The organism is Amycolatopsis sp. NPDC051371, assembly GCF_040682155.1.
GTDB lineage: Bacteria > Actinomycetota > Actinomycetes > Mycobacteriales > Pseudonocardiaceae > Amycolatopsis.
In genome coordinates this window covers 1-57,276 of sequence record NZ_JBFBAG010000040.1, presented here as the reverse complement: position 1 = coordinate 57,276, position 57,276 = coordinate 1, and the positions used below count along the sequence as shown (strand labels likewise).

Annotated in this window: 48 protein-coding genes, 1 tRNA gene and 1 pseudogene (1 of these 50 only partly in view); 36 read left to right on the top strand and 14 right to left on the bottom strand. The window is 70.6% G+C overall.

The genetic code is table 11. The annotated features are described in order from the left end of the window. A protein-coding gene (locus AB0M59_RS38235) for a hypothetical protein (protein ID WP_364625210.1) crosses the window boundary here: on the bottom strand, nucleotides 1–3,585 show its 5' portion. The gene continues 348 nt to the left of window position 1, outside the view; 3,585 of the gene's 3,933 nt are visible here — the first part of the coding sequence; it begins with the start codon at nucleotides 3,583–3,585; its stop codon lies off the left edge, out of view. Between the two features lie 296 nt (nucleotides 3,586–3,881). Next, nucleotides 3,882–4,175 carry a DUF1330 domain-containing protein gene (locus AB0M59_RS38230; protein WP_364625208.1) on the bottom strand — a complete coding sequence of 98 codons (294 nt, stop codon included), beginning with the start codon at nucleotides 4,173–4,175 and terminating at the stop codon, nucleotides 3,882–3,884. Nucleotides 4,176–4,264: 89 nt separating this feature from the next. Between AB0M59_RS38230 and AB0M59_RS38225 the strand changes: the two genes are divergently transcribed. Further along, nucleotides 4,265–4,723, top strand: coding sequence for a MarR family transcriptional regulator (locus tag AB0M59_RS38225; RefSeq protein WP_364625205.1), 459 nt, complete (start codon nucleotides 4,265–4,267; stop codon nucleotides 4,721–4,723). Beyond that, entirely contained in the window at nucleotides 4,720–6,141 is a 1,422-nt protein-coding gene (locus AB0M59_RS38220) for an MFS transporter (protein ID WP_364625202.1), read from the top strand. Before AB0M59_RS38225 ends, AB0M59_RS38220 begins: the two co-directional genes overlap by 4 nt. A 359-nt stretch (nucleotides 6,142–6,500) precedes the next feature. Here AB0M59_RS38220 and AB0M59_RS38215 read toward each other — a convergent pair. Then, nucleotides 6,501–6,573 (bottom strand) — tRNA-Ala (locus AB0M59_RS38215). Between the two features lie 279 nt (nucleotides 6,574–6,852). On the opposite strand from AB0M59_RS38215, the gene AB0M59_RS38210 reads away from it, so the two are divergent. The 10 genes from AB0M59_RS38210 (at nucleotide 6,853) to AB0M59_RS38165 (ending at nucleotide 19,749) form a co-directional block, all read left to right on the top strand. Further along, nucleotides 6,853–9,039 (top strand): RICIN domain-containing protein, encoded by a 2,187-nt coding sequence (locus AB0M59_RS38210; protein ID WP_364625199.1) that lies wholly within the window; start codon nucleotides 6,853–6,855, stop codon nucleotides 9,037–9,039. Nucleotides 9,040–9,192: 153 nt separating this feature from the next. Further along, nucleotides 9,193–9,762 carry an HdeD family acid-resistance protein gene (locus tag AB0M59_RS38205; RefSeq protein ID WP_364625196.1) on the top strand — a complete coding sequence of 190 codons (570 nt, stop codon included), beginning with the start codon at nucleotides 9,193–9,195 and terminating at the stop codon, nucleotides 9,760–9,762. Nucleotides 9,763–9,775: 13 nt separating this feature from the next. Further along, nucleotides 9,776–10,702 (top strand): ribonuclease Z, encoded by a 927-nt coding sequence (locus AB0M59_RS38200; RefSeq protein WP_364625193.1) that lies wholly within the window; start codon nucleotides 9,776–9,778, stop codon nucleotides 10,700–10,702. Nucleotides 10,703–10,712: 10 nt separating this feature from the next. Beyond that, the gene (locus AB0M59_RS38195) at nucleotides 10,713–12,365 is read left to right on the top strand and encodes an FAD-dependent oxidoreductase (protein ID WP_364625191.1); all 1,653 of its coding nucleotides are present in this window, start codon (nucleotides 10,713–10,715) and stop codon (nucleotides 12,363–12,365) included. Further along, entirely contained in the window at nucleotides 12,362–13,783 is a 1,422-nt protein-coding gene (locus AB0M59_RS38190) for an ATP-binding protein (RefSeq protein ID WP_364625188.1), read from the top strand. The genes AB0M59_RS38195 and AB0M59_RS38190 overlap by 4 nt, the downstream gene beginning before the upstream one ends. Then, nucleotides 13,783–15,276, top strand: a complete 1,494-nt coding sequence (locus AB0M59_RS38185; RefSeq protein WP_364625186.1) for a carboxylesterase family protein — start codon at nucleotides 13,783–13,785, stop codon at nucleotides 15,274–15,276. Before AB0M59_RS38190 ends, AB0M59_RS38185 begins: the two co-directional genes overlap by 1 nt. 91 nt (nucleotides 15,277–15,367) lie before the next feature. After that, nucleotides 15,368–16,447: a hypothetical protein gene (locus tag AB0M59_RS38180; RefSeq protein ID WP_364625183.1), complete on the top strand. Its 1,080-nt coding sequence runs from the start codon at nucleotides 15,368–15,370 to the stop codon at nucleotides 16,445–16,447. A 1-nt stretch (nucleotide 16,448) separates the two neighbouring features. Next, nucleotides 16,449–17,576: a toxic anion resistance protein gene (locus AB0M59_RS38175; RefSeq protein WP_364625180.1), complete on the top strand. Its 1,128-nt coding sequence runs from the start codon at nucleotides 16,449–16,451 to the stop codon at nucleotides 17,574–17,576. After that, entirely contained in the window at nucleotides 17,573–19,183 is a 1,611-nt protein-coding gene (locus AB0M59_RS38170) for an extracellular solute-binding protein (protein ID WP_364625177.1), read from the top strand. Before AB0M59_RS38175 ends, AB0M59_RS38170 begins: the two co-directional genes overlap by 4 nt. Next, entirely contained in the window at nucleotides 19,183–19,749 is a 567-nt protein-coding gene (locus AB0M59_RS38165) for a hypothetical protein (RefSeq protein WP_364625305.1), read from the top strand. Before AB0M59_RS38170 ends, AB0M59_RS38165 begins: the two co-directional genes overlap by 1 nt. Before the next feature lie 59 nt (nucleotides 19,750–19,808). On the opposite strand, the gene AB0M59_RS38160 is transcribed toward AB0M59_RS38165, so the two are convergent. The 3 genes from AB0M59_RS38160 to AB0M59_RS38150 all read right to left on the bottom strand — a co-directional run bounded on the left by AB0M59_RS38160 (nucleotide 19,809) and on the right by AB0M59_RS38150 (nucleotide 22,406). Next, the gene (locus AB0M59_RS38160; protein ID WP_364625174.1) at nucleotides 19,809–20,621 is read right to left on the bottom strand and encodes a hypothetical protein; all 813 of its coding nucleotides are present in this window, start codon (nucleotides 20,619–20,621) and stop codon (nucleotides 19,809–19,811) included. A 304-nt stretch (nucleotides 20,622–20,925) separates the two neighbouring features. Then, a complete protein-coding gene (locus AB0M59_RS38155) occupies nucleotides 20,926–21,180 on the bottom strand; it encodes a hypothetical protein (RefSeq protein ID WP_364625171.1) in 255 nt (84 codons plus the stop codon). 323 nt (nucleotides 21,181–21,503) lie between these two features. After that, the gene (locus AB0M59_RS38150; protein ID WP_364625302.1) at nucleotides 21,504–22,406 is read right to left on the bottom strand and encodes an ornithine cyclodeaminase family protein; all 903 of its coding nucleotides are present in this window, start codon (nucleotides 22,404–22,406) and stop codon (nucleotides 21,504–21,506) included. A 44-nt stretch (nucleotides 22,407–22,450) separates the two neighbouring features. Between AB0M59_RS38150 and AB0M59_RS38145 the strand changes: the two genes are divergently transcribed. The 5 genes and pseudogenes from AB0M59_RS38145 (at nucleotide 22,451) to AB0M59_RS38125 (ending at nucleotide 27,578) form a co-directional block, all read left to right on the top strand. Continuing rightward, a complete protein-coding gene (locus tag AB0M59_RS38145; RefSeq protein ID WP_364625168.1) occupies nucleotides 22,451–23,062 on the top strand; it encodes a pentapeptide repeat-containing protein in 612 nt (203 codons plus the stop codon). Between the two features lie 29 nt (nucleotides 23,063–23,091). Then, nucleotides 23,092–23,691, top strand: a complete 600-nt coding sequence (locus AB0M59_RS38140) for a sulfite oxidase-like oxidoreductase (RefSeq protein ID WP_364625165.1) — start codon at nucleotides 23,092–23,094, stop codon at nucleotides 23,689–23,691. After that, nucleotides 23,661–24,404 (top strand): ferredoxin reductase, encoded by a 744-nt coding sequence (locus AB0M59_RS38135; protein WP_364625162.1) that lies wholly within the window; start codon nucleotides 23,661–23,663, stop codon nucleotides 24,402–24,404. Before AB0M59_RS38140 ends, AB0M59_RS38135 begins: the two co-directional genes overlap by 31 nt. A 188-nt stretch (nucleotides 24,405–24,592) precedes the next feature. Beyond that, nucleotides 24,593–24,691, top strand: a pseudogene (locus AB0M59_RS38130) (oxidoreductase); the annotation flags it as partial. Between the two features lie 253 nt (nucleotides 24,692–24,944). After that, nucleotides 24,945–27,578 carry a fibronectin type III domain-containing protein gene (locus AB0M59_RS38125; protein WP_364625159.1) on the top strand — a complete coding sequence of 878 codons (2,634 nt, stop codon included), beginning with the start codon at nucleotides 24,945–24,947 and terminating at the stop codon, nucleotides 27,576–27,578. A 12-nt stretch (nucleotides 27,579–27,590) separates the two neighbouring features. Here AB0M59_RS38125 and AB0M59_RS38120 read toward each other — a convergent pair whose 3' ends face one another. Both AB0M59_RS38120 and AB0M59_RS38115 read right to left on the bottom strand, forming a co-directional pair. Continuing rightward, the gene (locus tag AB0M59_RS38120; protein ID WP_364625156.1) at nucleotides 27,591–30,029 is read right to left on the bottom strand and encodes a helix-turn-helix transcriptional regulator; all 2,439 of its coding nucleotides are present in this window, start codon (nucleotides 30,027–30,029) and stop codon (nucleotides 27,591–27,593) included. Further along, nucleotides 30,026–31,156 carry a molecular chaperone DnaK gene (locus tag AB0M59_RS38115; RefSeq protein WP_364625153.1) on the bottom strand — a complete coding sequence of 377 codons (1,131 nt, stop codon included), beginning with the start codon at nucleotides 31,154–31,156 and terminating at the stop codon, nucleotides 30,026–30,028. The genes AB0M59_RS38120 and AB0M59_RS38115 overlap by 4 nt, the downstream gene beginning before the upstream one ends. Before the next feature lie 304 nt (nucleotides 31,157–31,460). On the opposite strand from AB0M59_RS38115, the gene AB0M59_RS38110 reads away from it, so the two are divergent. The 5 genes from AB0M59_RS38110 to AB0M59_RS38090 all read left to right on the top strand — a co-directional run bounded on the left by AB0M59_RS38110 (nucleotide 31,461) and on the right by AB0M59_RS38090 (nucleotide 37,700). Next, nucleotides 31,461–32,459, top strand: coding sequence for an IniB N-terminal domain-containing protein (locus tag AB0M59_RS38110; protein ID WP_364625151.1), 999 nt, complete (start codon nucleotides 31,461–31,463; stop codon nucleotides 32,457–32,459). 101 nt (nucleotides 32,460–32,560) lie between these two features. Continuing rightward, nucleotides 32,561–34,345 carry a dynamin family protein gene (locus AB0M59_RS38105; RefSeq protein ID WP_364625149.1) on the top strand — a complete coding sequence of 595 codons (1,785 nt, stop codon included), beginning with the start codon at nucleotides 32,561–32,563 and terminating at the stop codon, nucleotides 34,343–34,345. Beyond that, nucleotides 34,342–35,544 (top strand): GTPase, encoded by a 1,203-nt coding sequence (locus tag AB0M59_RS38100; RefSeq protein ID WP_364625146.1) that lies wholly within the window; start codon nucleotides 34,342–34,344, stop codon nucleotides 35,542–35,544. The genes AB0M59_RS38105 and AB0M59_RS38100 overlap by 4 nt, the downstream gene beginning before the upstream one ends. An 81-nt stretch (nucleotides 35,545–35,625) precedes the next feature. After that, a complete protein-coding gene (locus tag AB0M59_RS38095; RefSeq protein ID WP_364625142.1) occupies nucleotides 35,626–37,158 on the top strand; it encodes a long-chain fatty acid--CoA ligase in 1,533 nt (510 codons plus the stop codon). Then, nucleotides 37,158–37,700 (top strand): TetR/AcrR family transcriptional regulator, encoded by a 543-nt coding sequence (locus AB0M59_RS38090; protein WP_364625141.1) that lies wholly within the window; start codon nucleotides 37,158–37,160, stop codon nucleotides 37,698–37,700. Before AB0M59_RS38095 ends, AB0M59_RS38090 begins: the two co-directional genes overlap by 1 nt. Before the next feature lie 43 nt (nucleotides 37,701–37,743). On the opposite strand, the gene AB0M59_RS38085 is transcribed toward AB0M59_RS38090, so the two are convergent. Beyond that, nucleotides 37,744–38,136 (bottom strand): TIGR03618 family F420-dependent PPOX class oxidoreductase, encoded by a 393-nt coding sequence (locus tag AB0M59_RS38085; RefSeq protein WP_364625139.1) that lies wholly within the window; start codon nucleotides 38,134–38,136, stop codon nucleotides 37,744–37,746. Nucleotides 38,137–38,292: 156 nt separating this feature from the next. On the opposite strand from AB0M59_RS38085, the gene AB0M59_RS38080 reads away from it, so the two are divergent. Continuing rightward, nucleotides 38,293–39,498, top strand: a complete 1,206-nt coding sequence (locus AB0M59_RS38080; protein ID WP_364625137.1) for a glycosyl hydrolase family 8 — start codon at nucleotides 38,293–38,295, stop codon at nucleotides 39,496–39,498. Nucleotides 39,499–39,564: 66 nt separating this feature from the next. Beyond that, nucleotides 39,565–40,170, top strand: a complete 606-nt coding sequence (locus AB0M59_RS38075) for an NADAR family protein (RefSeq protein ID WP_364625135.1) — start codon at nucleotides 39,565–39,567, stop codon at nucleotides 40,168–40,170. Here the strand turns inward: AB0M59_RS38075 and AB0M59_RS38070 are convergent. Beyond that, nucleotides 40,131–41,117: a Gfo/Idh/MocA family oxidoreductase gene (locus AB0M59_RS38070; RefSeq protein ID WP_364625133.1), complete on the bottom strand. Its 987-nt coding sequence runs from the start codon at nucleotides 41,115–41,117 to the stop codon at nucleotides 40,131–40,133. The two genes, AB0M59_RS38075 and AB0M59_RS38070, sit on opposite strands and share 40 nt — an antisense overlap. A gap of 96 nt (nucleotides 41,118–41,213) precedes the next feature. Here AB0M59_RS38070 and AB0M59_RS38065 point away from each other — a divergent pair, with 96 nt between their 5' ends. The 12 genes from AB0M59_RS38065 (at nucleotide 41,214) to AB0M59_RS38010 (ending at nucleotide 52,641) form a co-directional block, all read left to right on the top strand. Next, nucleotides 41,214–42,164 (top strand): ABC transporter substrate-binding protein, encoded by a 951-nt coding sequence (locus tag AB0M59_RS38065; RefSeq protein WP_364625131.1) that lies wholly within the window; start codon nucleotides 41,214–41,216, stop codon nucleotides 42,162–42,164. Next, complete coding sequence (locus AB0M59_RS38060) at nucleotides 42,151–43,029, top strand: amino acid ABC transporter permease (RefSeq protein ID WP_364625129.1); 879 nt, start codon at nucleotides 42,151–42,153, stop codon at nucleotides 43,027–43,029. Before AB0M59_RS38065 ends, AB0M59_RS38060 begins: the two co-directional genes overlap by 14 nt. Beyond that, entirely contained in the window at nucleotides 43,022–43,789 is a 768-nt protein-coding gene (locus AB0M59_RS38055) for an amino acid ABC transporter ATP-binding protein (protein WP_364625127.1), read from the top strand. Before AB0M59_RS38060 ends, AB0M59_RS38055 begins: the two co-directional genes overlap by 8 nt. Further along, nucleotides 43,786–45,504, top strand: a complete 1,719-nt coding sequence (locus AB0M59_RS38050; protein ID WP_364625125.1) for an aminotransferase class V-fold PLP-dependent enzyme — start codon at nucleotides 43,786–43,788, stop codon at nucleotides 45,502–45,504. Before AB0M59_RS38055 ends, AB0M59_RS38050 begins: the two co-directional genes overlap by 4 nt. A 44-nt stretch (nucleotides 45,505–45,548) precedes the next feature. Further along, on the top strand, nucleotides 45,549–45,926 hold the full coding sequence (locus AB0M59_RS38045) for a hypothetical protein (RefSeq protein ID WP_364625123.1): 378 nt from the start codon (nucleotides 45,549–45,551) through the stop codon (nucleotides 45,924–45,926). Nucleotides 45,927–45,996: 70 nt separating this feature from the next. Next, on the top strand, nucleotides 45,997–46,602 hold the full coding sequence (locus tag AB0M59_RS38040) for a dihydrofolate reductase family protein (RefSeq protein ID WP_364625121.1): 606 nt from the start codon (nucleotides 45,997–45,999) through the stop codon (nucleotides 46,600–46,602). 159 nt (nucleotides 46,603–46,761) lie between these two features. Next, nucleotides 46,762–48,333 (top strand): alpha/beta hydrolase, encoded by a 1,572-nt coding sequence (locus AB0M59_RS38035; RefSeq protein WP_364625119.1) that lies wholly within the window; start codon nucleotides 46,762–46,764, stop codon nucleotides 48,331–48,333. Nucleotides 48,334–48,706: 373 nt separating this feature from the next. After that, nucleotides 48,707–49,615, top strand: coding sequence for an ABC transporter ATP-binding protein (locus AB0M59_RS38030; RefSeq protein ID WP_364625117.1), 909 nt, complete (start codon nucleotides 48,707–48,709; stop codon nucleotides 49,613–49,615). After that, on the top strand, nucleotides 49,612–50,343 hold the full coding sequence (locus AB0M59_RS38025) for an ABC transporter permease (RefSeq protein ID WP_364625115.1): 732 nt from the start codon (nucleotides 49,612–49,614) through the stop codon (nucleotides 50,341–50,343). The genes AB0M59_RS38030 and AB0M59_RS38025 overlap by 4 nt, the downstream gene beginning before the upstream one ends. A gap of 57 nt (nucleotides 50,344–50,400) precedes the next feature. After that, nucleotides 50,401–51,021 carry a hypothetical protein gene (locus AB0M59_RS38020; protein WP_364625113.1) on the top strand — a complete coding sequence of 207 codons (621 nt, stop codon included), beginning with the start codon at nucleotides 50,401–50,403 and terminating at the stop codon, nucleotides 51,019–51,021. Next, nucleotides 51,018–51,329: a transcriptional regulator gene (locus AB0M59_RS38015; protein WP_364625111.1), complete on the top strand. Its 312-nt coding sequence runs from the start codon at nucleotides 51,018–51,020 to the stop codon at nucleotides 51,327–51,329. The genes AB0M59_RS38020 and AB0M59_RS38015 overlap by 4 nt, the downstream gene beginning before the upstream one ends. Before the next feature lies 1 nt (nucleotide 51,330). After that, nucleotides 51,331–52,641, top strand: a complete 1,311-nt coding sequence (locus AB0M59_RS38010) for a DNA polymerase IV (protein ID WP_364625109.1) — start codon at nucleotides 51,331–51,333, stop codon at nucleotides 52,639–52,641. A 93-nt stretch (nucleotides 52,642–52,734) separates the two neighbouring features. On the opposite strand, the gene AB0M59_RS38005 is transcribed toward AB0M59_RS38010, so the two are convergent. The 4 genes from AB0M59_RS38005 to AB0M59_RS37990 form a co-directional block, all read right to left on the bottom strand. Next, nucleotides 52,735–53,817 carry a glycoside hydrolase family 88 protein gene (locus AB0M59_RS38005; protein ID WP_364625107.1) on the bottom strand — a complete coding sequence of 361 codons (1,083 nt, stop codon included), beginning with the start codon at nucleotides 53,815–53,817 and terminating at the stop codon, nucleotides 52,735–52,737. Nucleotides 53,818–53,889: 72 nt separating this feature from the next. Further along, nucleotides 53,890–54,576: an FCD domain-containing protein gene (locus AB0M59_RS38000; RefSeq protein ID WP_364625105.1), complete on the bottom strand. Its 687-nt coding sequence runs from the start codon at nucleotides 54,574–54,576 to the stop codon at nucleotides 53,890–53,892. 16 nt (nucleotides 54,577–54,592) lie between these two features. Continuing rightward, entirely contained in the window at nucleotides 54,593–55,618 is a 1,026-nt protein-coding gene (locus AB0M59_RS37995) for an ABC transporter permease (RefSeq protein WP_364625103.1), read from the bottom strand. Next, entirely contained in the window at nucleotides 55,615–57,153 is a 1,539-nt protein-coding gene (locus tag AB0M59_RS37990; protein WP_364625101.1) for a sugar ABC transporter ATP-binding protein, read from the bottom strand. The genes AB0M59_RS37995 and AB0M59_RS37990 overlap by 4 nt, the downstream gene beginning before the upstream one ends. Nucleotides 57,154–57,276 lie beyond the last annotated feature (123 nt).

Genomic DNA, 57,276 nt, shown 5'->3' with positions numbered 1-57,276 from the left:
GGCGTACCGCGCGGAGAGCTTCGCCCACAGCGGCCGGACCCTCTCCCACTCGTCGAGGAAGGTCAGCCCCTCGGTCACCGCGTAGAACTCCTGCTTTTCGAGCGTGGTGAACCCGCGGCTGGCGGCGTAGTCGGCCAGGTCGACGCCTTCCGACCACAGTGCGCCCTTTCCCGGCGGAATGCGCAAATTCACCAGCAGCACGTCGGCGACGGCGTCGAAGTTCCCATCGTCGCGGGTGCGGAAACCCTCGATGACGCGGAACCACAGCTCCCGTGCCTCCGTCACCGAGAGCCCGAACTTCTCGCTGCCGTTCATCCACTTTCCGTACTCGGGGTGCTCGAGTGGCACCTCCAGGTTGGCGTCGGTGAGCTCGACGAACTTGTAGATCATCCGCCCTCGCGTGGTGGGCTCGGCCTCGAGCTTGCCCGCGGCCACCCACGCATCGGCGTACTTCCGCGCCTGCGTCACGCCGAGCCCCAGCAGCTTCGCCAGCCCCGGCACGTGAACCTTCTTCGGCCCCACGATGTCCGTGAGGGCGAACGCCCGGTTGCCCTTTTCCTTGTACTCCTCCTTCGCGATGCGCAGATACCGGTCCTGCGCCAGGTGATCGAACGTCGCACGCGGGTTGAGCACCCCGGTGAACTCGTACAGCACCTTGTCGCCGGGGCCGGGGCGCGTGACCACGGTCAGCACGGTCAGACGGTGGCGAGCACGGATCCCTGGGAGCCCGCGCCGCACGGCGTCTTCGTCACCGAGCCGGTCGGCCAGCCTCGCGGCCTCGTGCAGCGCGGACATCAACACGCGCTTCTGACGATCGGCCGGCTCGTCCTTCTTCTTCGGGTCCTTGGCAGGTTGCCTGTCGCGGTCCTTGGCACGCTGTTTGTCGCGGTCTTTGGTGCGCTGTTCGTCGCGACGGCCAGGTCCGCGCCGGTCGGCCGGTCGCCTGGCCGGACGACGCCCGGCGGCCCGGCGTGGCACGCGACCGGTGACCGGCACGCGCCGCTCGCCGGGCTCGTCGGGTTTCCCGGATTCCCCGCGCTTCTCGGGTTTCGGCCTGACCTTGCCCCACAGCTTCTTGACCAGCCCGACGATCTTGTCGACCACCTTGGCGATGGCGCGCTCCACCGTGCGGCCCAGTTTGTGGAAGATCTGCTTGACCTTGCCGGGAATCCCACCGAGGCCTAGAAGTGCGGCCAACGCGCCGATGAGTACGGGAACGGCCTTCGCCAGGGCGTTCTCCACCGCCGACGCCGCGCTTCCGGTGTTGCCTCTCGCGATCGCGATCACGGCGTCGAGGACCGCGTTGACGAAGTCGATGATCAGGCGGGCCTGGGTCACGATGAACACCACGATGTCGATGATCATCTTGCAGGCGCGGATGAACGCCGAGGCGGGGTTGAACAGCGACGCGATCAGTTTGACGCCCGCGATGATCACCGTCGGCAGCAGGAAGTCGACCAGGTTCTTGACCAGGTCGTGCTTCAGGTCGCCGACCATGCCCTTCAGGTCGGGCCACAGGCCGGCCACGCCGTGTCGCTTCGCGGCGACGACCAGCGGGACCGTGGTTTCGGCCGCCGCCACGGCTTTCTCGGGGACCTTGCGGACGAGGCGGGCGCGGATGGCGGGCCACGACAACCCGAGCATCGACGCCAGCATCACGAGAATGCCGAGGACGTCGAAGGTGGCGGGCAGCTGGACGCCCGTGGTGGCGCCGGTGCCGAGCAGCCACGCCAGCACACCCTGCGCGAGGTGACGGCCCGCGTTCTTGGCGAACGCCTTCAGCCCGCCGCCGACCCCCGTCACGAGGTTGCCGAGGAAACCGATCGGGTCGCTCAGGATCGCGCCGATCGCCGACGCCGCCTTGCGGAGCACTCCGAGCAGCAGCCGGCCCAGCTCCTTGATCGTCTCGATGACGTCACCGACGGCCTCGACCGCCTTGGTCACCAGGCCCTTGTTCTTCTCCTTCTCCGCCGTGATCTCCCCGTCGACCGACTTCACCGCGTCGACGTACCGGGTGGCCAGGGTGTCGACCAGGTCGCCGGCCTTGTCGTCGACCGTGTCCGTCAGCTCGTCGAACCTGCCGTCGAACTCCGTCGCCGCCTCGCGGCCGATCGTCCGCAGATCCGCGGGCAGCTTGTCCAGCGCGTCCCGCATCTCCTTGCGGCCTGAGGCGATGCGGTCCTTGGCGCGGCGCAACTCCCGGGCGATCGTGTCGGCGATGCCGGAGATCACCTGCTCCATCGCCGTCAGGTAGTGGTCCTTCGCCCGCACGTAGATCTGGTTTGCCTCCTGCGGGAGGTCACCGAACTGGTCGGCCACCCAGCGGGCCGGGCCCAGCGGCGGGGCGTACCGCTCGTGCTTGTACCGCCACATGCCGAGCTTGTGTTCCTTGGTGAACCGGTCGCGCGCGTTCTTCTCGCCGAACGTGAACTGGTGGTCGACCATCTTGTCCAGATTGGACAGTATTTTCTCGACGTCACCCTTGGTCCGGTCGAACACCGACTGCAGCAATGCGGTGACCTGGCCGCGTTTGTCCTCGTCATGGCCCTTGGCGCCGGTCTTGCCCGTGCCCACCTGCCTGCCGGTCGCCACGCGGACGTCGTGCATGCCGGTCATCGCGGCCGTCCCCTTGACCGCCGCGGTGTCCTTGACCCGCTTGAGCTCGCGGGACTCGCCGGCACGCAGCCGCTTGGGTGCGACGGCCGAGTGGTCGTCCATCGCCTTCTTGTCCTGGACCGCCTTGCCGAAGGACGGCTCGCGCGAGTTCTCGAACGACAGCTGCTGCTCGGTGACCTGCGCCGCCGCCATCTGGTCGTCGACCTGCGCCGGGCCTGCCGACATGTCCGTGGCGGACGGGGGAAGCACGTCCGGCGCGGCCAGGCTCGGGTTGGGCGCGCCGGGTTTTCCGGGCACCCGGTCCGGGGTCAGCGGCACGACCGCCTTGCCGTCCGGCGCCGGTTGCGGCACCTGCGCCGTCGTGTTCGCGATGTCCCGCGCCGAGGTCTCCTTTCCCGCGCTGACCTTGCCCTGGACCTCGGTCTTCACTTCCTCGGCCTTGCCGGAGTCGCCGAACTTGTCCGCCTCGTCGAGGTTCTTCGGTGCACGCTCGGCAACCGCGTCCTTCACCGCCTTGACGAACGCGGCCTTGTCGAACTCCTTGGGCTGGGCGGAGTCCATGTCCTCGGCGCGCGCCGCCTTGCCGCGTGCCTCCCGGTCGTCAGCCGGTGGCACCGCCGCCGCCTGTGCCGCACCGGCCTCGGCCGTGGCAGGCGGGTGGCTTCTGCTGACCGCCTTCTTCTTGGTGGCGACGTCCTTGGTCAGCGCCTGGAACTTCGGGTCCGTTGTTGGTGACCGCGGCCCGGCCGCCTCCTTCTTGGGAGCCTCGTCCTTCTCGGGCCGCTTCGCCGCCGTCGGCTCCCCGACAACAGGGGGCGCCGCGGCCTTGGCTTGGGCCGGCGGTTTCCGCTCAGGAGTGGTCGCGACGGCCTTGCTCACCACGGCCTGGTTGCCGACGAGGTTCTGCCCGGCCAGAAGCACCTCCACTGACCAGCCAGGCAGCCCGCCCATGGCCGCCGCGTTGCTCACCGGCGTCCGCGTACGGACCACCTCAGCCGGGGCCGGGTGCGTGTCCGGCGTCTGCGTGACGTTCCGCGTGGTCGGCCGTGGCGCAAGCATCTTCGCGGGAACAGGCATGTGGTCGCGTACCCCCTGAGGACGCGTGTTCGACACATCCTGGCAGAACCCCGTCGCGATCGCGCCGCCCGAGCGTCACCGGGCCGTCACCGTTGCCCCGACGAGGCACACGGCAGATGGATGCAGGATGCGCCCCTGGTCATCGAAGCCTTCTGTGACGGGCGCTCAACGATGGCCGAGCCCGTCGGTCAGTCGATGCCTTCGATGATGCGGAAGTCGCGCTCGACGCCGTCCGGGAGGGCCACCAGCGCCTTCTGGTACGCCTCGCTCTCGTATGCCGCGACGGCCTGTTCGAAGCTGTCGAACTCGATCAGAACGACGCGTTGCGTGATTCCGGCTTCGTGGGCGACGACTCGGCCGTCGCGGGCCAGGACCCGCCCGCCTCCGGCTTGGACGGCCGGACGGGCCAGCTTGTTGTAGGCAGTCAGCCTCTCCATGTCGGAAATGGCGGGGTAGACACTGACCCAGTAGCCCTTTGCCACGGAAACCTCCTGTGTTCGGCCGGACACGTCAGCGGTGTTCGGGGCGAGAGATACATAAAGCATTCATATAAATATTGTATGCTTCACCCATGAGCCGTCAAGGTGCCACTCGTGGCGCTTCCGCTGCGATCGGGTCGGCCCTCTACGGGCTGGCCACCAGGGCTGTGAGACGCCTTCCGCGCGATATGAGCATCACGTCCGCCGCCACCCTGGCCACCCTGCACAGGTCCGGCCCGCGGCGCATCACCGATCTGGCCGTGATCGAGGGTGTCACCCAGCCCGCGATGACCGTGCTGGTCCGGGTGATGGAGGAGTCCGGACTGGTCGAGCGGAGAGGCGACGCGTCCGACAAGCGGGTCACGGTGGTGTGGCTGACCGAGGCCGGCGCGTCGTACGTTCGGACACGGCACCAGGCGGGCGTCGATGCGTTCGCGCGGCTGATCGACGAACTCGCCGACGACGAGGTCGAGGCCCTGGTGGCGGCGCTTCCGGCGCTGGCGCACCTGGCAGAGCTCGAAAGCCAGGACCGAGAAGGGCCGAAGCGGTGACGGAGCGCTCCGAGGCGCGGCTGCTGGTCCCCGCCCTGATGTTCATCGCCCTGGTCGTGGCGGCGATCGCCAGCCTCGGGACGCCGCTGATCACCAGTGTGGCGACCACGTTCCACGTCTCGCTCGACAGCGCGCAGTGGACGCTGACCATCGCACTGCTGAGCGGCGCCGTCGCCACGCCCGTCCTCGGCCGGCTCGGAGCCGGCCCGCACCGACGGGCCACGATCCTCGCCACGCTGGCGATCGTCGTCGCCGGCAGTGCGCTCACCGTGCTGCCGCTGCCGTTCGCGTGGCTGCTCATCGGCAGGGCGGCCCAGGGCGTCGGGCTCGGTCTGACGGCGCTGATGATGGGCGTGGCCCGGGATCATCTTCCCGAGGAGCGCAGCACGGCGACGATCGCTCTGATCTCGGTGGTCTCGATCATCGGCGCCGGCGTCGGCTACCCGCTCACCGCCCTGCTCGCCGAGATCGGCGGCGTGCAGGCCGCCTACGGCTTCGGTCTGTTCGTCACCGCGGTCGCCTTCCTGACCGCTTGGCGTTCCATACCCGCGGCTCCCGAAGGCCGCTCCGCTCACGTGAACGTGGCGGGCGCGCTCGCCCTGGCGGGCGGACTGTTCCTCGTCCTGTTCCTCGCCGGCCAGAGGAGCCTGTGGAGCCGTCACCTCGCTGTGGCGGTGGTCCTCGCCGTCGCCGCCGTGCTCCTGCTCTGCGTCTGGACCGCCTCCGAGCTGCGCAGCAAGACGCCCCTGGTCGATGTCCGGGCGGTACGGCACCCGGCGGTCGCCGGAGCGAACATCGCCATGTTCGTCGGCGGGAGCGGCATGTACCTCCTGCTCACGCTCATCACGCGGTACGCGCAGACGCCGCACAGCGCCGGCTACGGCTTCGGACTGACGACCTTCGTCGCCGGGCTGGTCCTCGTCCCGTTCTCGGTGCTGGGGTTCGTCGCCGGCAAACTCACGCCCCGGATTCGGACGCGGATCGACGGCCCCCTGCTCCTGGCCGGCAGCGCCGCCATCGTCGGCGGCGGGTTCATCCTGTTCGCCACCGCCCGGTCCAACCTGGCCGAACTGCTCGCGGCCATGGGCGTGCTCGGCTTCGGCGTCGGCAGCTTCTCAGCCGCAATGCCCGGCGTCATCCTGGCAGTCACCCCCAAGAGCGAGACGTCGAGCGCGATGAGCTTCAACTACGTCGTCCGCAGCGTCGGGTACGCCCTGGGCAGCGCGATAGGCGGCCTGGTCCTGGCCACCGGCACCGGTCATCTCTTCCCGAACGACCACGCCTACACCACCGCAGCGCTGGTCGGCATCGCCGCGATGGCGGTCACGACACTGGCCGGCCTCGCTCTCGCCCGCCAACGCCCGCCCGAGATCAACCCCACGGTCAGCGTGCGGAGCCAAGGCCGGTCGAGCCGATGACCGGCTCGCCGGAAGGGCAGCGGCCCCGCCGCCCTGGTCGGCGCTGAGGGGCCGATCGACGGCGCCAATGGCCTGCTGAGACGAGAGAAGCAGGTGGACCACGACTCGGCCGGCAGCATGCGCGGCCGTGCCTCAACCATGCCGGAACGAAACACGGGCACAGAGCATGGGACTGCTTACCCTCAGCGCGATGTCTCCGCTGCGGGTCTGTTGAACCGTCGACGGCCGCATCGTCGACTCTCAGGTCGGCCAGGGCGTGCAAGCACGCCGTAGTAGACGGTCACGGAAGATCGAATCCGGAACGCAGAAAACCCCTCCGACCAGCCCGAAAGACTGAAACGAAGAGGTTCCTTACGATGTGGAGCTAAGGGGACTCGAACCCCTGACCCCCTCACTGCCAGTGAGGTGCGCTACCAGCTGCGCCATAGCCCCGAGGCGAAGGTGAACTCCGCATCTCGTATGGCCATACGCTACACGACCCCCGAACAGGCCCCGTGAAGGGGGTGCCTCGACAACCCCCAACCCGCCGACCTGCGTTTTTACACCTTATTTTTAGTCGTGTATTGACCTCGTGGTGTGGCCGCCGTTACATTTTGGCCCGGTTGTGACGCCGAGGTCCCCGCCCGTTACGCCGCGTCTACCCCTAGACCGGGCACGCCTCTGCCGTTTCCTGCTCTACGGACGCCGCGAAACGCGGCAGAGGAGGTTTCGATGAAGACGAGACGGCGGGTGATGGTGCTGCTCTCTGCGGCATCCGCCCTGGTCGCCGGCATGGTGACCACGAGTCAAGCGCAAGCCGCGGTCACCCCGGACGGCTGGTACACCGTGGCCGCCGTCAACAGCGGGAAGTGCGTCGACGCGCGGGCCGCCGGGACGGCCAACGGCACCGTTGTGCAGCAGTACTCCTGCAACCAGACCGCGTCGCAGGAGTGGCAGTTCCAGTCCACGGGCGAGGGCTACTTCCGGGTGAACACCCGCGGCAACCCCGCCGCGGCCTGGGACGTCACCGGTGTCTCCACCGCCGACGGCGGGCTCGTGCAGCTCTGGTCCTACTCGAACGGCGCCAACCAGCAGTGGCAGGCCGTCGACGAAGGCAACGGGCGCTACCACTTCGTCAGCCGCAACAGCGGGAAGTGCCTCGACGTCCCCGGCGCCTCCGCCGCCGACTCGGTGCAGCTCCAGCAGTACGCCTGCAACGGCACCACCGCCCAGTCGTTCATCCTGAACCCCGTGAACACGACGCAGCCCGGTCAGCCGGACTTCGGCCCGAACGTGGTGATCTTCGACCCGTCGATGTCGAGCTCCAGCATCCAGAGCCGGCTCAACAGCATCTTCAGCCAGCAGGAACGCAACCAGTTCGGCAGCCAGCGCTACGCCGTGATGTTCAAGCCCGGCACGTACTCCAACGACGTCAACGTCGGTTTCTACACGCAGGTGCTGGGCCTCGGCCTGAGCCCCGACGCCGTGTCGATCAACGGCGCCGTGCACGTCGAGGCCGACTGGTTCCCGCCGCAGAACGCGACGCAGAACTTCTGGCGTGGCGCCGAGAACCTGTCCGTCAACCCGACCGGGGGCACGGACCGCTGGGCGGTCAGCCAGGCCGCGCCGTACCGCCGCATGCACGTCCGCGGCGACCTGCAGCTCGACGACGGCGGCTGGGCCAGCGGTGGCTGGATCTCCGACACGAAGGTCGACGGCCAGGTCCGCTCCGGCTCGCAGCAGCAGTGGATCTCGCGCAACTCGCAGTTCGGCAGCTGGTCCGGTTCGAACTGGAACATGGTCTTCGCGGGCGTCCAGGGCGCCCCGGCCAACACCTTCCCGGCCCCGCCGTACACCACGGTCGGCCAGACGCCGGTCGTGCGCGAGAAGCCGTTCCTCTACATCGACAACGCCGGCAACTACCAGGTCTTCGTCCCCGGCGTGAAGACCAACGCGTCCGGCACGAGCTGGGCGAACGGCACCGCGCCCGGCAGCTCCCTCCCCATCGACCAGTTCTACATCGCCAAGCCCGGCGCGAGCGCCGCGGACATGAACGCCGCGCTGGCCGCGGGCAAGAACCTGCTGGTCACGCCGGGTGTCTACCACCTCAACCAGGCGCTGCACGTCACCCGGCCGGACACCGTCGTGCTCGGGCTCGGCATCGCCACGCTGGTGCCGGACAACGGCGTCACCGCGATGAACGTCGACGACGTCGACGGCGTCAAGGTCGCCGGCCTGCTGATCGACGCCGGCACGACCAACTCGAACACCCTGGTGCAGGTCGGCCAGGCCGGCTCGAGCGCCAACCACGAAGCCGACCCGACGTCGCTGCACGACGTGTTCTTCCGGATCGGCGGCCCGGCCGTCGGCAAGGCGACGAACAGCCTGGTGGTGAACAGCAGCAACGTGATCGGCGACCACATGTGGATCTGGCGCGCCGACCACGCCGACAACGGCAACAACGTCGGCTGGGGCACGAACACCGCCGATACGGGGCTCACCGTCAACGGCAACAACGTGACGATGTACGGCCTGTTCGTCGAGCACTACCAGAAGACGCAGGTCGTCTGGAACGGCAACGGCGGCCGGACGTACTTCTTCCAGAACGAGATGCCCTACGACGTGCCGAACCAGGCCGGCTGGATGAACGGGTCGACGAAGGGTTACTCCGCCTACAAGGTGGGCCCGAACGTCACCAGCCACGAGGCGTGGGGGCTGGGCAGCTACTGCTACTTCAGCACCAACCCCTCGGTCGCCAGCGCTCACGCGTTCGAGGCGCCGAACACCCCGGGCGTCAAGTTCCACGACATGGTGACCGTGTCGCTCAACTACCAGGGCACGATCACGCACGTCATCAACAACACGGGTGACACGACCCCGACCGGCACCAAGCCGGTCAACCTGGTCAGCTACCCCTGAGCAACCGGCGTGCGCCGTGGTGGCGGCCGCGGCGCACGCCGGTCCTATGTGTACGGCCACAGTGGACGATGTGGCCCGAACGGGTGGTGAATCGCGCCAACCGGGCGTTTTGCCGCGATACTGGGTGCCCCGGACACCCTGAGGAGCGGCGTCATGACTTCCTTCGCTGCGTTTTCCGTCGTCGAACCCCGCAAGGCCTGGCCGATCGCCGCCGTCCGTGGCGTGTTCGCCGTGCTGTTCGGGCTCTTCGCCCTGATTTGGCCGGGCGCCACCGTGCTCGTGCTGGCGATCCTGTACGGCGTGTACGCGATCGTCGACGGCATCGGTGGCCTGATGCAGGCCTTCCGCCCGGGCGACGCCGGCCACCGCGCCGCCTACGGAATCCTCGGCGCGCTCGGCATCATCGCCGGAATCCTGGTCCTGGTCTGGCCCGGCATCACGGTTCTGCTGCTGGCCCTGCTGGTCGGCCTGTGGGCGATCGTCACCGGCGTCGCCGAGATCGCCGCCGCGATCCGGCTGCGCAAGCAGATCCAAGGCGAGGCGTTCCTCATCGCCGCCGGCGCGCTCTCCGTGATCGCCGGTGTCCTCATCGTGATCAACCCGATCGCCGGCGCGTTCGGCATCGCGCTGCTCGTCGGCATCTACGCGCTGCTCTACGGGATCATGCTGCTGGTGCTGGCCTTCCGGCTGCGCAAACTCGGGGACACCGCCCCCGCCGCTTGAGTAGCGTGCGGGGGTGTCGACCCGCGAACTGGTGGTGCTGGGCACCGCGAGCCAGGTGCCCACGCGCCACCGGAACCAGAACGGCTACTTGCTGAGATGGGACGGCGAGGGCATCCTCTTCGACCCCGGCGAAGGCACCCAGCGCCAGATGCTGCGCGCCGGCGTCGCGGCCACGGACATCACGCGGATCTGCATCACCCACTTCCACGGCGACCACAGCCTCGGCCTGCCCGGGGTGATCCAGCGGCTCTCGCTCGACAAGGTGAAGCACCCGGTCCACGCCCACTTCCCGGCCTCCGGCGCGCACTACTTCGAGCGCATGCGGCACGCGACGTCGTTCTACGAGCAGGCCGACCTGCGTGAACACCCGATCGCCGGGGACGGCCCCATCGCCACCGGGAAGCTCACCCTCGAGGCCCGGCGGCTGAGCCACCCCGTCGAGGCGTTCGGCTACCGCCTGGTCGAGCCGGACGGCCGCACGATGCTCCCCGGAAAGCTGAAGGAACACGGCATCGAAGGGCCGGACGTCGGCAGGATCCAGAGGGAAGGCCGGCTCGGGACCACCAGCCTCGAGGACGTCAGTACCCCCAGGCCCGGCCAGCGGTTCGCGTTCGTCATGGACACCCGCCTCTGCGACGCGGTGTACGCGCTGAGCGAAAAAGCCGACATGCTCGTGATCGAGTCGACGTTCCTCGCCGAGGACACCCACCTCGCCCGCGACTTCGGGCACCTGACCGCGCAGCAGGCGGCCCGCGTCGCGGCCGAGTCCGGCGTCCGGCAGCTCGTTCTGACCCACTTCTCGCAGCGCTACCCCGACCCCGCGCGCTTCCTGGACGAAGCGAAAGCCGAGTTCGACGGCGAGATCGTGGTGGCCGAGGACCTGGAGCGGGTCCAGGTCGCGAAACGCCGGTCCTCCCCAGCGGACCACCGGGCGCCGTAGGCTGCATCTCGTGAGCCAGCCGATCCTGATGACCGTCGACGACGATCCCGCCGTGTCCCGCTCGGTCGCCCGTGACCTGCGGCGCCGGTACGGGAAGGACTACCGCGTCATCCGCGCCGACTCCGGCGCGGACGCCCTCGACGCCCTGCGCGAGATCAAGCTGCGCGGCGACGCCGTCGCGGCGATCCTCGCCGACTACCGGATGCCGCAGATGGACGGGATCGCCTTCCTCGAGAAGGCGATGGACCTGTTCCCGCACGCCCGCCGCGCCCTGCTGACCGCCTACGCCGACACCGACGCCGCGATCCAGGCGATCAACGTCGTCGACGTCGACCACTACCTGCTCAAGCCGTGGGACCCGCCGGAGGAGAAGCTCTACCCGGTGATCGACGCCCTGGTCGAGACCTGGAAGGCGGTCGGCGACAAGCCGGTCGAAGAGGTCAAGCTCATCGGCCACCGCTACAACTCGCCGTCGTTCCAGATGCGAGACTTCCTGGCGCGCAACGCCGTCCCGTACCGCTGGTACTCGGTCGAGGACGACGAGGGCCGCCGCATCCTGCAGGCCGCGGAGGCCACCGAAAAGGACATCCCGGTCGTCGTCACCCCCGACGGCACCGTGCTCAAGAACCCCACCGGCGGCGAGATCGCCGACGCGGTCGGCTTGTCGACCCGCCCGGCGCAGGAGTTCTACGACCTCGTCGTGATCGGTGGCGGGCCCGCCGGCCTCGGCGCCGCGGTGTACGGCGCGTCCGAGGGCCTGCGCACGGTGCTCGTCGAGAAGAAGGCCACCGGCGGCCAGGCCGGCACCAGTTCGCGCATCGAGAACTACCTCGGCTTCCCCGACGGCGTCTCCGGCGCGCAGCTGACCGACCGGGCGCGGCGCCAGGCGCAGAAGTTCGGCGCCGAGGTGCTGACCGCGCGCGACGTCGTCGGCCTCGAAGTCCGCGGCTCGTCCCGCGTCGTCACGTTCGGCGACGGCAGCGAGATCGCCGCCCACTCGGTGATCCTGGCCAGCGGCGTCACCTACCGTGCGCTGCAGGCCGACGGCATCGAGGAGCTGACCGGCCGCGGCGTCTACTACGGCTCGGCCGCGACCGAGGCGCCGGAGTGCAAGGGCGAGCACGTCTACATCGTCGGCGGCGCCAACTCCGCCGGGCAGGCCGCGGTCTTCTTCTCCCGCCACGCCAGCGACGTCACGATCCTGGTGCGCGGCGCGTCCCTGGAGTCGTCGATGTCGCACTACCTGATCGAGCAGATCGCCGGCATCGGGAACATCCACGTCCGCACGCACACGACGGTCAAGCAGGCCCACGGCGACGAGCACCTCGAGCGGCTCACGCTGTGCGAGAACGGCGTCACCGAGACGGTCGAGAGCGGGCACCTGTTCATCTTCATCGGCGCCGCCCCGCGCACCGACTGGCTCGGCGAGGACATCCACCGCGACGAGCACGGCTTCGTGTGCACCGGCCCGGACCTGACGGCGAACGGACAGCGGCCGGCCGGCTGGTCGCTCGACCGTGATCCGCACTACCTCGAGTCGTCCGTCCCCGGCGTGTTCGTGGCCGGTGACGTGCGGGCCCAGTCGGTCAAGCGGGTGGCGTCCGCGGTCGGCGAGGGCGCGATGGCCGTGACGCTGGTACACCGGTACCTGGAGGAACAATGAGCGCACTGCCGCGGGAAGAGCTTCGCGGGCTCTTCCTTTTCGAACACCTTTCCGAAGACCAGCTCGACTGGATCGCCGACAATGCCGTGCTCGAGGAGTACGAAGGCGACTCGACCGTCATCAGCGAGGGCGACGAGGCGACCTGCTTCTACGTCCTGCTGCACGGCGCGATCCGGATGACGCGGCTGGTCAGCGGCACCGAGGTGGAGACCAACCGGTCCGACCAGCGCGGAGCCTACTTCGGCGCGACGCAGTTCTTCGTGCACCAGGAGAGCGAGCACACCTACAACGCCACGGTGCGCGCGCTGTCCGACGTCACGTTCCTCACGCTGCCGTCGAAGGAGTTCTCCTTCGAGTTCCGCCGGTGGTTCCCGATGGCGACGCACCTGCTGGAGGGCATGTACCTCGGCTGGCGCAACAGCGACACCGTGATCGGCTCGCGCCGCCGGCTGCTGGCGCTGGGTGAGCTGTCGGCCGGCCTGACGCACGAGCTGAACAACCCGGCCGCGGCCGCCGTCCGGGCGACGTCCGCCCTGCGCGAACGCGTCGCCGGGATGCGCCACAAGCTCGCCTTCCTGGCGAAGAAGGACATCGAGCCGGAGCTGCTCTACCAGCTCATCGACGTCCAGGAACGCCTGGTCAAGCAGGTCGCGCAGGCCGAGAAGCTGTCCGCGATGCAGCAGGCCGACCGTGAAGACGAGATCACCGACTGGTTCGAGGACCGCGGCATCGACCAGGGCTGGGACCTCGCCGACATCTACGTCCGCGCCGGGCTGACCACGACCGACCTGGACAACGTCCTCGAGCAGGTCGGCGACACCTTCATCGACGGCGCCGTCCGCTGGCTCGCCTACGCGCTCGAGACCGAGATGCTGATGGGCGAGATCGAGGACTCGACGACCCGCATCTCCGCGCTGGTCGGCAAGGCCAAGCAGTACTCCCAGATGGACCGGGCGCCGCACCAGTGGGTCGACGTCCACGACGGCCTCGACTCCACGCTCGTCATGCTGGCGGGCAAGATCGGCGACGGCGTCCGCGTCGTCAAGGAGTACGACCGCGACCTGCCGAAGATCCCGGCGTACCCGGCCGAGCTGAACCAGGTCTGGACGAACGTCATCGACAACGCGCTCGGCGCGATGAAGGGCGAAGGCACGCTGACGCTGCGCACCTGGGGCCAGAACGACCAGGTCCGCGTCGAGATCGGCGACACCGGCCCGGGCATCCCGGCGGACATCAAGCAGCGGATCTTCGAGCCGTTCTTCACGACGAAACCGGTCGGCGAGGGCACCGGGCTCGGCCTGGACATCTCGTGGAAGATCGTCGTCGAACGCCACCAGGGTGACCTGCGCGTCGAGTCCGAGCCGGGGAACACCCGGTTCGAGATCTGCCTGCCGACGGTCGAGCAGGCCTCGCTCTGATGGCTTCCGTCCCGACGGTCACGACCGAGCTCGGGGCGCTGGTGGGGCTGGCGGGCGACGGCGTCCGGCGGTGGCGAGGGATCCCGTACGCCCGTCCGCCGGTCGGCGAGCTGCGGTGGAAGGCGCCGCGGCCGCCGTCGCTGTCTGGTGGCGTGCACGTCGCGACGGAGTACGGGCCCCACGCGATGCAGCCGCCGGACCCGATGAACCCCTCCGCGGGGTGCGACGAGGACTGCCTGTACCTCAACGTCTGCACGCCGGAAGGGCCCGCTCCGGAAGGCGGCTGGCCGGTGCTGTTCTGGCTGCACGGCGGCGGGTACCGCGTCGGGCACGGTGAGCAGCTCGGTGACGGCGAGGAGTTCGCGCGCGCCGGGATCGTCGTCGTCACGATCAACTACCGCCTCGGCTCGCTCGGCTTCCTGCACCTCGCGGGCATCTTCGGCGAGTCCGAAGCGGACGCCGGGGTGTGCGGGTTCCTCGACCAGGTCGAGGCCCTGAAGTGGGTGCGCCGCAACGTCGCCGCGTTCGGCGGTGATCCCGCGCGGATCACCGTCTACGGCGTCTCGGCGGGCGCGAAGAGCGTCGGGAACCTGATGGGCAGCCCGCTGGGCGCGGGCTTGTTCGCCCAGGCGATCAGCAGCAGCGGCGGCGCGGACCACGTGGCGACGCCGGAGGCCGGGACAGCACTGGCCCGGCGGCTCCTCGACGAAATCGGCTGCCACGACGTCGAGGCGCTGCGCGCGTTGCCGGCCAAGGAGTTCGTCGAGGCGCAGGAGCGGATCCTGACCGGACTCCAGGCGCTGTGGCTGTGGCGGCCCACGCTGCACCCCCGCGTGCTGCCGGAGGTCCCCATCGGGCCGATCCGCCGCGGGAGCGCGGCCGGGATCCCGCTGCTGGTCGGCTGCAACAGCAACGAAGGCAGCACGTACGCGCTGATGCTCGGCGACGACGTCGCGACCGCCCCCGCGAGCGGTGTCCTTTCGGGAATCCTCGGCGACGAAGGCGCTTCGCACCTTCTCGAGACGTACCTTCGCCGCGTCCCCGACCTGAAGTCCGCGAAGATCGCCGCGATGGGCGACGAACGCTACGGCATCCCGACGCAGCGTCTCGCCGACGCGCAGTCCGCGCACGCGCCCGTCTACCGCTACCGCATCGACATCGCCGCGCCCGGCGTGCCGGAGCAGCTGGACGGCGGCCACGGCACCGAGACCACGATGGCGTGGAAGACGCCGCTGCCGTTGTTCGCGGAAGCGACCCAGGTGAACCCGAAGCGCGAGCGCGCGGCGCTGCTCATCCACCGCAGCTGGGTGCGGTTCGTCCGGGACGGCGTCGCGGACGCGGACGGCCCGGAATGGCCGCCGTACGGCCCCGAACTGCGGCCGGTGCTCGTTTTCCGGGAAGACACGGATCTGGTGCTCGACCCACGCCCGGACGAGCGAAACGCTTGGGGCGACACGGAATGGGCGTCCGGAACCTGGTTCCCGGTGACCTGACACCGTTCCTTCATCCGCCGTTCACTTCGAACCGGCTCCCTCGCGCGTCAAATGGGCGAAGGCCCTGACGGGCCGTCGAGGGGAGTGGCTCGTGAAACGCCAGGTGTCCATCGGGCTGGCCGTGGTGCTGCTGCTGGCCGTCGTCGCCGTGATCATCTGGGGTCGCGGGGACGACACCGCGCAGGGCGGCGACCTGACCACGGTGCGCGGCGTGATCGGTTCGGAGAAGCAGGCCTTCTTCACCGACCAGCGCGTCGTCGACGCCTTCGCGCGCCACGGCCTGAAGGTCGACGTCGACACGGCCGGCTCGCGGCAGATCGCGACCACCGTCGACCTCGGGAAGTACGCGTTCGCGTTCCCGTCGTCCTCGCCCGCCGCGCAGAAGATCCAGCGCGATCGCAAGGTGACCACGGTGTACACGCCGTTCCAGTCGCCGATGGCGATCGCGTCCTTCGAGCCGATCGTCGCGCTGCTGAAGGCGAACGGCGTGGTGCACAAGGGCGCCGGCGACTACGACGTCCTCGACATCGCGAAGTACCTCGACCTGGCGAAGGCCAGGACGCGCTGGGACCAGCTGCCCGGCAACACCGCTTATCCGGCGCGCAAGAACGTCCTGGTCACGACGACCGATCCGCGCGAGTCGAACTCCGCGGCGATGTACCTGTCGATCGTTTCCTTCGTGGCCAACGGGAACACCGTCGTCAGCACACCCGACCAGGAGGCGAAGGTGCTGCCGGCGGTGTCGAAGCTGTTCCTCGACCAGGGGTACACGCAGAACAGCACCGAGGGGCCGTTCGAGGACTACCTGTCGGCGGGTATGGGGAAGACGCCGCTGGCCTTGATCTACGAATCGCAGTTCGTCGACCGGGTCGTGCGCGGCGACGGCTCGATCCGGCCGGACATGCGGATGCTCTACACCGCGCCGACGGTGTACTCGAAGCACACGCTCGTCCCGTTGTCGGGCGACGGCGACAAGGTCGGGCAGCTGCTCACGACCGACACTGAGCTGGGCAAACTCGCCGCGACCTCCGGGTTCCGCACCACCAACCCGCAGCTGTTCGCCGACATCGCGGCGCAGGCCCACGCACCGGCCGACCTCGTGGACGCCGTCGAACCGCCGTCGTTCGAAACCCTCGAGCGGCTGCTCGACGCCGTCGGCAAGCAGTACTGACATGGACGACTCGCTCGCCCCACCCGAGCCGGTCACCGCGGTCCCCGTCGAACGCGCCGCCGGGCTCATCACGCTCAGCGACGACACACGGTCGGAAGTCACCGTTCGCGCCGACGCCTTCGCCTCGCGATTGGAAGCCCTGGACGTCCGGTCGCCGGAGTTCACCGACCTCCTCGACGAGCTCCTGGCCGTCGGTGAGGCGGACATGCGCGCCGCGGCCGGAGTCGCGGGGTCGATGCTCGACCGGTCCTTGCGCAGCGCGGCGGCCCCGCAGGACGGCGTGACGACGAGCCTGACGAACCTGCGCCGGACCGTGGCCGAGCTGGACCCGGCGAAGCTGCCGCTGACCGGGCGGAAGCTGCTCGGGATGTTCCCGGTCGCCCAGGGCGCGAAGCGGGCCCTGGACCGGTACCGAGCGGCGAACGAGCCGGTCAACGCGCTGGTCGTCGACCTTCGCGGCCGCCAGGACGTCCTGCGTCGCGACAACGCCGCGATCAAGGGCGAGCGCGAGCGGCTGTGGAAGGTCATGGGGAAGCTGGCCGAGGCGGCCGCCTTCGCCGAGGCAGTCGACGGCGCGATCGAGGCGCAGGCCGGCGTCTTCGACCTGACGGATCCGGGGCGCGCCAACGCGTTGCGCGCCGACGTGCTGTACCCGATCCGGCAACGCCACCAGGACCTGCTGACCCAGCTCGCGGTCAGCGCGCAGGGCTATCTCGCGCTGGACTTAGTGCGCAAGAACAACGACGAGCTGGTCCGCGGCGTCGAGCGAGCGGTGTCGACGACCGTGTCCGCGTTGCGCGTCGCGTTGCTGGTCAGCGGCGCTTTGGCGAGCCAGCGCGACGTCCTGGACGAGGTCGCGGCGCTGCAGGCGACCACCGACGGGCTGATCCGGGCGAACTCGGAGCTGCTGACGCTGCAGTCCGCGGAGATCCGCAAGGCGAGCAGCGATCCGGCCGTGGCCACCGAGACGATCCGCCGGTCGTTCGACCGGATCTACGCCTCGATCGACGCGATCGACGGGTTCCGCGCCGACGCCGTCGCCGCGATGGCGGCGACCGTCGAGTCGCTGTCCGGCGAGATCCGCCGCGCCGAAGACCACCTGCGGCGTTCGCACGAGGGGGAATCATGAGGAAGCTTGCTCTGCTGGTCCTGAGCGCGGTACTGCTGGCCGGGTGTTCCGAGCCGTCTTCCGCGCCACTGGGTGAGCCCGAGCCGGGCACGCTCCGGATCCTCGCGGGCAGCGAGCTGGCGGACATGCAACCGGTGCTCGACGAAGCCGCTCGTGCCACCGGAGTAACGGTCAAGTTCACGTTCACCGGGACTTTGGAAGGTGCCGAAGCGCTGGCGAACGGCAGCGTCGACGGGAAGTACGACGCCGTCTGGTTCTCCTCTAACCGTTACCCCGCGGGCATTCCCGAAGCGGCGAAGCGGCTCGGGAACCAGGTCAAGATCATGAGTTCACCGGTGGTGCTGGGGCTGGCGTCGTCCGTGGTGCAGCGGCTCGGCTGGGCGGGGAAACCGGTCAGCTGGGGCGAGATCGCCGCGCAGGCCGGGAAAAAGGCGTTCACGTACGGGATGACGGACCCGTCGGCGTCGAACTCCGGGTTCTCGGCGCTGGTCGGTGTGGCTTCGGCGCTGGCCGGCGCGGGCAACGCGATCGACGCCCAGCAGATCGCGTCGGTGACTCCGCAGCTGAAGCAGTTTTTCAGCGCTCAGGCGCTTTCGGCCGGGTCGTCGGGCTGGCTGTCGGACGCGTACACGCGGCGCGCGACCGGCCAGGACCCGGGGCAGAAGGTCGACGGGCTGATCAACTACGAGTCCGTGCTGCTGTCGGCGAACGCGTCCGGGAAGCTGCCCGAGCCGCTGACGCTGGTCTACCCGAGCGACGGCGTCGTCACGGCCGACTACCCGCTTTCCTTGCTGGCGGACGCCGGTTCCGACGCGCGTTCGGCGCACCAGCGGCTTGCGGACTACCTGCGTACGCCCGAGGTTCAGAAGCGGATCATGGAGACGACGCAGCGGCGTCCGGTGGTCCCGGGCGTCGCGCTGGGGCAGCAGTTCGTGGTGCGCGACCTCGTCGAACTGCCGTTCCCGGCGACGCAGCAGGCTGTCGATGCGCTGCTCCAAGCCTACTTCGACAAGATCCGGCGGCCGTCGCGGACGCTCTACGTGCTCGACACTTCCGGGTCGATGAAGGGCGACCGGATCGACTCGCTGAGGAGCGCGCTGGTCGGGCTGACCGGCGCGGACACGTCCCTGGCCGGCCGGTTCCGGCGGTTCCGGAGCCGGGAGGAGGTGACGATGCTGCCGTTCAACACGGGTCCTTCGCGGCCTTCGACGTTCACCGTGCCGGAGCTGGACCCTTCGACAGAACTGGCCCGCATCAAGGCGTTCGCGGAGGGGTTGTCGGCCGGTGGTGGGACCGCGATCTACGACAGCCTCTCGGAGGCCTACCGGGTGCTGGAACCCTTGGCGGCGCGCGATCCCGACCGGTTCACGTCGATCGTCCTGATGACCGACGGCGAGAACGCGAACGGCTCGTCGCTGGCGGACTTCCGGGCGTCGTTCGGCTCGCTGCCGCCCGCGATGAAGCAGGTGCCGGTGTTCACCGTGCTGTTCGGGGAGGGCAGCAGCGACGAGCTGGCCCAGGTCGCCGGGTTCACCGGCGGCAAGGTGTTCGACGCGCGGAAGGTGCAGCTGTCCAGTGTGTTCCAGGAGATCCGCGGGTACCAATGATGCTGCTGCGTTATCTGGGGTCGACCAAGAACCTTCTCGGCTGTGTCGGTGGCCTGATCGGCGTCGTGCTGTACCTGACCGGCGTGGTCGGGTGGTTCTGGCCGTTCGTGGTGGTGGCGTTGTACCTGGTGGGCGCCCTGCTCGCGCCGGGGGAGAAGGTGCGGCTGGTCCTGGATACCTCCGCTGAGCTGCGTGCTTCGCTGGAGACTTTGGTGCGCCGGGTCGGTTCCCAGGATTCTCGGATGCCCGCGTCTACTGTGGACACGGTGGGGCGCGTCGCGGAAGTCTTGCGGGACTTGCTTTCGCAGCCTGCCCGGCTCTCGGCCGATCCCGATGTCCAGCACGCCGTTGTGCGCCTGGCGCGCACGGATTTGCCGCTGTCGCTGGAGATCTATCTGAATCTGCCGTGGTGGTTCGCTTCGCGGCGGGCCGGTGCGGGCGAGGAACTGGTGGCACAGCTGGGTTTGCTCGAAGCCGAGGCGCACCGGGTGGCTGAGCGCTTCTACGCTTCCGAGGTCGACCGCCAGGCCGATCACACGCGGTATCTGCGAGACCGGGACGTGTGAACTTCCGGCGCTACCCTTGTGAGTGATGATGTTCGAACACGCGTTCTAGTAGCTTGAATTCATGGACGCGAACCGAGTTTCGGCAATGTCAGGGTCACCGCTGCGGTGGTCAACCAGCTCAACAGGTCGGCGAGAGGAATACGGGAAAGCCGTTCCGGCCACTCTTCGGCCACGGTGTGCAGCACGAGTTCGTCGTGCCGCGGTTCCACCTTGGTCAGCTTCGTCCCCGGCGGAAGTTCCGGCAGGGGCAGCACGATGGGCTGGAAGCGCTTCGGTGGGCGGAGGGTGCGCTGTCCGATGTGGAGAGTGCGGGGTACGAGCACGACGGCGTCGTCTTCCACCTGGGCTTCGAGGGTCAGGTGGCCCCAGTGCGGTTTCTTGGCCCAGTGGATCTGGAGCAGCCCGCTGTCCGCCGGGGCGGCCACGATCCCGGGCCGGACCTTCGCCACCCGTTCCCGCAGCACGTCCGCGGCCACGGCGATCCGCAGTTCGACGCGGGCCGGTTTGGCGGCCGGCGTGGGCAGCGAGCGGAGGCGGACGTCTTCGGCGAGCACGGTGACCCGGCGCAGCGGAATGCTGCCGCCGTCGGGTTCGGGCCAGTCGACGTCCTCGGCGACGATCCGGACGTCGCCGACGCGGCCGGTGGCCAAGCGGAGGCTGTCGGCCGGGTAGTCGAGTTCGGTGAGGGTCAGCCCGACGTCGCGGCCGTCGACCTTGGCGGTCAGCCTGCGTCCGACGAGCTGCTCGGTGACGGTGCGCACCAAGGCGCCCGGCGTGACCGGGACGTTCGGGAGCAGGGAACGCCCGGCCGCGGCCAGCCCGGCCAGCTCGGGCCAGGGCGACCAGCCGTCGAACCACCTGCCGTCGCTCATCCGTCCAGTGTCGCCGAAGACCGGGCGGCCTGCCGACGGCAGGTCACGCGAAAGCGGCGATTCTCACGCGGCGGCAGCCCGGTGCGGCATCACCACGGCGGCGGCGTTCCAGGCTTCCAGTGTCACGTCTGGACATGACTCACTCGCGGCGCTCGTCCGGGCGCGACGCGGGCTCAGCCCGCGCCGTCCCGGAAGCGGGTGCGGTGGCTTGCCGTACCCGCCGGCAAAGGTGGTGAACCACCTGCCGCCACCGGAGGGGGCGGTGACGGCAGGTGGCAGTGCGGAGGGCGGCGTCGCCCGCCGGTCACCGGCCGGCGAACCGGGCGATGATGCCGGTGATGACCAGCCAGAACACCGCGGCCAGGCCGAAGTCGAGGATCACGGCCAGGCTGGGGTTGTCCACCGGGAACAGGCCCGGGAAGAACAACGCGAGAGGAACCGCCAGTGACTTGATGAAGATGAAGAAAGCGTTGCCGGCGTTCGCACCGGCGAGCACCATGATCATGTAAAGGACTTCGATCCCCGCGAAGATCGCGCCGATCGCCGTGATTACCCGCACGGCCGTGTTCCGTCTGGTGGTGGTTCGCCAAGGAGACATGCCCGGAAAATTCCCGGATCGGGTGACCGGTCAAACGCTCCAAGCCCAAGATTGCGCCGTTCGGCGGCTCCCGTTGCTCTTCGCCGCCCCTTCCGCACACTCAGTCGCCCCCTCCGATGCCCTCCCCATCACGCTCGATGCCCGCCCAGTCACGCGCGATGCCCGCTCAGTCACGCGAGTCACGGCCCCAATCACGCGAGTTCCGGCTCCAATCACGTGAGTTCCGTCCTTGATCACGCGAGTTCCGCTCTCGATCACGCGAGTTCGGTGCGGGGCTCTGACCGTCAGCGCGTTCCGGCTTCACCTAGCAGCCGGGCGATGGCCCAGTCCTGCACGGCGAGACCCACCGACTTGAACACCGTCCGCCCACTCACGACCGGCGGCGAACCCAGCGCGTCACCGAGTTCGACCAAAGAGGACCGTTCGACGAGCCCGCCCTCCACCGCGTGGATCACCTCACCGGCCTCCTCGAGCACCGCCTCTACCTGATCCACGACGACGCACGCGGCAGAACCGAGCAACTCGGCCGGAAGCTCCCGCATGGAAGGCAGGTAAGACCCGATCGCATTGACGTGAACCCGCTCAGGCAAGTCATCCACGTCGAAGAGAGGAGTCGAAGACGAAGTAGCAAAGCAAACGATCTCCGCATCGGAGACCGCATCAGCAGCCGAAGCGGCGACCCGCGTCACGATTCCCGGGAACTCGGCCCGCAAGCGGTCGGCGAAGCCGTGAGCACGCGACGGATCCCGCCCGAACACCGCCAGCCGGCTCACCGGCCGCACCGCCGCCACCGCCCGCACTTGGTCGGCGGCCTGCGCGCCGGTGCCGAGGAGTGCCAAGCGGCTGGCGGTGGCCGGCGCGAGCAGGTCCGTCGCGACGCCGGACGCAGCGCCCGTGCGCAACGTCGTCACCTCGATCGCGTCGGCGACCACCTGGCCCGCGGCGGTGTTCCACACCAGCGTCCCGAGGATCATCGGCGTGCGGCCGGCGACCAGGCTGAGCGTCTTCACCACCGTCGTCGACGTCGGCGTGTGGCAGGCGCTCATCACCAGCGTCGTGCCACCACCGAAGGACAACCGTTGCGGCACCACGAAACGGCCGGCGGCGAGGTCGAGGAAGGCCTCCCGCACCGCGTCGACCGCGGCGGTCATCGGCACGGCCGCCCGGACGGCGTGAGCATCGAGCATGCGCGGAACCCTTCGGAGTCGGAAACTGCCGCTAGCCTGACGGGGTGTCCGATGCCACGCAAGATCCACCCGTCGAGGAACAGCGGTTCGTCCGCGACGATTGGTACGGGGAGGAGATCACCGGACGGCACTACGTGCGGTGCGAGTTCCTCGAGATCGACTTCTCGGAGGCGCACACGCGGAACTCGGTCTTCACCGACTGCGTGTTCGGCAACGTGCGCTTCAACGCGTCCCGGCACACGGACTCGGCCTTCACCGGCTGCGCCTTCAGGCGGTGCAACTTCTTCGACGCCGAGTTCACCGGGTGCAAGCTCGTCGGCGCGACGTTCAGCGAGTGCGAGCTGCGCCCGTTGCGGGTCACCGGCGGCGACTGGTCGTTCGCCGGGCTGGCGGGTGCCGACCTGCGGTCGGTCGCCTTCCACGGGGTCCGCATGCGCGAGGTCGACCTCACCGGGGCGAACTGCGCCGACGCCGTGTTCGCCGACGTCGACCTTTCGGCGGCGACGCTGCACGCCGTCAAGCTGCCCCGGGCTGACCTGCGGGGCAGCGACCTTTCGGCGCTCGACCCGGTGAACGCGGAGCTGGCCGGCGCGATCGTGTCACCCGAACAGGCTGCGGTGCTCGTCACGTCGCTCGGGCTGCGCGTCCGGGCGTAGGCTCTGGCCGACCGGGAAGGAGGGCCGCGATGGGCGTCGTGACACCAGGGTTCCGCGGCCGGGATCGCAGCGGCAACCCGCGCCTGCCACCCGGGCAGTACCTCGCCGAGGACTTCCCCGTGCTGTCGGCCGGTCCGACCCCGCGCGTGCGCACCGAGACGTGGGAGTTCACGGTCACCACCGAGACCGGGGAAAAGCACGCCTGGAGCTGGGCGGAGCTGATGGCCCTGCCCAGCGAGAAGCCCACAGTGGACATCCACTGCGTCACCCAGTGGTCCAAACTGGACACTCGCTGGCGCGGCGTCGCGGTGGACACCCTGGTCGGCGGGCTCGACACGGCCGCCGACTACGTCATGGTGCATTCCTACGGCGGCTACACCACGAACCTGCCGCTCGCCGACCTGCTCGACGGCCAGGCCTGGATCGCCTACGAGTACGGCGGCAAGCCGCTGACCCCGGAGCACGGCGGCCCGGCTCGGCTGCTGGTCCCGCACCTGTACTTCTGGAAGTCCGCGAAGTGGGTGCGCGGGCTCGAGCTGAAGACCCGGGACGAGCCCGGTTTCTGGGAGAACGTCGGCTACCACGACTACGGGGATCCATGGCGCGAACAGCGGTATCAGGGCGACTAGCCTGGCGGGTCGCCCGCCTGGCCGAATTCCGCGACGAGACGCCGACGGCCCGCACGCTCGTCTTCGACCTGCCCGGCTGGCCGGGTCACCTGGCGGGGCAGCACGTCGACGTCCGCCTCACCGCGGCCGACGGTTACCGCGCGCAGCGCAGCTACTCGCTCGCCGCCCCCGCCGACGGTGACCGCGTCGAGCTGACGGTCCAGCGCGTCGCCGACGGCGAAGTGTCCGAGCACCTTGCCGGCCCGTACGCGATCGGCGACCCGGTGGAGATCCGCGGCCCGGTCGGCGGCTGGTTCGTCTGGCGCCCGGCGGACCCGGCACCGGTCCTCCTGATCGCGGGCGGCTCGGGCATCGTCCCGGTGATGGCGATGATCCGCGCCCGCCGGGCGGCGGGCGTCCGCACGCCGTTCAAGCTGATCTACTCGCTGCGCACCCCGGCCGAGCTGTACTACGCCGACGAGCTGCGCACGCCGGTACTGGGGCTGGACATCACGTACGTGTACACGCGCGAGCTGCCGGAGGGCCGCCCGGGAATCCCCCGACGCATCGACGTGGCCACGCTCAACACGGCGGGCTGGCCGGCGGAGTTCGGCGCAGCGTGCTTCATCTGCGGCCCAACAGGTTTCGTCGAGACGGCGGCGGACATCCTGGTCGCCCTGGGCCACGACCCGCACCGCATCCGCACGGAAAGGTTCGGCCCCAGCCGCGACTGACCCGAGGCAGTCCACAGCCCGGCCGTGATGTGGACAACTCGCTCCCGCCGGCGCTCATTTTCCCGTCCTGTCGGGCACCCTCAGTACGCTGGAAGCGGGGCCGGTCGCGCCCAGTTCACCCAGGCCACCGCTACGCCGGTCTACTTCTGTGATCCGCACGCTCCCCGGCAACGCGCGTCCAACGAGAACCCAACGGTTTCGTCCAGACGGCGGCGGACATCCTGGTCGCCCTGGGCCACGACCCGCACCGCATCCGCACGGAAAGGTTCGGCCCCAGCCGCGACTGACTCACGGCAGTCCACAGCCCGGCCGTGATGTGGACAACTCGCTCTCGCCGGCGCTCATTTTCCTTTCCTGTCGGACACCCCCAGTACGCTGGAAGCGGGGCCGGTCCCCCGGAGAGGGTGGGGGCTGCTCTCGGGGTGCCAGAAGCGGCGGTGCCGCTGTTCGGCGGCCTACCCATCCGATGATTAGGTGACACCATGCCCCGGTGAGCGGGAATTTGTCGACACCGTCGCCCAGAGATCCTATGTTTCTCCCATGCTGATCAAGTGGGGCTCGAAGCGGCGCCGCACCGTGGCGACCGTTCTCCTGGGGGCGGGCGCCCTGCTCGCCGCGACCGGCCCGGTGGCTGCCGCGGATCCTGGCTCCGCGAGCCGCGACGTCTACGTCTCGCCCGCCGGCTCCGACCGCGCGCCGGGTAGCGCGCGCCAGCCTGTGCGGACGCTGGACAAGGCGCGCGACCTCGTGCGCCAGCGGGCGCCGCACCTCACTCGCGACCTCACCGTGCACCTCGCCCCCGGTGTCTTCCGGTTGGGGCAGCCGTTGCGCCTCGATGCCAGGGACTCCGGCGGCAACGGCCACCGCGTGATCTGGCAGGGCAGCGGGGACACCGAGCTGAACGGCGGAGTGCGCGTCACCGGCTGGCGGCCGGTCCCGGGCCGTCCCGGCCTGTTCGCCGCGGCCGCACCCGCCGGGCTGGACAACACCCGGCAGCTCTACGTCGACGGTGTCCGTGAGCAACGTGCTCGCGGCCCGCTGCCCGTGACCGTCAAGGCGACCAGCACCGGGTACACCGCGAGCGCGGACACCTTGGCGCACTGGCGCAACCCGAAGGACATCGAGTTCGTCTACACCGCGGGCGAAGCGCTCTGGAACATCCAGCGGGACGGCCTCGGCCAGTGGACCGAGCCGCGCTGCCCGCTCGCCGCGGCGGAGGGCACGACGATCACGATGGCCCAGCCGTGCTGGGACAACTCGACGAAGCGCGTCCTGTTCCCGGACATCCCCGGCCGCAGCGTGAACATGGTCGGCCCGGCCGATCTCACCAACGGCCGGCACCCGACCTACGCGGAAAACGCTTTCGAGCTGCTCGACAACCCGGGCGAGTGGTACCTCGACCGGTCCGCCCACCTCGTCTACTACCTGCCGGCCGCGGGCCAGGACCTGCGCCGCGCCGATGTCGAGATGCCCGTGCTGGAAAAGCTCGTCGACGCGCGGGGTACGGCCGAAGCGCCGATCCACGACGTCGCTTTCCGCGGGTTGCGCTACTCGTACGCGACGTGGCTCAGGCCGTCGTCGCCGGAGGGCTTCTCCGAAATCCAGGCCGGGTACACGAACACCGGCCCCGACGGCTGGGCCGTCCAAGGTCTCTGCCAGTTCGTGCCCGGCGGTACCTGCCCGTACGCCTCGTGGACGCGCGAACCCGCGAACGTCTCCGTGTCCCACGGCCGGCGCGTCGAGTTCTCCGACAGTGTGTTCGCCCACCTCGGTGGTGCCGGGCTCGACCTCGTCGACGGCACCAAGGAATCGCAGGTCCGTGGTGACATCTTCACCGACATCTCGGGCAACGGCGTGCAGATCGGCGGAGTCGACAAGCCGACCACGGACACCGACGTCGACGTCGTGCGCGACGTCGCGGTGACCGACAACCACCTCTACGGCCTGCCACGCGAGTTCCACGGCGGCGTCCCGATCGTCAACGGCTACACCGTGCGGAACACCATTGCCCACAACCAGATCGACCACGTCGGCTACTCGGCCGTCTCCGTCGGCTGGGGCGGCTGGCCGGACAAGATCCAGCGCCCGGCGACGCCGAACCTGTCGCACGACAACGCCGTCTCGGACAACCTGATCTTCGACTACATGCTGATGCTGGACGACGGGGGCGGCATCTACACCCAGGGCATCACCGGCAGCTCCCTCGACGACGGGGAGAAGGTCACCGGCAACGTCGTGCACGACCAGTGGGGGCTCGGCAAGGGCGTCTACACCGACAACGGCAACACGTACGAGACGATCCGCGGCAACGTCCTGTACCGCATGGCGTACGCCAACGTCGGCACCGTGCACGTCGACTACCGCGACGGCCTCGGGAACAACGACCCGACACTGACCGAGGACAACTACTGGGAGCAGGGCGACCGCGACAAGGTCGACAAGGGCGCGATCCTGCGTGGCAACAAGCTCCTGGCCCACCCGGCCGACGCCCCGGCGGCGATCGTCGCGAACGCGGGTCTCGAACCGGCCTACCGCGGTCTTCTCACCCGCCGGGTCGGCGCAGCGGCGCCGCCCGAAGCGCCGTCGCGGGTCGGCACGTTCGCGGTCTCGGGAAAGCTGTACGCGACTTGGAACCCGACCTACGCGTTCAACAACGCGCCGGTGACGGAGTACGTGGTGACGGCGACGGGTGGCGGCCACGCGAAGTCGGCGACGGTGTCCGCGGCCGACTTCGCGAAGCGCGCGTACGCGGAAGTCCCGGGCCTGACGGACGGGACGGCGTACACTGTGACGGTTTCGGCGCGCAACGCCAACGGCACGGGTGCGCCGTCCCTGGCCGCGGCCCCGGTGACACCCGGCCCGAAGCCGGCCGTGCCGCCGGGCGTCCCGACGAGCGCGAAGGCACTGCCGAGCGCGACGGCGGCCTCGATCCGCTGGAACCCGCCGGCGGCGACGGGGGACACCCCGGTGCTGGGCTACGTGATCACGGTGTCGGACGGCCGCACGATCGCGGTGGAGGGCCGCGACGCCCTGGTGACGCAGCCGACGATCAAGGGCATGACGCGGGTGGTGGACGACCTGAAGCCCGCGACGGCGTACACGTTCACGGTCGCGGCGGTGACGGCGACAGGAACGGGTCCGGCGGCGTCTTTCACGACGACGACCGCGGCCTGACCGCGGGCGGGGTCAGGGGGCGTCCGGGCGGGAAAGCAGCTCTCGCAAGGTCGCGAGCAGCTCCCGCCGATCGGCCGCCCCCAGCTTGCCCCGGATCCGGGCCATGTGGTGCTCCACCGTCTTCCCGGAAATGAACAGCTTCGAGCCCGCCTGCTTGTACGTCAGACCCTCCACCACGAGCCGGGCCACCTCGAGCTCTCGCTCGCTCAGCGCCGCCAAGCCCGTTCCGGCCGACGCGGGCTCCGAGGTTCCCGGCTCTCGGCGGGCCGCCGTTCCCTGGAACTGGCGGGCCGCCTCGAGCAGCTGGACCATCGCCTTGCGGTCGGACGTGCGGATCGCCGCCTGGCCGGCCAAGCGGGCCGCGTCCCAGCGCAGGCCCAGGTCGTGCATCTCGGCCGCCGCCGCCGCGATCGTGTCCGGGGCGAACGTGCCGCTCAGGACCGACAGCCAGCACTGGGCCGCCGTGGCCAGCGCGCTCGGGTAACGGCCGCAGTGGGCGTGCGTCGCCAACGTCGCCAGGTGGGCCTTCGCCGCGTCCGCGTCCTCCAGGGTGATCGCCGCGTGCAGCTCGTGCCACACCAGCGAGACCGTCCATAATGGAGGCTCGCCGAGGCGTGCCAGCAGGGTGTGGGCTCGTTCCAGCTGACCCGAAATCTTCGCGTACGCGCCGGTGCGGGCCGCCGCGATCGCCAGCTCGCCCAGCGGCAGCAGGGTGAACAGGTCCGTCTGCTGGCGCATCGACGCCTGGTACGCGCGGTGCCACGACCGCTGCAACCCCACCAGATCGCTGGCCCGGCGCGCCAAGCCGAGCTCCAGCGTCGCGAAGAACAGCTCGTCGCGGGCCTCCAGCGTGCGGCCGGCGACGGCGTCGCGGTGTCCGGCCGCCGTCGCGAGGTCGCCCGCCGTCATCGCGACCCAGCCCAGCAGCAGGCGGTGGCGCACCGACAACAGGTCGCCGCCGATCCCGCCGTCGAGGGCTCGGGTCAGCACCGGCTCCGCCAGCGCCAGCTCACCCGTGTGGAGCGCGGCGAGGGCGGCCAGCGCCGCCGGGCTGTCGGGCAGCAACGTGCCGCCCAGTGCCGGCTCCAGCATCGCCGCCGCGCCGAGCAAGGTCGACAACGTCTCCGTTGCGCAGCCGGACACCGAATCGGCGACGCCGCGGGCCATCCGGGTGGCCGCGCCGGCGAACAACGTCGGGGCTACGCCGGGCGCCGGGGATTCGAGGAGCCGCCGGGCGCCGTCGAGATCGCCGGTGCCGACCAGCGCGATCGCCGCGAACGCATCGGCCCCCGCCCAGGCGCCGGCGTCCCCTGGGTGCCCGGCTCCGCCGGATGTCACCGTCTCGATGCTGCGCGACGCCCAGTGATACAGCTCCGCGCTGCGAGCCAGCTCCCCGCGGTGCGCGAGCACGGTGGCCGCGATCGCCGCCCCGGCCGCGCGGGTTTCGGGGTCGGCCGCGCCGAGCATCCCGTCGCCGAGGCGCAGCGCTGTGTCCAGGTCGCCGGACAACGCGGTCGCGCGCGCCCACCCGACCGTGACGGCGGGGGAGCGGTCGCCCGCCTCGGCCGCTGCCTCGAACAGCCGGGTCGCCAGCCGCGCGTCGGCCGGCAGGGCTTCCGCGGCCGCCGCGGCGAACGCGGCCGCCGCGGATGCGCCGGAGCTGCCCGTGCCGAGCAGTGAGCGCGCCAGGTCGAGCACCGGGAGGCCGTTCGCCAGCTGCAGCTCGACGAGGCGCTGCACCGTCGTCAGCCGGCGCGCGGGCGGGCCGAAGTCGCGGACCGCGGCCGCGGCCAGCGGCAGCAGCGCGTCGTCCGGACCGAGCAGCCCGGTCGCGCGGGCTGCGTCGACGATCGCGGGCAGCTGGTCGGGTCCGCGGTCCAGCAGTGCGCACAGCAGGTCGAGGTTGCGTCCGGCCCCGGCTTCGGCCGCGATCAGGTAGCGCAGGACGTCGTCGTCGAGCTCGTCCAGCTCCGGCCGGAACTCCTCCAGCCGTCCGCGCAGCTCCCGCTCGGCCAGCCGCGGCACCCCGCCGCTGCGCGCGTGCAGGTCGGCCGCCGCGGCGGGGTCGGCGGCCGAACCCGTCACCGCCGAGATCAGCCGCGCGACGTCCTCGACGCCCAGGGGGCCGAGCTGCAGCAGCGTCCAGCTCGACGCCACCGCGGCCGGCCGGTGCGCGACGACGATCGGCCCGTCCGCGCCGGTGAGCAGCTCCTCGAGCTGGTCGGGACCCAGCTTGTCGGCGTCGTCGACGAGCAGGGCCTCGACGCGGGCCGCGCGGTAGCAGCGGTCGAGCGCGGCGAGCAGCACGCTCTTGCCGTACCCGCCGGGTGCGACGACGGCCAGTCGCAGCGGCGCGGCCGGATCGGCCGTGACCTGGTCGAGCAGCTGTCGCGCCGCCGGGTGCACCGGGACGGCGCGAAGCGGGGAAGCCTGCGAAAGCAGAGTGTTCAACAGTGACCTTCACCGGAGGGGGCGCCGGGGCGGGCGCAGTGGCTCGGGGCGGGCGAGGAGTCGGGGCCGGCGGTGGCTTCGCGGGCGGTGACGGTGATGACGACGGCCGAGATGGCCGCGGCGAACACGAGGACCGCGGCGGCGAGGGGACGCCGCCGCCGGAACAGGTTCATCGGGCTGCTCTTTTCGGGCAGCTCGAACGGCGTGATCTCGACCGGCGGCCGGGGCGGCCGCTCACCGAGGTCACCGAGCGTGTCCACCTGGGGGAGCAGGGTGGTCTCGACGGCAGGGGGTTCGTACGGGGTACCCCGGTGGTCCGCGCGCAGCGCCGCGAGGGCGGCCGCGCCGAGTGCGGCGGCCGCCGGCGGAACCGGTCCCGCGAACACCGGGCACGGCGGGCGGGCCGGCAGCGCGTGCGGCGGGACGTCGCCGCAGAACACCACGCCGGCGAGCCCTTTGGGGGACGTCGATGCCGCGCCGGCGAGGGCGAAGAGCGTGCTGAGCGCCGCGGCCGGGGCCACGCCTTCGGCGCTCGCGGTCGGTTGCCAGCCGCTCGCGCCGGTCGCCGTGGCCAGCGTGACGTTCACGCCGTCGGCGCCGAACTCGCAGACGCCGGCGAACTGCGCGCCGGGACCGGGGAGCGGCAGGTGCGCGCCGAGTGCGGCGATCGAGCCGGGGACCAGCGCGACCGAGGGGAACCCGGCGTCGGCCAGGGCTCGGCGCAGCACGTCACGGCGGTAGCCGCCCCAGTCGCCGGGGTGGGTCAGCACCAGGTGGAGGGGGGCGCCGCCGAACTGGTTCGCGGCGTGCTCGGCGATGCTTTCGACGAGCACGGTCGTCAGCGTCTCGGGCGGGAACGGCTCGCCTTCGACGAGCATCGGCACGTCGTCGCCGATCCGCCGGTGGAAGCCGGTGAGCAGCCGGGACGGGACCCGGGCGCCCGCCTGCGCGGCCGCGTCCCCGGTGAGCAGGTACCCCTCGTCGTCCAGGAAGAGCGCGGACGCGGCGGCGGGAGTCCGTTCACCCAGCCAGAGCGGTTCGGGTTCGCCCCAGCCGGGGGCTTGCCTGCGGCAGGTCGCGGCGTGGGTCCGCCCTTGTGCCACATCGATCCCGAGGACGTAGGGCAACGGCGCTTCCTCCTCACCTCGCAGGGCCGATCGGGGGTGCGGAATCCCCCTAGGGCTCGGGGCATCCTCACCCAAACGGGTTAGTCAAGCAAGTGGTTGGAAGGATTAAATCCAACTGAGTGCGTCTCGGATGACCCCCTAACTCCCTAACGATGACATATCGATCCCCTATCGGCTGACTGGCCTGCGACTCGGAGTGATCCCCGATGTGCGTGGGGGGACCGGCTCCCTAACTTGATGTCGGAGAGCAGCGGTCCTTGCGGCCGATGCCGTCCCCCGAACCACCGGACCAGGAGAAAACCCCATGGACTCCGTGCAGACGTTGCACGATTTCGCGCTGAACCTGCTCAACGACCCGACCGCCCTCGCGGCCTTCGGGACGGACCCGCAGGGCGCCCTCGCTGCCGCCGGTCTCGGCGACGTCAGCGCCGCCGACGTGCACGAGGTCATCCCGCTGGTGCTCGACTTCGTCCCGGTCGACAGCCTCCCGGCCGTCGGCGCCCTCCCCGTCGTCGGCGACCTGTCCTCGGTCGGCACCGACGCCCCCGGCATCCAGGGTGCGATCGACCAGCTCACCGCGCTCACCGCGGGCCTCGGCCTGCCGGCCGTCCCGGAGCTGCCGGGCGTCGGCGACCTCGGCGCCGGCTCGCTGCCGGGCGTGGGCGACCTCGGCCTCCCCGCCGTCCCGGGCGTGAGCGACATCACCAACGCGGGCAACATCACCGCGCTGGCGGGCAACGTCACCAGCGTCATCGTCGGTGGCGACCTGGCGAGCGGCCTCGACTCCGCCGCGCTGACCAACCTGACGGCGGCCCCGGCCTACCTGACGGACGCCAACTCGATCGCGCCGCTGGCCACGCTGGCCGAGCAGCCGGTCGTCGGTGCCGTCGGCACCGCGCACACCATCGGCACCGAGGTGCTGAGCACCGCGTCCGGCCCGGTCAACGAGGTCGCGTCGCACACCGGTGACCTGACGGGCGCCGTGGCGGGCCTCACCGACACCGCCACCCACGTCGGTGACTTCACCGGCATCCTCCAGGGCGCCGGCAACCTCGACGTCTCGCACGTCACCCACGAGGTCTCGCACGCGACCCACGGTCTCGGCGACGTCACCAGCGTCGTGACGAACGCCACCGGCATCAACGTCGACCACAACGTCGTGAGCCACGTCGGCGACATCGCCAGCGGCAACGCTTCGGCCGTCCACGACGTGGTCTCCGACGTGTCGGACGTCAGCCACAACGCGCTGGGCAACCTGCACATCGGTGACATCGCGTCGAACGACATCCACCTCGGGCACTGATCCCCGAACCGGTCACCGGTGCCCGTCCCGCGGTCTGGGTGCAGCCGCGGGACGGGCACCCGGTGTGCGCACGGGGAGTAAACCGGGGACACTCGTCCGCTGTGACCGCACCGGCTTGGCTCGAAGTGCTCAACGAGACGTTGGACGCGTGCCGCACCCACGGCCGCGCCGATCTCGCCGAGCGCCTCCGCAGACGTCGTGACGCCCCCGAGGGGCAGATCCGGCTCGGCGTGCTCGGATTCCCCAAACAGGGCAAGGGATACCTGCTCAACGCGGTGCTGAACGCGCCCGTGTGCGCGGTCGGCGACGCCCCGACCCCCGAGGTGCCGACCGAGATCGGCTACGCCTCGGAACCCGCCGCCACCCTGGTCAGCCGCTCCCGCGAACGGACTCCCGTCGCGGTCGAACGGCTCACCGGTGAGCTCGGCGCCCGGCCCGCCGGCACGCTCAGCCGCGTCGAGGTCGGCATGCCGCGCGAGCTCCTTTCCGCCGGGCTCGTCCTGGTGGACACCCCGCCGGTCGGCGACCCGCGGTCGCCGCGCACCGCCGCCGCGCTCGACCTGCTCGCCGAAGCGGACGCCGTGATCCTCGTCTCCGACGCCACCGCGCCGCTCAGCGCCGCCGAGCTCGCGCTCGCCCGGCACGTCCGCACCTGGTGCCCGCACGTCGTGCTGGCGCTCACCAAGATCGACGCCTCCCCGGGGTGGCGCGCGGTCGCCGAACGCAACCGCGGAATGCTCGCCGAGGCGGGGATCGACGCGCCCGTGCTGCCGGTTTCGGCCGTTGTGCGCCAAGCCGCCGCGAAGGCCGGTGACGCGGATCTCAATGCCCGCTCCGGTTTCCCCGAACTGCTCACGTGGATCGCCGAGCAGGCCGCGCGGCCGCCGGAGCAGTCCCGCGCGCTGCTCGCCGCCGTCGGCGTGCGCGCCGCCGCCGCGGAACTCGTCGAGTCGCTGCGCGATCGCATCGATACAGCCGCCCAGGACGCCGGGCTCGGCCAGGCCGCGCTGCTGCAGCGCGCGCAACGGCGGGCCGACGACCTGCGGCGGCAGAACACCCGGTGGCAGAACCTGCTTTCCGACGAGGTCACCGACCTGATGGGCGACGTCGAATACGACCTGCGCGAGCGGACGCGCAAGATCGTCAACACCATCGACCAGACCTTCGACGAGGGCGATCCGGCGAAGGTGTGGGACGAGTTCGCGCCCTGGCTGGACGAGACCCTGGCCGACGCCGTCGAGACGAACTACGCGTGGCTGGCCGAGCGGGCGCAGTGGACCGCGCAGGCGGTCGCGGCGTGCTTCGGCGCCCAGTACGACCGCGCGCTGCCCGAGCTGCCGCTCGACGGTTCGGGTATCGAAAACCTCGACGACGTCCGGCGCCCGAAGATCGAGAAGTTCAAGATCGGCCAGCAGGCCTTCACCGGGCTGCGCGGCTCGTACGGTGGCGTGCTGATGTTCGGCCTGGTCACCAGCCTGCCGTGGCTGGGCCTGCCGCTGATCAACCCGGTGTCGATCAGCGCGGGCGCGGCGTTCGCGGTGAAGACGATCCGCGACGAGGGCGGGATGCGCCTGCAGCGGCGCCAGGCCGTCGCCAAGCAGGCCGCGCAACGGCACGTCGACGACGTCTTCCTGCGCTACAGCAAGGAGTTCCGCGACGGGATCCGCGTCGTGCAGCGGCGGCTGCGCGACCACTTCACCGGGCTGGCCGAGGACCTCGCGGACGAGCTGACGCGCGAGCGCGAGACGATCATGGCCGGCACGGCCGAGCGCGAGCGCAAGACCGGGCACATCCGCCGGGAGATCGACCGCCTGGCCGGGCTGCACCAGCGCGCGGGCGAGCTCGGCACGATCGCCGGGCGGAAGCCGCGGGAGCTTTCGGCGTGACGCGGGACGTCCGCGACCTGCTGCACGCCGCGGCCGGGCTCTACCGCGACGACCCGCGGGCTTCGGCGGTCCTGCACGACTGCCTGAACCGGCTCGAGCAACCGCTGCGCGTCGGGTTCACCGGGGCGCCGTCGTCGGGGAAGACGACGCTCGCCGCCGCGCTGGGCGAATGGCCGACGCGCGCGCTGCGCGACCTCGTGCTGCTGGACGACCCCGGCCCGGCCGACGACCTCCCGGACGCGACGGTCCGGCTGGTGCGTCACCTCGAACCGGACGAGCTCGCGGCGGCGCACCCGCCGGGCGGCTCGGCGTTCGCGCGGCAGAGCGCGGTCAACTCGGTGCTGGTGCTCGCGCGCGCCGACGAGGTCGGCGCGGGCCGGATCGACGCGTTGCTGACCGCGAAGCAGCTGGCGCGCCGGGCCTGGCGCGAAGACCCGCTGTGCACGGGGTTCCTGGGCGTGATCGCCGTCGCGGGACAGCTGGCCTACGGCGGGCGGTCCCTGCGCGACGACGAGTTCGACCTCCTGGCGGCCTTCGCGGCGGTGCCGCGCGAAGAGCTGGAACGGCACGTGCTTTCGGTGGACTCGTTCACCGACCCGGCCTTCCCCGGGCCGATCCCGGTCGAGACGCGGCGGTCGCTGGTCGTGCGGTTCGGGATGTTCGGCGTCCGCCTGGCGCTGACGCTGATCCGCACCGGCTGCGACGACCGCGTCAAGCTGTCGGCGGAGCTGGTCCGCCGCAGCGGTCTCGGCGAGCTGCGGGACACCCTCGCCGGGTGTTTCGTGGCGCGGGCCGAGGCGCTGAAGGCCCGCACGGCCGTCATCCGGCTGGAAGCCCTGCTCGCCGCCCAGCCGCGCCCGGGCGGCGACCGGCTGGTGTCCCGGGTGGAGCGCTTCGCGGCGGCCGCGCACGACTTCCGTGAGCTGCGCCTGATCGCCGACATCCGCGGCGGCCGCACGGCGTTGTCCGGAGAACCGGCGGAGGAGGCGGTCCGGCTGCTCGGCGCCCAGGGCACAGCCCCGGCGGACCGCCTGAACCTGGAGCCGGACGCGGACCCGGGCGACATCTACGACGCGGGGCTGGACGCGCTGCGGCGGTGGCGGCACGAGGCCGAACGCCCGGACCGGCCCCACGCGGAGCGGACCGCGGCGCACGTAGTGGTGCGCTCGACCGAGGGCCTCCTGGCGCTGTTCGCCTGACCCGGCACTATTGACGGACGGGCGACCGCGACGCACCATAGACCGGTCTATGGTCCAGCGCCGGCCCAAGGGAGCACCCTGATGTCCGAAGACGTCCGCCCTCGCATCCGGCTGTTCGGCGAACTCTTGACGCATTGGGCGCGGGAACGCCCCGGCGACACCGCGCTGATCTTCGGCGACCGGCAGTGGACTTGGGCGGAGTTCGACGAGCGCGTCCGGCGGCTGTCCGGTGCCCTTGCGGCAGCCGGTGTCGGCCGCGGCGACCGCGTCGCGTTCGTCGACAAGAACCACCCCGCCTGCCTGGAGACGACGTTCGCGGCGGCCGGGATCGGGGCGGCCAACGCCGTGGTGAACTGGCGGCTTTCCGGCGACGAACTGGCCTACGTCCTCAACGATTCGGGCGCGAAGGTCGTTTTCGTCGGCGCTGAACTGTTCTCCGTGCTCGAAGCGATCCGCGACCGGCTGCCGGCCCTCGAGCGCGTGGTGGTCGTCGACGAGTACGAGTCCTTTCTCGCCGGTGCCGAGCCGCACACCGAGTCCGGGCTCGACGAGGACGACGGCGTCCTGATCATGTACACCAGCGGCACCACCGGTTTCCCGAAGGGCGCGGTGCTCACCCACCGCAGCGTCATCGCGCACGGCCTCGCCGCGGGCACCGCCTTCCCGATCGGCCCGGGTGACGTCAACCTCGTCGCGATGCCGCTGTTCCACGTCGGCGGCAGCTGCTACGCCGTTTCCGGGTTCCTGTACGGCGAACCGTCCTACCTGACGCGCGAGCCGGACGCGGCGTCGTTGTTCGCGGCGCTGCAGGCCGGGATCACGCACGCGTTCCTGGTGCCCGCCGTGGTCGCCGGGATCGCGCAGGCCGGCGAAGCCGCGCTCAAGGCGTTCTCCCGGCTGAAGTACCTCTGCTACGGCGCTTCGCCGATGCCGCTCCCGTTGCTGCGCACGGTGCTCGCGGCCTGGCCGGACGTCCGGTTCGCGCAGGTCTACGGCATGACCGAGCTGTCCGGCGCGGTCACCGCGCTCGACCCGGAGGCGCACCGGGACACTTCGCGCCCCGAGCGGCTGGCGTCGGCGGGCACCGCACTGTCCGGTGTGGACATCCGGATCGTCGACCCGGTGACCCTCGAAGACAGTGCCACCGGCGAGGTCTGGATCCGCACCGAGCAGCGGATGTCCGGCTACCTCGGCAAGCCCGAGGCGACCGCGGAGACCATCGTGGACGGCTGGGTGCGCACCGGCGACGTCGGCCGCCTCGACGACGGCGGGTTCCTGTTCCTCGAGGACCGCGTCAAGGACATGATCATCACCGGCGGCGAGAACGTCTACTCGCCGGAGGTCGAGCGCGTCGTCGCGGAGTTCCCCGGCGTGGCCGAGGTGGCGGTGATCGGCGTGCCGGACGACCGCTGGGGCGAGCAGGTCAAGGCCGTCGTCGCGGGCGACCAGCTCGACGCCGACAAGCTCATGGAGTTCTGCCGCGAGCGGCTGGCCCACTACAAGTGCCCGCGCAGCGTCGACGTCGTGGAAGCGTTGCCGCGCAACGCGACCGGCAAGATCCTCAAGCGCTCGCTGCGCGAACCGTACTGGCGGGACCGGGACCGGAACGTCTGATGCCTTCGGTGACGCGGCAGGCGTACTTCGCGGCCGCGCTGGACGTGCTGGCGGAACACGGGTTCACCGAGCTGAACGTCGGCCGGCTGTGCCGCGACCTCGGCGTGACGAGCGGGTCGTTCTACCACCACTTCGGCGGCTGGCCGGGCTTCGTGGACCAGCTCCTGGACCACTGGGAGAACCGTCAGGTGCTCATCCTGCGCGAACGGAACTTCGGCAGCGGCGGCCCGTCGGCGGATTTCGCCGCGCTGATGGACCTGACGCTGGGGCTGCCGCACGAGGCCGAGGCCGCCATCCGCGCGTGGGCGGCGAACGACGAAACCGTGCGGGCGGCGCAGAAACGCGTCGACTCCGCACGGCTGCGGACGGTCGGCAGTGCGGTCAAGGGCCTAGTCGGCGACCGCGACCTCGCGCGGACGCTGACGTCCCTGGGCATGGCGATGCTGGTGGGACACCAGCAGCTGGCGTCGGCGGGGGAGCACAGCGAGCTGGCGACCCTGCTGGCCGAGTACACGCGGCTGGTGCACGCCCGGGCCTCGTGAGTGAGAAACAGTGTTCTAACACTGTTTCTCACTCACGACCTCTTCAGGCGTTGCCGAGGATCCGGCTCACCGCGATCTCCAGGACCACCCGCTGCGGGTTCGGCTTGGGCTGCCGGTAGCGGACGGCGTAGCGGTTTTCCGCGTCGCGCACCGACTCAGGGTCGTCGCGCAGCACCGCGCGTCCCTCCAAAGTGGACCACTTCGGGCCTTCCAGCTGGCAGACCGCGACCGGGACGCCCTCGGTGCCCGCGGCCCGGATCAGCCGGGCCTTGACCGACGTGTCGAACGTGATCACGCGGGCGAGCCCGGCGTCGAAGTCCACGGTCACGCCGACCGCGACGACGTGGGGGGTGCCGTCCGGCCGGACCGTCGTCAGGGTGGCCAGCCGGCGTTCGGTCCAGAAGGCGCGAAAGTCCGCGCCGCGGTCGATCATCATGCGGTCCACGCTAGTCCGTCCGGGTGTGCGGGTGGTGGGTGAGACCACTCACGGTCATTGTAAGGAAAGTTTCCTAACGGTCTTGACCTGGTCTTGAACCTTCTGTCACGCTCTGATCGCCGTCGCCGCAGCCAACGATGTCTGTCCGGAGGACTGATGAAGAGAACCATCCGCGCGGTGGTGGCCACGGCCGCGCTGGCCGCCGGGCTGCTGAGCGTGCCCGCGACCGCGTCCGCGGCCGGTACCCCGTACGTACCCGGGACCCTGCGGCCGTCCGTCTCGCAGGCCACGCAGGACCAGGCGCTGCAGAAGTACTACGACTTCTGGAAGAAGAACTTCCTCACCACCAAGTGCGGCAGCGGCACGTACGCCGTGCTGTCCAAGGACGCCGACCACTCCTTCGTCGCCGAAGGGGAGGGGTACGGCCTGACGATCTCGGCCATGATGGCCGACAAGGACACGCAGGCCCGCTCGATCGTCGACGGGATCCTGAAGTTCGTGAAGGCCCACCCGTCGGTCAACAACAAGGACCTGCACGCGGCCGAGCAGGACTCGAACTGCAAGAGCGTCAACGGCAGCGACTCCGCCACCGACGGCGACCTCGAAATCGCGTACGGCCTGCTGATCGCGGACAAGAAGTGGGGCAGCACGGGCTCGGTGAACTACAAGGCCGAGGCCGTCCGGATCATCAACGCGATCAAGAAGAGCGAAGTCAACAACAGCACGAAGTTCACGCTGCTGGGCGACTGGGGCAACGACGCGGAGTACAAGAACAGCTCGCGTTCGTCGGACTGGATGCCGGGGCACCTGCGCGCGTTCGCGAAGGCGACCGGCGACAGCTTCTGGGACTCGGTGCGGACGCGTTCGGAGACCGCGGTGAGCCAGTTGCAATCGCAGTACGCGCCGAACACGGGGCTGCTGCCGGACTTCGTGGTCACCACGAACTCGACGCCGAAGCCGGCGCCGGCGGACTTCCTCGAGGGCCCGTACGACGGCAAGTACAGCTGGAACGCCTGCCGCGACCCGTGGCGCCTCGGCGCGGACGCGATCTCGGCGTCCGGCAGCGCGGCGACCGCGCAGGTCCGCAAGATGAACACGTGGATCAAGTCCGCGACGGGCAGCGACCCGGCGAAGATCCAGAGCGGCTACTCGCTGTCGGGTTCGAAGACGGAGAGCGGCCAGCACCCGTGCTTCACCGCGCCGTTCGCGGTGGCGGCGATGACGGACCCGGGCAGCCAGGCGTGGCTGGACAAGCTGTGGACGTCGATCTCGTCGTGGTCCCCGGACGCGACGGACTACTACGGGACCGGGATCACGGTGCAGGTGCTGCTGATCCTGTCCGGCAACTACGTGGCCGCTTAGGTCTCGGGTCGTCCCGCGCCCGGAATTCGGGTGCGGGACGACTGCCTGGGGGGTGAGACTGGCGGCATGACCGGTCACCCGCGCAGTGTCGAGGAGCTGACCCGCGCCCTCGACGCGGGGAAGCGGTTCAAGTACGTCTGCTTCTGGGGCCACCGCCCGCCCCGCGGCGGCGGAGTCGGCGCCGGGTGCTTCAGCCAGTGGTGGCCGGCGCCGTTCGTGGTCGGCGACGTGCGCTTCGCCACCGCCGAGCACTACATGATGTGGCGCAAGGCCCGTCTCTTCGGCGACGAAGAGGTGGCCGCGCAGGTGCTGACCGCGGTGCACCCGAAGCAGGCCAAGGACTTCGGCCGCCGGGTCCGCGGGTTCGACGAGGAAACCTGGGTGGCGCACCGGTACGCCATCGTGACCGAGGGGAGTGCGGCGAAGTTCGCCCAGCACCCCTCGCTGCGGCGGTACCTGGTGGGGACCGGCGCGCGGGTGCTGGTCGAGGCGAGCCCGGTCGATCGGGTGTGGGGGATCGGCATGTCGGCGGACGACCCGCGGGCCGAGAAGCCTCGAGCCTGGCGGGGACTCAACCTGCTCGGCTTCGCCCTCGCCGAGGTCCGGGCTCAGCTCGGCTCAGGCGACGGCCTTCAGCCGGGTTCGCGAAGGGGGAGGCCGGCCGCGCGGTAGATCTCGTCGATCACGGTCATCGTCTCGACCGCGTCGGCCGCCGAGGTCTTCACCGGTTCGCCTCGCAGGACCGCCGCCGCGAACGCGTCCAGTTGGTACGCATACGAAGCCCGGCGAGGAAACTTCTCCGTCCGGCGGGAACCGGAAGTCCGCACGGAGAACCGGTGGTACGCCTGCGGCATCAGCGGGTTGAAGACGCTGAGCGAGCCCTTCGACCCGATCACCTTCGCACTGATCTTCAGTACCGACGACGACCACATCGAACACTCGATCCGGCCGGTGTGGCCCGACGGGTACCGCAGTTCCGCCGTCATCGCCCGATCGACACCGGGAGAACGCAGCTTCGCAGCCGCCGAGACGACCGACGGCGTCTCGCCGCCTCCGAAGGTCCGGGCCATGTGGACCGCGTAGCAACCCGCGTCCATCGTCGCGCCGCCCGCCAGGGCGTAGTCGTAGCGGATGTCCGAGAACTTCGGCAGCGGGAAGCACAACGCTGTCTCGACGCGCTCCAGCGTGCCCAGCTCGCCGGACGCGACAATCTCCTCCACTCGCAGCGCCAGCGGGTGGTAGCGGTAGTGGAACGCCTCCATCACGACGCGGCCGGACTCGGCGGCCAAGCCGGCGATCTCCCGCGCCTCCGCCGCGTTGGCCGTGAACGGTTTCTCGCACAGCACGTGCTTGCCCGCTTCCAGTGCCGCCCGCGTCCACCGGCCGTGGAGGCCGTTCGGGAGTGGGTTGTACACGGCGTCGATGTCCGGATCCGCCAAAAGCGCTTCATACGACCCATGTGCGGAAGGGATGCCGTGCCGGGTCGCAAACGTTTGCGCGCGATCGAGGGAGCGTGCGGCGACCGCCGTCACGGAGACGGAAGAGTTCGAAGAAGCGGGCTTGACCAGGGCAGCGGGGGCGATGCGAGCCGCCCCGAGGATGCCGATCCGCAGGCTCATCCGCGCAAGCTAGCACCGAACCAGATTTCAACAGGCAGTTGACCTCTTCAACAACGAGTTGTACCGTTCCGGCCAGCCGAACAGTGGAGGTCCGTTATGTCCCGTTGTCGTGCCGCACAGGCAGTGCTGCTCGCGAGCTTGGCCGTCCTGGTGACGGCCTGCGGTGGTGGTCCGGACGGCGCGGGCGGGACGTCGCAGGCCCCCGGCGCGCCCGCGTCCGGCATCCCGGACACCGCGGCGATCGTCCAGGGCGTGCAGAAGGACGCCCAGCTCAACGCGGCTTTGCCGGCGAACGTCAAGCAGGCGGGCGTGCTGCACCTGGCGTCGAACCTGCAGTCCGCGCCCAACAACTTCTACGCCGCCGACGGCAAGACCCCGATCGGCTACGAGGTCGACCTCGCCAAGGCCATCGCCGCCAAGCTCGGCGTCACCGTGACCCACCAGGACATGGCGTTCGGCTCGCTGATCACCAGCCTCCAGTCCGGCCGCATCGACCTGACCATGGCCGGCATGAACGACACCAAGGCCCGCCAGGCGCAGATCGACTTCGTCGACTACTTCACCTCGGGCATCACGATCATGATCCGCAAGGGCAACCCGGACGGCATCACCGGACCGGACACGCTCTGCGGCAAGAGCGTCGCCGTCGTGCAGGGCACCAGCCACCAGAAGTTCGCCGAAGCGCAGAGCACGAAGTGCACGCAGGCCGGCAAGCCCGCGCTGAACGTCACCGCGACCGACAGCGACAACCAGAACCAGAACCAGCTGCGCACCGGCCGCGTCGCCGCGATCCTCAACGACCTGCCCAGCGCCGTCTACATCTCGCGAACCGCCGGGGACGGCAAGTTCTTCGAGGTCGTCCCGGGCGAGCCGATCGAGGGCGGGCCGTACGGCATCGGCGTCAACAAGCAGAACAAGCCGCTCACGGAATCCGTGCAGAAGGCGCTGCAGGCGCTGATCACCGACGGCACCTACGGCAAGATCCTGCAGGCCTGGGGCGTCGAGCAGGGCGCGATCAAGGAGGCCGCGGTCAATGGCGGAAGCTGAACCGCTCCCGATCGTCCGGTTGAGGCACTGGGGTCGCTGGGTCGCCGCCGCGATCATCCTGGCCCTGCTCGTGCTGCTGGGCATCGCCCTCGGCAACGCGCAGATCGAGTGGAGCCAGGTCCCGGACTTCGTCTTCTTCAAAGTGATGGCGACCGGCCTGCTCAACACCGTCGTGCTGGCCGTGCTGTCGCAGGCCGTCGCGATCGTGCTGGGCATCGTCATCGCCCTGCTGCGCCGCAGCGCCAACCCGGTCGCCCGGTGGTTCGCCGCCGGTTACATCTGGATCTTCCGCGGCCTGCCGGTGCTGCTGCAGATCCTCCTTTGGTACAACCTGGCGCTCGTCTTCCCGGTGATCGACATCCCGTTCCTGGTCCACGAGCAGACGAACGTGCTGATCAGCGCGTTCACCGCCGCGTTCCTCGGCCTGGCGCTCAACGAAAGCGCGTACATGGCCGAGATCGTCCGCGCCGGGCTGAACAGCGTCGACAGCGGGCAGACCGAGGCGGCCAAGTCGATCGGCATGACGCCGGCCGCGACGCTGCGCCGGGTCGTGCTGCCGCAGGCCATGCGCGTGATCATCCCGCCGACCGGCAACGACTTCATCAACATGCTCAAGGGCACGTCGATGGCGTCGGTGATCGGCGTGACCGAGCTGATCCACGCGGCCAACAACATTTCGTCGAACAACCTGCTGGTCATGGAGACGCTGCTGGCCGCGGCCGTCTGGTACATGGTCGTGGTGACCGTCGCCGGGGTCGGCCAGCACTACCTGGAACGCTCGTTCGGGCAAGCCGACCGCGGGCCGCTGTCCCGCGCCGGCAAGGCGTTGCGCGGCGTGCCGCTGGTGAGGAGTGCCCGTGTCTGAGCCGTTGTTGCGCGCGGTCGGCGTCCGGAAGTCCTACGGCCACTCCGAAGTCCTCGGCGGCATCGACCTCGAAGTCCACAAGGGACAGGTCGTCTGCCTGCTCGGGCCGTCCGGGGCCGGGAAGAGCACGTTCCTGCGCTGCATCAACCACCTGGAGACCGTCGACGCCGGCCAGATCTGGGTCGACGGCGAGGCGATCGGCTTCCGCCAACGCGGCGGGAAGCTGTACGAGCTGCGCGAACGCGACGTCGCCCGTCAGCGCCGGGACATCGGCATGGTGTTCCAGCGGTTCAACCTGTTCGCGCACCGGACGGCGCTGGAGAACGTCGTCGAAGGCCCGATCCGGGTACTCGGCCTCAAAGCCGACGAGGCGCGCAAGCAGGGCCTGGAACTGCTCGACCGCGTCGGCCTCGCGCACCGCGGTGACGCCTACCCGGCGCAGCTGTCCGGCGGGCAGCAGCAGCGCGTCGCGATCGCGCGGTCGCTGGCGATGAAACCGAAGTTGATGCTGTTCGACGAGCCGACGTCGGCGCTGGACCCGGAGCTGGTCGGGGAGGTGCTCGAAGTGATGAGTACGTTGGCGGGGGAGGGGATGACGATGGTCGTCGTGACGCACGAGATGAGCTTCGCCGCGGAGGCCGCCGACGAGGTGGTGTTCCTGGCCGACGGCGTCGTCGTGGAAACCGGGCCGCCGTCCGAGGTGCTGAGCGCGCCGAAGCACGAGCGGACCCGGCAGTTCCTGGCGAGGATCCTCGCGTGACGCGGATTTCGCCCCGGTACCTGCTCCAGTTCGACGAGCCCGCCGGCTACCTCGACTTCGCCCGGTTCGGGCCGCCGTCGCACGCGGTGCTCGACACGACGGCCGCGCTGCTCGACCAGGCCACGACGGCCGGTCCGTCCACTGTGGACGAATTGATGCGGCAGGAGATCCGGGCCAAGGCGGCCGCCGCGCGGCTGTCCGGCTCGGACACCGACCACACGGTCCTGCTGCCCAACACCAGCCTCGGGTTGTTCCAGGCCGCCTTCCACAGCAGCGGTGACGTCCTGGTGTCGGCCGCGGAGTTCCCCGCCAACACCTACCCGTGGGCGCGCGCCGAACAGGCCGGACGGCTGCGCGTGCGTCGCCTGACCGGCGGTTACGTGACGCCTGAGAGGGTCGCCGAGGCGTTGACGCCGGAGATCACGACGGTCAGCGTCAGCGCCGTCGACTTCCGCACCGGCTTCCGCGCCGACCTCGCGGGCCTGCGCGACGTCGTCGGCGACCGGCTGCTGGTCGTCGACGGCATCCAGGGCTTCGGCGTGGTCGAGGAGCCGTGGGAGGTCGCCGACGTCCTGGTCGTCGGCGGGCAGAAGTGGCTGCGCGCGGGCTGGGGAACCGGCTTCGCGGTGCTGTCGGACCGGGCCTTGGAACGGATGGACCCCGTGCTGTCGGGCTGGACCGGCGCGCGTGACCCCGGCCTGTTCGACGACGAGATCCACCCGCCGGACGCCACCGCCCAGGCCTGGTCGATCTCCAACCTCAGCCCGATCACGTCCGGCGCGTTCGCCGAGGCCCTGGAGCTGGTCGAGGACGCCGGCGTCGGTGCCATCGCGGCGCGGATCGCCGACCGGATCGGGTCCTTCGAGGAGGTGCTCGCGTCGTGCGGCGCCGAGGTCGTGTCGGCGACCGAGCGGCGTGCGGGGATCCTGGCGTTCACCCTGCCCGGCCACCCCGCCGAGCAGGTCGGCGCGGCGCTGGCCACCGCGGGGATCGCGGCGACCGTGCGTCCGGAGCACGTCCGGCTTTCGCCGCACGCGTCGACGCCGGCGGCCGCCGCGGATTTGCTCCGCGAAGCGTTGGAGACGCTGACCAAGCCCCGTGAACCGCTGCTCGTCCCGGCCGCGGGCGCGACGACGCACGAGGTGCTGACCGCGCTGGTGCCGGCGATCCCGGGCCTCGCGGCGATGCTCGGGCCGGGCAACGAGGTCCTGCTGCACGACCTGACCCGGCTGCCGGACTCGATCGTCGCCATCGCGGGCGACCTGACCGGCCGCAACGTCGGCGGCCCGATGACCGACCTGCTGCTCGGCCTGGTCCGCCGCGGCACGACCCAGGACCTGACGAACTACCGCACGCACGGCCCGGACGGCCGCGCGATCCGGTCGTCCACGCTGTTCCTGCGCGACGCCGACGGGGTCGCGGTCGGCTGCCTGTGCGTCAACAGCGTCGACGCGTCGGCTTCGGCGGGCGGCAACGGCGAGCCGGAGACTTTCCCACCGGACGTCGACAGCCTGCAACGGTTCCTCGTCGACCGCGCGGTGACCAAGGCCGGGATCCCGGTGGACCTCATGAAGAAGCGGCACAAGGCGGCGGTGGTCCGGGAGCTCGACGAAGCCGGTTATTTCCTCATCAAGGACGCGGTCGACCACCTGGCCGGCCGCCTCGACGTCACGCGCTACACGATCTACAACTACCTCAACGAGATCCGTGCCTGATCGGGGCCTTGTCCACGCTCGTTCCGGAGCGCACCATGGCGCGCATGACCAAATCGGACACGCGGCGGGCGGTGCTTCGCATCGAAGCGGCGGACGCCGACGCCGAGGAGCTCGACCGGCTCGCCCGTCGCCTGCGGGCGGAGCTGGGCGAGCTCGACGTCGACCTGCGGGCGGTGCCGGGCGAGGCCCCGGACGGCGCTAAGGCGGCGGACCCGGTGACGGTCGGTTCGCTGATGGTGGCGTTCAGCGCGGCCGGCGGCGTGTTCCCCGGCCTGGTCGAGACGCTGAAGGACTGGCTCGGCCGCCAGGCGGGCAAGCACCGGATCAAGGTGACGGTCGACGGGGACACCGTCGAGCTGGAGCGGGCGACGTCCGCCGAGCGGCAGCAGCTGATCGAGGCGTTCGTCCGGCGGCACGGCTAGCGCTGTCGAAATGGCGGTCTCCCGTCCGACGCGTTGACGACACGGTCAACGGACCTCGGAGGGAACCACCATGAGCAAGGTGATCGCCGACATCTCGATGTCGCTCGACGGATACGTCACCGCCCCCGGCGCGGACGAGGCGCACGGCCTCGGCGTCGACGGCGAGGCGATCCACGCGTGGGTGCTGGAGGAGCCGCGGTCCGCGATCGACGACGAGGTGCTGAGCCGCAGCTTCGAGCAGACCGGCGCGGTGGTGCTGGGCCGCCGGCTGTTCGACGTGGTGGACGGCCCGCACGGCTGGGACGACGGCGTCGGCTACGGGTACGACCAGGACCAGTCGGTGGCGCCGCCGTGCTTCGTCGTCACCCACGCGAAGCCCGCCCGGGTGCGGCTCACGTCCCGCTTCCGGTTCGTGACCGACGGGGTGGCGGCCGCGATCGACCAGGCCCGGGCGGCCGCGGGTGACAAGGACGTGGTGGTCATGGGCGGCGCGAACGTCGTCGACCAGAGCCTGGCGGAGGGACTGGTCGACGAGCTGCGCATCCACCTCTCCCCGCTGGTGCTGGGCGGCGGGACGCGGTTGTTCGAGCTGGTCGGCCGGACGGCGCTGGTCCAGCGGTCGGTGACGGAGTCACCGCGGGCGACGCACCTCACCTACGAGGTGGTCCGGGGCTGAGGGCCGCCGAGGCACCGTCGTCCAAAGAGGACTGGACCGCCGGTCCGATTTCCGCCTTTCGTAGGGCATTCGCGCCCGGCCACCCGTTTGCCGTCCCCGGTGGACGTGCGCGGGGCTAGGGTTCAGCCGCTCGAAGCTGAAGCCGAAAGGGAGAAAACAGTGAGACGTGCCCTTTTCGCCACTGTGGCCGCCGCCGCGGTGGCGTCCGCGCTCGTGGCCGCCCCGGCCGCGACCGCCGCGCCCGCGAGCCAGGCGTCGATCGCCTGGGGGGCCTGCACCGACCCGACGCTCGTCGCCGCCGGCGCCGAATGCGGGTACCTGGGGGTGCCGCTCGACTACTCGAAGCCCCGCGGCGAGCAGGTCCAGCTCGCTGTCAGCCGCGTCAAGCACAAGGTCGCGGACGCGCAGTACCAGGGCGTCATGCTGACCAACCCGGGCGGCCCCGGCGGCTCCGGCCTGCTGCTGGCGACGCGCGGTCCGCGGGTGCCCAACCACGCCGGCGACGCCTACGACTGGATCGGCTTCGACCCGCGCGGCGTCGGTTCCAGCAAGCCCGCGCTGAGCTGCGACCCGAACTACATGGACTACAACCGGCCGCAGTACGTGCCGTTCACCCCGCAGCTGGAGAAGACCTGGCTGAACCGCGCCAAGGGCTACGCCGAGGACTGCGCGAAGAACAACTCCAAAGCCCTGCTGGAGAACATGAAGACGACCGACACGGTCAAGGACATGGACTCCATCCGCAAGGCGCTCGGCCAGAAGCAGCTGAACTTCTACGGCTACTCCTACGGCACCTACCTCGGCCAGGTGTACGGCTCGCTGTTCCCGCAGAACGTGCGCCGGATGGTGCTCGACTCGACCGTCGACCCCCGCGGCGTCTGGTACGGCGACAACCTCAACCAGGACGTCGCCTTCGACAAGAACATCCTCATCTGGTTCGGCTGGCTCGCCCAGCACGACGACGTCTACCACCTCGGCAAGACCCAGTCCGCGGTGCAGCGCGTGGTCAACGAGCAGCTGCTCAAAGCGCAGTTCAACCCCGCGGGCGGCGTGATCGGCCCGGACGAGATCCTCGACGTCATCCAGCAGGCCTCGTACTACCAGCTCCGGTGGACGCTCCTGGGCGACGCGCTTTCGCGGTTCGTCAACCAGGGCGACTGGCAGAACTGGAAGTCGCTGTTCGAGGCGTTCGGCGGCCGCGGCGACGACAACGGCTACGCGGTCTACCTGGCCGTCCAGTGCTCCGACGTCCAGTGGCCGCAGAGCTGGAACCAGTGGAAGATCGACAACTGGAAGACGTTCACCAAGGCGCCGTACTTCACCTGGCAGAACGCCTGGTTCAACGCCCCGTGCCTGTACTGGCCCGTGTCATCGGGGCTTCCGACCAAGATCGACGGTGGCGGGGTCAAGAGCGTCCTGATGATCGACGAGACGCTCGACGCGGCGACGCCGTTCCCGGGCAGCCTCGAGGTCCGCAGCCGCTTCCCGGGCGCGTCGCTGATCTCGGAGCCCGGCGGCACGAGCCACGCGATCACCCCGCGCGGCAACGCGTGCGTGGACAACAAGATCGCGGACTACCTGGCGACGGGCGCGCTCCCGGCCCGCAAGCCGGGCCGCACGGCCGACGTCGAGTGCGCGCCGCTGCCCCAGCCGACGCCCCCGGCGCCGACCGCGGCGAAGGCTGATCTGGGTGCTACTCAGGGGTTGGTCGCCGGGCGGTTCACCGGCTGACCTGCGGAAACCCGTGACGGACGGGGTGTCGGGCACTGAGCCCGGCACCCCGTTTCGCGTGGTCACCTCATGCGCCCCAATGTGGCGTTGGGTGCGTGGGACGCACCGAACGCCACATTGGGTGCGTGGGACGCACCGAACGCCACATTGGGTGCGGTGAGACGCGCCGACCGCGGTTCGGGGGCTTCCCGGCGGGCCCCACGTCTTGAATGAGTCATTCAGGACCTCCTGCGCCCTGAATGACTCATTCAAGACTTCCGCGCCGGACTCCCGGCACTCTCCACCACCGTGGGCTTTGAATCTACGCGGAGTTTGTGTTACAAAGTTCGTAGCGACTTTGCACCGCAAAGTCCACGAACGAGAGGAGAGCGCCATGACTGGGGGACCGGCGTTCGCGCTCCACGGGCTGACCAAACGGTTCGGCCGGGTCACCGCCGTCGACGGGGTGTCCGTCGAGGTCGCGCAGGGCCAGATCGTCGCGCTGCTCGGGCCGAACGGCGCGGGCAAGTCGACCACCGTCGACATGCTGCTCGGGCTGACCAAGCCCGACGCGGGGGAGGTCACCGTCGCCGGGGGCACCCCGCGCGAGGCCGTCGACCGGGGGCTCGTCGGCGCCATGATGCAGAACGGCGCCCTGCTGCCGGACGTCACCGTCGGCGAGATCGTCGGCCTGGTCGTCTCGACGCACGCCAAGCCGCTGCCCGCGGACGAGGTGATTGCCCGGGCCGGGCTCCAGAACCTCGTGAAGCGCCGTTGCGGCAAGCTCTCCGGCGGCGAACGGCAGCGCGTCCGGTTCGCCCTCGCGCTGGCCGGCGATCCGCAGCTGCTGGTGCTCGACGAGCCCACCGCCGCGATGGACGTCGACGGCAGGCGCGCCTTCTGGGGCGCCATCCGCGAGTTCGCCGCCACCGGCCGGACCGTGCTGTTCGCGACGCACTACCTCGCCGAGGCCGAGGACTACGCCGACCGCGTCGTGCTGATGCGCCACGGCGGCGTCGTCGCCGACGGCCCGGTCGCCGAGGTCCGGGCCGCCGTGTCCGGGCGGGTGCTCAAGGCCGTCGTGCCGGACGCCACCGAAACCGACCTGGCGGACCTGCCGGGCGTCACGACGGTGCAGCTGCGCGCCGGTCGCGCCGAGCTCGCTTGCGCCGACTCCGACGCCGCCATCCGCGCGTTGCTCGCGAAGTACCCGCGGGCCGCCGACATCGAAATCACCGCGCTGGGCCTCGAAGAGGCCTTCCTGGCGCTCACCGCCGACGAGACCGAAGGGGCAGCGGCGTGAACACGACCTACCTGAGCCTGGAGATCAAGCGGATCGTCCGCAGTCCCCAGTTCACGATCTTCACCATCGGCATGCCGGTGGCCATGTTCCTGCTGTTCGGGTCGATCTTCGGCAAGCTCATTGCGCCGAACGGACTGCCCGCCGACGTCCAGACCATGATCAACCTCGCCGCGTACGGCGCCAGCGGCGGCGCGCTGTTCACCGGCACCCGCGTGGCGCAGGAGCGCACCGACGGCTGGCAGCGGCAGCTGCGCCTGACGCCGATGCGCGGCCCCGGCTACCTCGTCGTCAAGGTCATCTCGGCGATGGCGGTCGCGCTGCCGGTGCTCGTCGTGGTGTTCCTGGCGGGCCTCGCCGTCGGGGTGCAGATGACCGCCGCCCAGTGGGGTCTGGTGCTGGTGTCGCTGTGGGTCGGCGTGCTCCCGTTCGCCGTGCTGGGCCTGGCCATCGGCCTGTTCGGCAAGGGGGACACCGTCGGCGCCGTCACCGGCGCGCTGATGATGCCGCTGGGCATGCTCGGCGGCCTGTGGATCCCGCTCTACGTCCTCCCGGACTGGATGGCGACGCTGGCGCACTTCTTCCCGACGTACTGGCTCGGCCGGCTCGGGCTCGAACCGCTGGCCCACGCCGGCGGGCTGGGTCTCGCGGTGCTCGTGCTCGCGGGCTGGCTGGTCGTCCCGGCACTGGTCGTGGTGCGCCGGTTCCGGCTGGACACGGCGCGGCTGTGAATGCGTGTTAACTTCCGTGCGGTACTGAGGGGTCTGCGCGGGCGGAGGGTGAGACAGGTGGACGACGAACCGTTGTCGGCGGAGGAGTCGCTGAACCTGATCGCCCAGCAGAACCGGCGGACCCGCCGGGAACTGGGCGGGGGCCCCGCGCGCATGCTCGCGGCGTGGGCCCTCGCCTGGATCGTCGGCTGGGGCTTCACGTACTTCGCGACGCAGACCGAGGGCATTCCCGGCTGGGTCGGTGGTGTGGTCGTGGCGGTGCTGTTCGTCGCGGCGATGGCCTACACCGGCTACGTCAGCGCCCGGGCCGGGCGGGGGATCCGCGGCCCGTCCAAGACGGTCGGCGCGATGTACGGCTACAGCTGGGCGCTCTCCTCGATCGGGCTGAGCGTCATCGACATCCGGATCACGCAGTTCGGCACGCTGACCTCCGACCAGGTGTCCCTGCTGTGGTCGGGCACGTGGCTGCTGCTCACCGGTGTCCAGTACCTCGCGGGCGGCATGCTCTGGCAGGACAAGCTGATGTACGGGCTCGGCGCGTGGATGATCGTCTCCGCCGGGCTCAGCGTGCTGGTCGGGTTCCCGGCCAACTTCCTGGTCCTGGCGGTCTGCGGCGGCGGCGGGTTCTTGCTGGGCGCGATCGTGTACTTCGTGCGCGAGAAGTCCGGCCGCCGATGAGCGAACTGCCGCAGCTCGACCCGGTCATCCACGCCCAGGCGCGGCTGCGGGTCACGGTCGCGCTCGCCGGGCTGCACACCGGCGACCAGATCACCTTCCCTCGGCTGCAGCAGCTCCTGGACATGACCGCCGGCAACCTTTCGACGCACCTGCGCAAGCTCGAGGACGCCGAGTACGTCGAGATCACCAAGGCGTACGAGCACCGTACGCCGGTCACGCTGGTCCGGCTGACCGCGGCCGGGCGCGCGGCGTTCGAGAGCTACACCCAGGCGCTGCACCAGCTGCTGGACGCCACCGGCGGGGACTGACGTGGCCCGCTGGGTGATCCACCTCGACCTGGACGCCTTCTACGCGTCGGCCGAGCAGCTCACCCGCCCGACGCTGGCCGGGCGCCCGGTGCTCGTCGGCGGCACCGGGCCACGCGGCGTCGTCGCGGGCGCGAGCTACGAGTCGCGGGCCTTCGGCATCAAGTCGGCGATGCCGATGGCGCAGGCCCGGCGGCTGCTCCCGGCGAACGGCGTGATCGTGCCGCCGCGGTTCCGCGTGTACGAGCGGCTCAGCCAGGAGGTGTTCGCCGTCGTCACGTCGGTGGCTCCGCTGCTGGAGAAGATCTCCCTCGACGAGGCCTTCGCCGAACCACCGGCGTTGGCGGGCGCGTCGGTCGAAGAGGTGACTTCTTTTTGCGCCTCCCTGCGGGCTCGCATCCGCGCGGAGACGGGCTTGGTGGCGTCGATCGGCGCGGGCAACGGCAAGCAGATCGCCAAGATCGCCTCGGACGAAGCCAAGCCGGACGGCCTGCTCGTCGTGCCGCAGGGCACCGAACGCGAGTTCCTCGCGCCGCTGCCGGTGCGCGCGCTGTGGGGGATCGGGCCGGTGGCCGAGGGGAAGCTGCGGTTCATCGGCGTCCAGACGCTCGGGCAGCTGGCGGCCCTGTCCGAACAGGACGCGGCGGCCACGCTGGGCGGCGTGGTCGGCCGCGACCTGCGCCGGCTCGCGACCGGCTTCGACGACCGCCCGGTGGCCGACCGCGGCGAGACGAAGCAGGTCAGCGCGGAAACGACGTTCGACACGGACATCAAGGACCTGGCCTCGTTGCGGGCGGAGGTCCGGCGCATCGCGGTGGGGGCGCACAAGCGGCTGGTCAAGGCCGAGCGCGTGGCCCGCACGGTGGTGATCAAGCTGCGGCACACCGACATGCACACGGTGACCCGCTCGGAGACGATCTCCGCCCCGACGGACGACTTGGCGGAGCTGTCAGCGGTGGCGGAACGGCTGCTGCTCGACCCGGCGGAGTTCGGCGGCATCCGGCTGGCCGGGGTGGCCTACAGCGGGCTGTCGGTGCCCCACCAGGACGCGCTGTTCAGCCTGGCGGCCCCTTCGGCGGCCCCGGCGTCGACGGTGGTTTCTTCCGCGCCGGCGCCGGTGGCGCCACCTTCCGAGTGGCGCCAGGGCGATGACGTGGTCCACGAGGAGTTCGGCACGGGCTGGGTCCAGGGGGCAGGCCACGGCCGCGTGACGGTCCGCTTCGAGCACCGCACTTCGGGCCCGGGCGCGGCTCGCACGTTCCCCCAGACCGACCCGGCCCTCACGCGCGGCGACCCCGCCGACTGTCTGAAGTGAAGCGCCCCAATGTGGCCTTGGTTGCGTTCAACGCACCCAAGGGGCCCTTCGGTGCGTTGAACGCACCGAAGGCCACATTGGGGCGCTTGGGTCCTACTCGGCCGAGCAACCCTGGAGCTTGGCCACTTCCTGGCCTGCCAGGAGGAACGCGCCCACGCCGTAGGCCGCGGTGTCGGAGACCTTGGCCGTTGCCGGGCGGTCGCCGACCGGCTGGACGTAGCCGACCTTGCCGTCCGTCTGCAACGCCTTCGTCGACAATGCCGTCCACGCCTTGTCGACCACCGGGCGGAACCGCGATGCGGGAAGGATGCCCGCCGAGATGCCCCAGCCGATGCCGAACGTGAAGAACGCCGTGCCGCTCGTCTCCGGGCCGCCGTGGTCCCACGGGTTCAGCAGGTCCGAGTTCCAGAAGCCGTCACGACGCTGCGCCAGCGCCAACGTCGAAGCCATCTTCTTGTACACCCGCAGGTACTCCGGCCGCCGCGGGTCGGTGGACGGCAGGACCTGCAGCACCTTCGTCAACGCGGAAAACGCCCAGCCGTTGCCGCGGGACCAGAACACGCCCGAGCCGGTAAAGCGTGAATCGCGGTACCACAGACCCGTGAACTCGTTGTACAGCTTGTGTTCCGACGACCGGAACAGCTTGTCCATGGCGTCCAAATAGGACGGATCGTGGTCGATCACGCTCATCCGGGCGAACGACGGCATCGCCATGTTCAGCGCGTCGACGTAGTTCCAGTAATCGCGGTGCCCGGCCTGCACGGACGCGACCTCGTCCTTGATCCGGGTGCGGATCGAGTCGAGCGGGATCTCCGGGTGGAAGTACGTGTACAGGTCCAGGTACGCCTCGCCGGCGGCCTGGTTGTCGGGGAAGAACGGGCGCTTCGGGTCGGACGGCAGCTGGTAGCCGTTCGCCTCCGCCCACGGCAGCGTTTTGTGGTTCGACTGGCCGGTGGTCCGGACCAGCGCGAGGTTGCCGACGTGGAACGTCGCGTTCTGCCAGTCCGGGGCGGCCAGGTTCGTCCCGTTGGTCACCCAGTAGTTGCCCGCGGCGACCATCTGGTCGGAGACAGCGCATTCGGCAGCCGCGGCCGAAGCCACCGGCGCCGTGCACAGCCCGCCCGCCACCGCCGCGGCCGCGAGCACGCCAAAGCCACGAATTCCCGGGAAACGCATGGAAGCGTCCTCCTCAGCACGTCATGGCGGCGGGTCGGTCGCAGCGAGTGTTCAGGGTTCCCGGTGGACGTGTCAAGGTGCCGGTGAGCGGTACGGCGCAACGGTTCCCAGCAACCGGCGGGACGCCGTTTCGGCCCCGTCGGCGTTCTTCGCCAGCACCAGCGTCAGCACGCGGGAGTGCGCGACGAGCGTGTTGCCCTCCGGCAGCTCCATCGGCTCGCCGTGCGCGGTCAGCGCCGCCACCACGGGTACCTGCAGCTGCGCGATCAACGCGTTCCCGGACGCGCGGATCAGCGCCGCGTGGAACCGGGAGTCGGCCTCCCGGAACGCCGCGGTGTCGGAACGCTCGACGGCGTCCGCCATCAGCTCGTAGGCCGCGGCCATCGCCGAAAGCTCGTCGGGACGCCGGTGCTGCGCGGCCATCCGCGCCGCCTGCGGCTCGATCATCAGCCGCAGCTCCAGCAGCTCGCGCAGGTGCTCGCGGCCGTCGGGCCCGTTGACGCGCCAGGCGATGACGTCCGGGTCGATCGCGTCCCACGCGTCGGGCGGCAGCGTCCACGTGCCGACCCGCGGGCGGGCGGTGACCATGCCCTTGGACTCCAGCACGCGCAGCGCCTCGCGGACCACGGTCCGGGACGCGGAGAACCGCCGGCCGAGCTCCTCGGGGACGAGCGGCTGCCCGTCCCCGAGGACTCCTTCGACGATGAGCCTGCCCAGTTCGTCGACGATGCGGGCGTGCAAGGTGCGGGGAGCGCTCATCGCCGGGGCGCCCGCGCTACTCGGGCAGGCCGACGCGGCGCTCTCCGCTGCGCAGCTGCTGCAGCACGACCGCGATCACGAGCAGGGCGCCGTGGGCGACGTTCTGCCAGAACGGGTTGATGCCCAGCCCGGACATGCCGTTGTCGAGCACGCCCAGGATGATCACCGCGAGCACGGTGGAGATGATCGACCCGCGGCCGCCCTTGAGCATCGTGCCGCCGAGCGCGGCGCCGGTGACGGCCTGCAGTTCCAGACCCTCGGACCCGGAGACCGGCTGGCCGGAGCCGGTGCGCGCGGTGATCAGCACACCCGCGACCGCCGCGACCACGCCGGCCAGCGCGTACACGCCGATGATGTACCGGTTGATGTTGATGCCGGCCAGCCGCGCGGCCGTGTCGTTGCCGCCGATGGCGTAGACGTTGCGGCCGATGTCGGTGTACTTGAGCAGGAAGTGCAGCAGCGCCGCGACGATCAGGAACACCCACACCAGCGACGGCAGGCCCGCGATCGCGCCCTTGGCCAGGAAGATGAACAGGTCGTCGCCGCCGGTGTACCCCTGCGACTTGCCGTTCGAGATCACCTGCGCGACACCCTTGTAGGTGGCGAGCATGGCCAGGGTCGCGACCACCGGGTTCACCCGGCCAAAGATGATGATCATGCCGTTGATCAGGCCGCAGAGGATCCCGACGCCGACCGCGGCGAGGATGCCAACCCCGGCGCTGCCGGTCGAGGTGAACACCATCGCCGAGATGACCGAGGCGAGCCCGGCCATCGAGCCGACCGAGATGTCCAGCGCGCCCAGGATGATCACCAGGGTCTGCACCAGGGCCAGCAGCCCCATGATGGTGATCGCGCTGCCGATCAGCAGCAGGTTGTTGGTGCGCAGGAAGTTGTCGTTCAGGATGCTGAGCAGGACGATCAGCGCGATCAGGGTGATGATCAGGCTGGAGTTCTGCACGCCGATGCCGGTCAGCACCCGGCGCGCGGCCGACGGCTGGGGCGGCGCAGCGGGTGCCGACGTTTCCTTGGTGGGGGTACTCATGCGCCGATCTCCTGGGCTTCTTCCACGGCTGGTTCGGTTTCGGGGATGGCGAGGGTCAGCACGGCTTCCTCGGTCGCCTCGTCGCGGCTGAGCTGGCCGGCGAGGTGCCCGGCGCGCATCACGAGGATGCGGTCGGCGAGCGTCAGCACCTCGGGCAGGTCGGAGGAGATGACCAGCAGGGCGATGCCTTCGGCGGCGAGGCCGTCGATGATCCGGTAGATCTCGGCCTTCGCGCCGACGTCGACACCGCGGGTCGGCTCGTCGAGGATAAGCAGCTTCGGCCGCCGCGCGAGCCAGCGCGCGAGCACGGCCTTCTGCTGGTTGCCGCCGGACAGCTTGCGGACTTCCTGCTCCATCGACGGCGTCCGCACGCGGAGCTCGCTGATGTACTCCTCGACGAGTGCGCGCTCCTTCGCGCGCTTCACGACGCGGAAGCGGCGAAGGCGGTCCAGCACCGAGATGGAGATGTTGTCGCGGACGGACCGCTGCATGAGCAACGCGTCCGTCTTGCGCTCTTCGGGCGCGAAGCCGATGCCGGCTTTGACCGCGTCGCCCGGGTTGTGCGCGCGCAGCCGCTTGCCGTCGAGCTCGACGGTGCCCGACCGGATCGGCAGGTCGCCGACGATCGCGCGGGCCAGCTCGGAGCGTCCGGCGCCGACCAGCCCGGCCAGGCAGACGACCTCGCCCGCGCGGACCTGCAGCGAGATGCCGGTGACGTCGTCGGTGGTGACGTCGTCGAGCTTCAGCACGACTTCGCCGGTGTCCTGCGTGACGCGACGCTCGAGCGCGGACAGGTCGCGCCCGATCATCATCCGGACGAGGCCGGGTTCGTCGGTCTCCGCGACCTGCTGGACGCCGACGAGCTTCCCGTCGCGCAGCACGGCGACGCGGTCCGCGAGCTGGAAGATCTCCTTCATCCGGTGCGAGACGTAGACGACCGCGACGCCGCTGTCGCGCAGCCGCCCGATCAGCCGGAACAGCGCCTCGACCTCGTGTTCGGACAGCGACGACGTCGGCTCGTCGAACGCGATCACCTTCGGCGGGTCGGCCGCGGTGAGCACTCGGAGGATCTCGACGATCTGCCGCTGGGCGGCCGACAGCGCGACGCCGAGCGTCGCCGGGTTGAGGACGCCTTCGAAGCCGTACTCGGCGAGCGCGTCCTGCGTGGCCTTCATGAGCGTGCGGCGGTTGAACACCCGCGCCCTGGCGGGGAGCTCGCCGACGAAGACGTTCTCCGCGACCGAAACGTGCGGGATGATCTCGGGTTCCTGGTAGATCACGCGCACCCCGGCGGCCATCGCGGCGCGCGGGGTGTCGAAGGTGACCTCGGTGCCGTCGAGGAGGAGCCGGCCGTCGTCGGGGCCCTGGTCGCCGGAGAGGACGCGCAGCAGCGTCGACTTCCCGGCGCCGTTCTCGCCCATCAGCGCGAGCACCTCGCCGGAGCGGAACTCCAGCGAGACGTCATCGAGGGCGGTGACGCCGGAGAAGCGCTTGCCGATGCCCTCGACGGCGAGCGCGGGAGAAGTGGAGGACATGGTCGCCTTCCGTACGGCGGTCGTGAGATGAGGCCGAGCGCGTTGTGCAGCCCCGCGACGTACTCGTAGGCCGCGACGAGGTGCCGTTCGCGCTCCGGCCAGGTCGTCGCCGCCAGGGCGCCG

What these genes read in the sequence shown, in the direction of transcription:
- AB0M59_RS37990 (WP_364625101.1), bottom strand. Translation starts at nt 57,153, where the DNA reads ATGTCCTCCACTTCTCCCGCGCTCGCCGTCGAGGGCATCGGCAAGCGC.
- AB0M59_RS38075 (WP_364625135.1), top strand. Translation starts at nt 39,565, where the DNA reads ATGACCGGTCACCCGCGCAGTGTCGAGGAGCTGACCCGCGCCCTCGAC.
- AB0M59_RS38000 (WP_364625105.1), bottom strand. Translation starts at nt 54,576, where the DNA reads ATGAGCGCTCCCCGCACCTTGCACGCCCGCATCGTCGACGAACTGGGC.
- AB0M59_RS38095 (WP_364625142.1), top strand. Translation starts at nt 35,626, where the DNA reads ATGTCCGAAGACGTCCGCCCTCGCATCCGGCTGTTCGGCGAACTCTTG.
- AB0M59_RS38185 (WP_364625186.1), top strand. Translation starts at nt 13,783, where the DNA reads ATGGCTTCCGTCCCGACGGTCACGACCGAGCTCGGGGCGCTGGTGGGG.
- AB0M59_RS38225 (WP_364625205.1), top strand. Translation starts at nt 4,265, where the DNA reads ATGAGCCGTCAAGGTGCCACTCGTGGCGCTTCCGCTGCGATCGGGTCG.
- AB0M59_RS38080 (WP_364625137.1), top strand. Translation starts at nt 38,293, where the DNA reads ATGAAGAGAACCATCCGCGCGGTGGTGGCCACGGCCGCGCTGGCCGCC.
- AB0M59_RS38070 (WP_364625133.1), bottom strand. Translation starts at nt 41,117, where the DNA reads ATGAGCCTGCGGATCGGCATCCTCGGGGCGGCTCGCATCGCCCCCGCT.
- AB0M59_RS38015 (WP_364625111.1), top strand. Translation starts at nt 51,018, where the DNA reads ATGAGCGAACTGCCGCAGCTCGACCCGGTCATCCACGCCCAGGCGCGG.
- AB0M59_RS38065 (WP_364625131.1), top strand. Translation starts at nt 41,214, where the DNA reads ATGTCCCGTTGTCGTGCCGCACAGGCAGTGCTGCTCGCGAGCTTGGCC.
- AB0M59_RS38040 (WP_364625121.1), top strand. Translation starts at nt 45,997, where the DNA reads ATGAGCAAGGTGATCGCCGACATCTCGATGTCGCTCGACGGATACGTC.
- AB0M59_RS38205 (WP_364625196.1), top strand. Translation starts at nt 9,193, where the DNA reads ATGACTTCCTTCGCTGCGTTTTCCGTCGTCGAACCCCGCAAGGCCTGG.
- AB0M59_RS38160 (WP_364625174.1), bottom strand. Translation starts at nt 20,621, where the DNA reads ATGAGCGACGGCAGGTGGTTCGACGGCTGGTCGCCCTGGCCCGAGCTG.
- AB0M59_RS38110 (WP_364625151.1), top strand. Translation starts at nt 31,461, where the DNA reads ATGGACTCCGTGCAGACGTTGCACGATTTCGCGCTGAACCTGCTCAAC.
- AB0M59_RS38140 (WP_364625165.1), top strand. Translation starts at nt 23,092, where the DNA reads ATGGGCGTCGTGACACCAGGGTTCCGCGGCCGGGATCGCAGCGGCAAC.
- AB0M59_RS38125 (WP_364625159.1), top strand. Translation starts at nt 24,945, where the DNA reads ATGCTGATCAAGTGGGGCTCGAAGCGGCGCCGCACCGTGGCGACCGTT.
- AB0M59_RS37995 (WP_364625103.1), bottom strand. Translation starts at nt 55,618, where the DNA reads ATGAGTACCCCCACCAAGGAAACGTCGGCACCCGCTGCGCCGCCCCAG.
- AB0M59_RS38135 (WP_364625162.1), top strand. Translation starts at nt 23,661, where the DNA reads ATGGCGCGAACAGCGGTATCAGGGCGACTAGCCTGGCGGGTCGCCCGC.
- AB0M59_RS38085 (WP_364625139.1), bottom strand. Translation starts at nt 38,136, where the DNA reads ATGATGATCGACCGCGGCGCGGACTTTCGCGCCTTCTGGACCGAACGC.
- AB0M59_RS38170 (WP_364625177.1), top strand. Translation starts at nt 17,573, where the DNA reads ATGAGGAAGCTTGCTCTGCTGGTCCTGAGCGCGGTACTGCTGGCCGGG.
- AB0M59_RS38030 (WP_364625117.1), top strand. Translation starts at nt 48,707, where the DNA reads ATGACTGGGGGACCGGCGTTCGCGCTCCACGGGCTGACCAAACGGTTC.
- AB0M59_RS38190 (WP_364625188.1), top strand. Translation starts at nt 12,362, where the DNA reads ATGAGCGCACTGCCGCGGGAAGAGCTTCGCGGGCTCTTCCTTTTCGAA.
- AB0M59_RS38090 (WP_364625141.1), top strand. Translation starts at nt 37,158, where the DNA reads ATGCCTTCGGTGACGCGGCAGGCGTACTTCGCGGCCGCGCTGGACGTG.
- AB0M59_RS38210 (WP_364625199.1), top strand. Translation starts at nt 6,853, where the DNA reads ATGAAGACGAGACGGCGGGTGATGGTGCTGCTCTCTGCGGCATCCGCC.
- AB0M59_RS38150 (WP_364625302.1), bottom strand. Translation starts at nt 22,406, where the DNA reads ATGCTCGATGCTCACGCCGTCCGGGCGGCCGTGCCGATGACCGCCGCG.
- AB0M59_RS38165 (WP_364625305.1), top strand. Translation starts at nt 19,183, where the DNA reads ATGCTGCTGCGTTATCTGGGGTCGACCAAGAACCTTCTCGGCTGTGTC.
- AB0M59_RS38175 (WP_364625180.1), top strand. Translation starts at nt 16,449, where the DNA reads ATGGACGACTCGCTCGCCCCACCCGAGCCGGTCACCGCGGTCCCCGTC.
- AB0M59_RS38045 (WP_364625123.1), top strand. Translation starts at nt 45,549, where the DNA reads ATGACCAAATCGGACACGCGGCGGGCGGTGCTTCGCATCGAAGCGGCG.
- AB0M59_RS38005 (WP_364625107.1), bottom strand. Translation starts at nt 53,817, where the DNA reads ATGCGTTTCCCGGGAATTCGTGGCTTTGGCGTGCTCGCGGCCGCGGCG.
- AB0M59_RS38060 (WP_364625129.1), top strand. Translation starts at nt 42,151, where the DNA reads ATGGCGGAAGCTGAACCGCTCCCGATCGTCCGGTTGAGGCACTGGGGT.